Source organism: Streptomyces sp. NPDC019531 (genome assembly GCF_044903305.1).
GTDB lineage: Bacteria > Actinomycetota > Actinomycetes > Streptomycetales > Streptomycetaceae > Streptomyces.
In genome coordinates this window covers 1-53,121 of the sequence record NZ_JBJDQL010000015.1, presented here as the reverse complement: position 1 = coordinate 53,121, position 53,121 = coordinate 1, and the positions used below count along the sequence as shown (strand labels likewise).

The window sequence follows — 53,121 nt, the reverse complement described above, 5'->3', positions numbered from 1 at the left end:
GTTTTTGGGGGGGGTGGGGGTTTTTTTTTTCCGCCCCCCCCCAAACCGGGGGGGGGGGGGGGTGTTGTTCCTCTGGTCTGCGGGAACTCCACCCCGACGCCTGTTCGTTGACTGCGGCACGGGGCCGCCCTAGCTAGGGCCTGTCCGGCGGATCATGCCGACGTCGCGGGGTCTGGCACGCCCGGCTGCGGCGTTGTCGTCACTCGCCGACGCTCCGCGTCGCCCGCCGCGGTAGCGGCTGATGTCCACGCCTCCTCCGCCTTGCAGGGGCACGCTCCCCCACTCTCGGCTTCGCACGAGCGGGGGACCCCCATGACCCCGCTCGACTCGGCCCACCAGCACCGCTTCTTGCAGCCGGCCTGATCCGCCGGACAGGCCCTAGCGGCCGGAGCCTCCGTCGGCGTTGGGGCCGGTGTAGTCCTCGCCGTAGGCGCCCTTGGCGGGGCGGCGGCGGCGCATGGGGGGCTCGACGCCGTCGGCGAGGCGGCGGGCGGTGAGGAGGAAGCCGGTGTGGCCGATCATCCGGTGGTCGGGGCGGACGGCCAGGCCCTCGACGTGCCAGTTGCGGATCATCGTCTCCCAGGACGTCGGCTCGTTGAAGGAGCCGATCTCGCGGATGGACTCGACGGTCCGGGCGAGCTGGGTGGTGGTGGCGACGTAGCAGCAGAGGATGCCGCCGGGCACGAGCGCCTTGGAGACGGCCTCCAGGCACTCCCAGGGGGCGAGCATGTCGAGGATGACGCGGTCGACGTCGATGTCGGACAGGTTGTCCTGGAGGTCGCCGACGGTGAGCTGCCAGGCGGGGTGCGGGCCGCCGAAGTAACGCTCCACGTTCTGCTGGGCGATTTCGGCGAAGTCCTCGCGGCGCTCGTAGCTGTGCAGCATGCCCTGGTCGCCGATGGCGCGCAGCAGGAAGCTGCTGAGCGAGCCGGAGCCGACGCCTGCCTCCACGACGCGGGCGCCGGGGAAGATGTCGGCGAAGGCGAGGATCTGTCCGGCGTCCTTGGGGTAGACGACGGCAGCCCCGCGGGGCATGGACAGGACGTAGTCGGGGAGCAGGGGGCGCAGCGCGAGGTAGGCGACGTTACCGGTGGTGCGGACAACGCTGCCCTCGGGTGCGCCGATCAGCTCGTCGTGGGGGAAGGAACCCTTGTGGGTGTGGAAGTTCTTTCCCTCTTCGAGCGTGAACGTGTAGTGGCGGCCCTTGGGGTCGGTCAGCTGAACCTGGTCCCCGACCTTGAAGGGCCCGCGCCTGCGGGCGGCACCGGTCGGTTCGGACATGTGAACAGCCTACCGGTCCGCAGAGGGGCCGCCGACCACTAGGACGGTCTGGCCATGGCCTTCACGAAGGCGCGCTCGACGTCCGCCGCGGACAGGACGCCGTAGATCTCGCCGGTCTCCTCCACCACCAGGTATTCGGTCGCCGGGGTGGCGCGCAGGGTGTCGAGGAGGTCCTCGCCCGCGAGTTCCGCCGAGACGCGCATGCCGTCGGTGAGGTCCTGGGCGAGGCCGCTGACGGCGACCCAGGGGCGGCGGTGTTCCGGTACGCCGACGATGGCGGCCTCGCGGACGAGGGAGAGCGGGGTTCCCTCGGCGTCGACGACGACCAGGGCGCGGGCGCCGGCGTCGTTGGCGCGGCGCAGGGCCTCGGAGAGGGGGGTGTCGGTCTCGACCGGGACCGCGCGGCGGGTGAGGGTGCGGGCGCGTAGTTCGGGGAGGTGTTCGCGCAGCCGGGCCATGCGGAGGCTGTTGCCGGCGCCGGTCCAGATGATCGCGGCGAGGATGGCGGCGAGCAGGGCGTCCATCACGGTGTCCATGCCGACGTTGTCCTCGGCGGAGGAGCCGAGCGCTCCGGACTGGGTGAGCAGTGGGAGGCCGATGAGGACGCAGACGGCGAGGGCGCGGCCGACCCAGGCGGCGGCGATGGTGCCGCTCATGGGTTTGCCGGTGATCTTCCAGACGACGGCGCGGAGCATGCGGCCGCCGTCTAGGGGGAGGCCGGGGAGGAGGTTGAAGACGGCCACGATGAGGTTGGAGATCATCAGGCCGGCGAGCAGGACGCCGGGGACCGTGCCGGGTTCGACGGGCTGCATGGCGAGGTAGAAGAGGCCGGCGAGGGCCAGGGAGAGCAGTGGGCCGACGAAGGCCAGCACGAACTCCCGGCCGGGGGTCTCGGCTTCTTTCTCGATCTCGGAGACGCCGCCGAAGAACTGGAGCTGGATGCGGCGGACGGGGAGCTTGAAGCGGAGGGCCGCGACCGTGTGTGCCAGTTCGTGGACGAGTACGGAGGCGTAGAAGGCGATCGCGAAGAAGAGGGACACGAGGTAGCGGGCGGCGCCGAGCTCCGGCAGTACGCGGTCGAGCTGGCCGCCGAAGACCCAGGTGATGAGCGCGGCGACGAGGAACCAGCTGGGGGCGACGTAGACGGGCACACCGAAGGGGCGGCCCATCAGCAGTCCCCCGCGGGGCTGTGGGGACTGGGGCGGGGGGTTCTTGGGAGCTCCGGAGTGGGCGAGGGTGCGGTGGTCGTCGTGGGGGTCCCGCGTGACGCCCGTGCGCCCGCCGGTGGGGCCGTGGGTCTCGGAGGCGGAGTGATCGGCGGGGTTCGCGCCGCTGTCGCTCCCGGGGGCCTGGGTGTCGGCGGCTTCGGCGCCAGTGGTGGTGGTCTCCGCGGGTGCGGAGGGGGTGGCCGTACGACCGTTGTCGGCGTCGTCGGGTGCCGCCTCCTCGGTACGGCGCCGGGTCGCCTCGGGGGTTTCGCCGGTCTCGGAGTCAACGGTTACGGCGGCGTCGTTGTCGGTCTCCCCCGGTGAGGTGCCGGCCGCCGTCGGTGCTTGCTGGGCAGCGTTGTCATCCGCGGTGGGCGCCGGTGGGGCTGCCCGGTGGTTCTTGGTTTCCTGGGCGGGTGGGTCGGCCGGAGTCTCGGTGGCGGCGTCGGAGTTCCCGTCGGCTTCGCCGGCGGCGGCGCTTCGGGGCGTGCGGTCCGGGTCCGTGGCGCGGGGGGGCGGGCCGGTGGGCGCGGCGGCCCGGGTCCCGTTGTCGTGGGGATCGGGTGGCGTGGGGTCGGTGGTCCGGGCCGGGGGCCCCGCGTGGGGCCGCGCCGGCCTGTCCGTGCCGGACCGCGGCTGCCCGCTCCCGCCGCTCTCGTCCACGATGTCCCCTCGTTCGCAGCGTCTTCCGCGCCTGCCGTGCGGAAGGGTCTCGGGTCGATGGTATGCGGCGGTCGCGACGGGTTCCGCCCCGGCACCCCCCGTGTTTCCTCAGGGGTCACGGCGGTCACGGCCGTGGCGGGGTCACTGTCAGTGGCGGGCCGTATGGTCTGTGGTCATGGAGACGAGCACCGAGGGCAGGGCGGGAGCCGCGAGTGGCGACCCGGGGGCGGCGGCGGAGCCGGTTGCTGGCGGGCCGACGGCGGCGGAGGCGACGGCTGTTGTGGAGAGCACCGGCGAGGTGTCCCGGTCGGGCCCGACGGCGCCCGCCTCCCTCTCTCCCTCGCGGGCCAGTGACTTCATGCAGTGTCCGCTGCTGTACCGGTTCCGGGTGATCGACCGGTTGCCGGAGAAGCCGAGCGAGGCGGCGACCCGGGGGACGCTCGTGCACTCGGTGCTGGAGCGGCTCTTCGACGCGCCGGCGACCGAGCGGACCGTGCCCCGGGCCAAGTCGCTCGTGCCCGGCCAGTGGGACCGGCTGAGGGAGAGCCGTCCGGAGGTGGTGGAGCTGTTCGCAGATGATCCGGGCGGCGAGCGGCTGGCGCGCTGGCTCGGTGAGGCGGAGCAGCTGGTCGAGCGGTGGTTCACGCTGGAGGACCCGGCGCGTCTGGAGCCGGCCGAGCGGGAGCTGTTCGTGGAGACGGAGCTGGACTCGGGGCTGAGGCTGCGCGGGATCATCGACCGGGTCGACGTGGCGCCGACCGGCGAGGTGCGGATCGTCGACTACAAGACGGGCAAGGCGCCCCGGCCCGAGTACGCCGAGGGCGCGCTGTTCCAGATGAAGTTCTACGCCCTGGTGGTGTGGCGGCTGAAGAACGTGATCCCGCGCCGGTTGCAACTGGTCTACCTCGGCAGCGGTGACGTCCTGACGTACGACCCGGTCCTGGCCGATCTGGAGCGGGTCGAGCGCAAGCTGCTGGCGCTGTGGGAGGCGATCCGGCAGGCCACGGAGACGGGTGACTGGCGGCCGCGTCCCACCAAGCTGTGCGGCTGGTGCGATCACCAGGAGCACTGCCCGGAGTTCGGTGGCACTCCCCCGCCGTATCCGCTGGCGGTGAGGGCGACGGAGTCCGAGGACGTGCGGCAGGGCAGAATGGGGCCGGACTAGCGAAGGAGACTTACGTGGCCATCCGCGTCCTACTGGTCGACGACCAGCCGCTGCTGCGTACCGGCTTCCGGATGATTCTGGAGGCCGAGCAGGACCTCGCGGTCGTGGGCGAGGCCGGAGACGGCCTGCAGGCTCTCGACCAGGTGCGTGCGCTCCAGCCCGATGTGGTGCTGATGGACATCCGCATGCCGCGGATGGACGGTGTGGAGGCGACTCGGCAGATCACCGGGCCCGGGCGGGACGGCCCGGCCAAGGTGCTGGTGCTGACCACCTTCGACCTCGACGAGTACGTGGTGGAGGCGTTGCGGGCGGGGGCCAGCGGGTTCCTGCTGAAGGACGCCCCGGCCAACGAACTGGTGCAGGCGATCCGGGTGGTGGCCGCGGGTGAGGCGATGCTCGCGCCGAGCATCACGCGCCGGCTGCTCGACAAGTACGCCACGCATCTGCCGTCCGGCGACGAGCCGGTGCCGGACACGCTGCACACCCTCACCGACCGCGAGGTCGAGGTGCTGAAGCTGGTGGCGCGCGGGCTGTCGAACGCGGAGATCGCCGCGGATCTGTTCGTGAGCGAGACCACCGTGAAGACGCATGTCGGTCACGTCCTCACGAAGCTGGGGCTGCGGGACCGGGTGCAGGCCGCGGTGTACGCGTACGAGAGTGGTCTGGTGCGTCCCGGCGCGCAGTAGCCGAGGCGACGACGAGCGAAGAGGGCGTCCCCTTCCTGACAGGGGGCGCCCTCCTCATGTGTGCGGCGGCCGCGTCAGCCCTTGCTGAGTTCCCAGAAGCGGAAGACGGTCGAGGCGTCGAGGCAGTACTCCAGGCCGTAGACGTCGTCGCGGACGACGGCGTACTGCTTGGCCTGCCAGATGGGCAGGACGGGGACGTCCTCGGCGACGAGGTCCTGGAGTGTGGCGTAGTGATCGCCCGTCGCGGAGCGGTCGGGCTGAGCGGCGGTCTCCGGGATGAGCGTGCCGGTGATCTTGCTGTTGCTGTAGTTGTTGCTGAGCACGTTGCCCTTGCCGAAGAAGGGGGCCGTGAAGTTGTCGGCGTCTGGGTAGTCGGGCACCCAGCCCTTCACGTAGACGCCGTACTTGCCGGCGGCGATGTCCTTCTCGTACTGGCCGAAGGCCACGGACTTCACGTCGGCGTCGAAGAGGCCGCTGGCGTTGAGCTGCCGGGCGATCGTCTTGAGTTCCTGGTCGGTGGCCGGGCCGTAGCGGGACGGCGTGGACCACAGGGTCAGCTTCACCTTGCCGGTGATGCCGTCGTCGGCGAGGGCTGCGGCGGCCTTGGACTTGGAGGGCTGGGCGCCGTAGGTGTCGAAGAAGGCCGTGTTGTGGCCCGCGATACCGGCCGGGATGATCGAGTAGAGCGGGGTCGCGGTGCCCTGGTAGACGTCGTGGATGAGGGCTTCACGGTCGAGCAGGTAGGCGATCGCCTTGCGGACGCCGAGCTGTCCCGTGACCGGGTCGTCCATGTTGAAGACGAGGTGCTGGACCTCGGCGCTGCTGCCCTCGACGACCTCGATGCCGGAGTCGGGCGAGCCGTTCTCGATGTCGGTGACGTCGCCCGCAGTGAGGCCGCGGTAGGCGATGTCGACCTTCTTGTCGGTGAGGGCGGTCTTCAGGGCGGCCTGGTCGCCGTGGAAGAACTTGAGCGTGACGCCGGAGTTCTCGGTCTCGGCGGTGCCCTTGTAGTTCTCGTTGACGGTGAACACGGCCTGGTCGTCGTCGAACGAGTCGAGCTGGTAGGGGCCGGAGCCGACCGCCTTGCCGTCCTCGCGGAGGCCGTTCGCGTCGTACTGAGTGTGGTCGACGATCGAGCCGGCGCCGGAGGCGATCTTGCTCGGGAAGGTGGCGTCGGGTGTGTTGAGTCTGAAGACGACGGTCTTGTCGTCCGGTGTCTCGACCTTGTCGAGCATCGGGAACATGATCGCGGGACCGGCGTCGTCGTTGATCTTCAGCATGCGGTCGAAGGTGAACTTGACGTCCTCGGAGGTGAGCGAGTCACCGTTGCTGAACTTGAGGCCGTCCTTGAGCGTGCACTCGTAGACCTGTGTCTTGGTGTCCGTGAACTCGCAGCTCTTCGCGGCGTCCGGCTCCGGTTCCGTGCCGCCCTTGGGGAAGCTGAGCAGCGACTGGAAGACGTTGTTGAACAACAGCCAGGAGCCGGGGTCGTAGCCGGAGGCCGGGTCGGTGGCGAGGACGTCGTCGGACATCCCCATGACCACGGAGGAGCCGTCGGAACCGGAGCCACCGGATTCCGTGCCGCAGCCGGTCAGCAGGCCGGAGGCCAGTCCCGCCACGAGGGGCAGGACCGGCCACTGGATGCGCTTGTTCACGTGCGAGTGCCTTGTCGTCGATTCTTTTGGAATTTCGGGCCCGTCCGCCGAGGCCCGGGGCGTTGGAGGCGTCGCGGCCGGTCAGCCGCTCACGCCCTTGCCGAGTTCCCACAGCTGCAGCGTCGACGAGGAGTTGAGCGCGTAGGCGGTGCCCGTGACGTCGTCGCGCGCGGCGACGTACTGGTTGCCCTGCCACAGCGGCAGCATGGGGACGTCGTCGGCGACGATGTCCTGGATCTCGGTCAGACTTCCGGCCGCCGCGATGCGGTCGGCCTCGCGGCGGGAGTCCGGGATCAGGGTGTTGCGGATATCGCTGTTGACGTACGGCGATCCGAGGAAGTTGTCCTTGTCGAGGAACGGGGCGAGGTAGTTGTCGGCGTCGGGGAAGTCCGGGAACCAGCCCATGCCGTAGACGTCGTACTCGCCCTTCTGCTCGGCCGGGCGGAAGGTGGCCCAGGCGGCGCCCTGGATGCTGACGTCGAAGAGCCCGCTGTCGTTGAGCTGCTTTTGCAGGTCCTCGAACTCCTCCTTGGTGGCCGAGCCGTAGTGGTCGGTCGTGTAGTGGAGGGTCAGCTTCACCGGCGTGGTGATGTCCGCCTGGGTCAGCAGGGACTTGGCCTTGGTGACGCTCGGGTCGCCGTACTTGTTGAAGAACGCGTTGGTGTGGCCGGTGATGGTGGCCGGGACCAGCGAGAAGAGAGGCTCGGCCTGGGTGCCGTAGACCTTGGAGACGAGTTCACCGCGGTTGATGAGCTGGGCCATCGCCTGGCGCACCGCACGGGATTTCACGGTCGGGGCGTTGGTGTTGAAGGCGAGGTAGCGGATCTCCAGTCCTGCCATCTCCACGACGTCGACGTCACCGCCGGACTCGTTGGAGAGCTTCTGGATCTGCGCGGGTGACATGGTGCGCGTGATGAGGTCGATGTCGCCCTTTTCGAGGGCGGTGCCCATGTCGTCGGCGTCCGCGAAGGAGCGCAGCTCGACCTTGTCGTTGTTCACGGTCAACGACCCCTTGTAGTTGGGGTTCTTGGTGAACACGGCGTCGATGAGCTCGTCGTTCTTGACGTCGGACTTCAGGGTGTAGGGGCCGGAGCCGTCGACCTCGAAGCCGTCGCGGAGCTTGTTCTTCTCGTAGTCGTCGGGGTTGACGATGCCGGCGACCGGGGTCGACAGCTTGTACGGGAAGGTGGCGTCGGCGGTCCTGAGATGGAAGATGACCTCGCGGTCGCCCTTGGTCTCCACGGTGTCGATGGTGGAGAGCAGGGCGAAGACTCCGGAGTCGGCCTTGATGGCGCGGGCGCGGTCGATGGAGTACTTCACGTCGGCCGCGGTGATGTCATCGCCGTTGGCGAACTTCAGACCGTCGCGCAGGGTGCAGACGTAGCGTTCGTTGCCGCTGTCACTGAAGCCGCAGGACTGGGCGGCCTCGGGCACGGGGTCGCCGTCGCCCTTGGGCTGGATCATCAGGGTCTGCACGGTCTGGCGCAGGATGTTCCAGGTGCCGACGTCGTAGGCGTAGGCGGGGTCGAGCGGCGCGGGAGCGTCCTTCGTGGCGGTGAACCGGTCCGTGGTGCCGACGGCGATCGCGTCGCTCGCGCCGCTGCCGCTGTCGGACCCGCCGCAGGCGGCGAGTACCGGCGCGAGCAGACCGATGACGGCCGGCAGCACCAAAGTCTTGCGGTTCATGCTCGAGTTTCTCCAGAGCTGTTCAGTCCGTGTACCCGGCATGCATGGGTGGTGCGGCGGATCACGGTGTTAGGGCGATGTTCTCACCAGGAGATTAGTCCGCACCTGCAGGAGGGTTCACGGTCACCGGAGTTGAGCTTCCATCACACAGCGGAATCGGGTGTGGACGCACCGAAAAATCGACGGGGGAAGGATTAGTGCAGGCTTCCATCAATCAGGACACATGGGCGCGTCCGGGCGCCTCACGAGGAGGCGTCCGGCACAGCCTCGGCCGCGTGTCGAGGCCCCGCCGAGTGGGGAACGTCACACCCTTAAACGGGGCGGCCGTGGGCCAGAATTCGGCCATCCGGCAGGCTTCGAATTCCCGCGACAGGTACCTGGGGAATTACCGCGTTATCCGCACCGCACGCTGGGTGAACGCCCGAGGCATTTCCGTCATCGAGCGATCATCAGGCCGCGCAGAAATGTCAGGTCGACCTCTTCGAGGGAGCTGACGACGGTGCGTCGGGGGGCCGGGGCGATGGGTGCGACGGAGGGCACGGCCACGACCTGGCAGCCGGCCGCCTCGGCCGAGGCGACTCCGGTCGCGGTGTCCTCGACGACCGCGCATCTGGCTGGATCCGCGCCCAGTCCGGCGGCGGCGAACAGATAGGGGTCCGGGTGCGGCTTGGTGCGCGGCACCTCGTCGCCGGCGACCGTGAGGGCGAAGTGCTGGGGGCCGAGGGAGGTGAGGACCCGGTCGATGATGCGCCGGTGCGAGGCGGAGACCAGGGCCGTGGGGATCCGGTATGCGGCCAGCTCGGCCAGCAGCCGGGGGGCGCCGGGCATCAGCGGCAGGGCGCGGCCGATGCGGTCCTCGAAGCCGTCGTTGAGCAGGACGGTGAGTTCGGCGAGGGTGATGTCGGCGCCGGTGGCCTCGATGAGGAAGCCCGCGCTGCGGGTCATGGGGCCGCCGACCACGACATGGCGCCAGGAGTCGTCGAGGGCGTGGCCGAGGCGGGCGAAGACCTCGACCTCGACGTCCCACCAGAAGCCCTCGGTGTCCACGAGGGTGCCGTCCATGTCGAGGAGGACGGCCTGGAGGGCCGAGCCGTCTGCCGTACGGGTTACGGGCGCGGGGACCGTGCTGGTCATCCACGTACCTCCTTGAGGGACGAGCAGGCCGGTTCCCCGCAAGGGGAACCGGCCTCCACTGGACCGACCAGTGTACGTCTTATCCGATCAGTGTGCTCGGTGAGCCGGAAGCGGCGGGCGTTTCACCCGGCGTCACCGGGCGTTGAAGTACTTCGCCTCCGGGTGGTGGATGACGATCGCGTCGGTGGACTGCTCGGGGTGGAGCTGGAACTCCTCGCTCAGCTGGACGCCGATGCGCTCCGGCTGGAGCAGGTCGGCGATCTTGGCGCGGTCCTCCAGGTTCGGGCAGGCGCCGTAGCCGAGGGAGAAGCGGGCGCCCCGGTACTTCAGGGCGAACATGTCTTCGACGTCGGCCGGGTCCTCGCCGGAGAAGCCGAGCTCGGAACGCACGCGCGCGTGCCAGTACTCGGCGAGCGCCTCGGCCAACTGGACGGACAGGCCGTGCAGTTCGAGGTAGTCGCGGTAGGCGTTCGCCTCGAAGAGCTTGGCGGTCTGCTCGCCGATCCGGGAGCCGACGGTGACGACCTGGAGGCCGACGACGTCGGTCTGACCCGACTCCTCGGGACGGAAGAAGTCCGCCAGACAGAGCCGACGGCCGCGGCGCTGGCGCGGGAAGGTGAAGCGGGTGCGCTCGTTGCCCTCCTCGTCCAGGATGATCAGGTCGTCGTCCTTGGACACGCACGGGAAGTAGCCGTAGACGACGGCGGCTTCCAGCAGGTTCTCGGTCTGGAGCTGGTCCAGCAGTCCGCGCAGCCGGGGCCGACCGTCGGTCTCGACGAGTTCCTCGTACGTCGGACCCTCGCCGGTGCGGGCCTGCTTGAGCCCCCACTGGCCCTTGAAGAGGGCGCCCTCGTCCAGCCAGGAGGCATACTCCTTGAGCTGGATTCCCTTGATGACCCGGGTGTCCCAGAACGGCGGTGTGGGGACCGGGTTGTCGGTGGCCACGTCGGAGCGGACATGCCCCTCTTCGGGCCGCTCCTCCTCGACGGTGACGGCGCTCGCGCGCACGCGGCGCTGCTTGAGCTCGGGCAGCTTGGCGCCGGGCACGCCCCGCTTCACGCCGATCAGCGCGTCCATCAGACGCAGGCCCTCGAACGCGTCGCGGGCGTAACGGACTTCGCCCTCGTAGATCTCGTGCAGGTCCTGTTCGACGTACCCCCGTGTCAGCGCGGCTCCGCCCAGGATGACCGGGAAGTCGGCGGCCAGGCCGCGCTGGTTGAGCTCCTCCAGGTTCTCCTTCATGATCACCGTGGACTTGACCAGCAGGCCCGACATGCCGATGACATCGGCGCGGTGCTCGGCGGCGGCGTCCAGGATCGCGGAGACCGGCTGCTTGATGCCGAGGTTGACCACGTTGTAGCCGTTGTTGGACAGGATGATGTCGACGAGGTTCTTGCCGATGTCGTGGACGTCGCCGCGGACGGTGGCGAGCACGATGGTGCCCTTGCCGGCCTCGTCGCCCTCGACCTTCTCCATGTGCGGTTCGAGGTAGGCGACGGCGGTCTTCATGACCTCGGCGGACTGGAGGACGAACGGCAGCTGCATCTGGCCGGAGCCGAACAGCTCGCCGACGACCTTCATGCCGTCCAGGAGGGTCTCGTTGACGATGTCGAGGGCGGGGCGGTCCTGGAGGGCCGCGTCCAGATCGGCTTCGAGGCCGTTCTTCTCGCCGTCGATGATGCGGCGCTTGAGGCGCTCGTCCAGGGGCAGGGCGGCCAGTTCCTCGGCACGGCCCGCCTTCAGGGACTTGGTGGTGGCGCCCTCGAACAGGGCCATCAGCTTCTGGAGGGGGTCATAGCCCTCGGCGCGACGGTCGTGGATCAGGTCGAGGGCCGTCTGAACCTCTTCCTCGCTGAAGCGGGCGATGGGCAGGATCTTCGACGCGTGCACGATCGCCGAGTCCAGGCCCGCCTTGACGCACTCGTCGAGGAAGACCGAGTTGAGCAGGACGCGGGCGGCCGGGTTGAGGCCGAAGGAGATGTTGGACAGGCCCAGCGTGGTCTGTACGTCCGGGTGGCGGCGCTTGAGTTCGCGGATCGCCTCGATCGTGGCGATGCCGTCCTTGCGGGACTCCTCCTGACCGGTGCAGATGGTGAAGGTCAGGGTGTCGATGAGGATGTCCGACTCGTGGATGCCCCAGTTCGTCGTCAGGTCCTCGATCAGCCGTTCGGCGATGGCGACCTTGTGCTCCGGGGTGCGGGCCTGGCCCTGCTCGTCGATGGTCAGCGCGATCAGCGCGGCGCCGTGCTCCTGGGCGAGCTTGGTGACCTTCGCGAAGCGGGACTCGGGGCCGTCGCCGTCCTCGTAGTTCACGGAGTTGATGACCGCGCGGCCGCCGAGCTTCTCCAACCCGGCCCGGATGACGGGGACTTCGGTGGAGTCGAGCACGATCGGCAGGGTGGAGGCGGTGGCGAAGCGGCCGGCCAGCTCCGCCATGTCGGCGACGCCGTCACGGCCGACGTAGTCCACGCAGAGGTCCAGCATGTGGGCGCCCTCGCGGATCTGCTCCCGGGCCATCTCCACGCAGTCGTCCCAGCGGGCCTCCAGCATGGCCTCGCGGAACTTCTTGGAACCGTTGGCGTTGGTGCGCTCACCGATGGCCAGGTAGGAGGTGTCCTGACGGAACGGGACCGTCTGGTAGAGGGAGGCGGCGCCGGGTTCGGGGCGCGGGGCGCGCTCGGTCGGGGTGACGTCCCGGACGCGCTCGACCAGCTGGCGCAGGTGTTCGGGGGTGGTGCCGCAGCAGCCGCCGACCAGGGAGAGGCCGTAGTCGCGTACGAAGTTCTCGTGGGCGTCGGCCAGCTCGGGCGGGGTGAGCGGGTAGGTGGCGCCGTTCTTGCCGAGGACCGGGAGGCCGGCGTTCGGCATGCACGACAGGGGGATGCGGGAGTGCCGGGCGAGATAGCGCAGGTGCTCGCTCATCTCGGCGGGGCCGGTGGCGCAGTTCATGCCGATCATGTCGATGCCGAGCGGCTCCAGCGCGGTGAGCGCGGCGCCGATCTCGGAGCCCAGCAGCATGGTGCCGGTGGTCTCGACGGTGACGGACACGATGATCGGGACGTCGAGGCCGGAGAGCTCGCGGGCGCGCCGGGCGCCGATCACGGCGGACTTGGTCTGGAGCAGGTCCTGGGTGGTCTCCACGATCAGCGCGTCCGCGCCGCCCGCGATCAGGCCCTCGGCGTTCTTCTGGAAGGCGTCGCGGATCGTGGTGTATCCGACGTGGCCGAGCGTGGGCAGCTTGGTGCCGGGGCCGATGGAGCCCAGTACCCAGCGCTGACGGCCGTCCCGGGCGGCGTAGGCGTCGGCGGTCTCGCGGGCGATACGGGCGCCCGCCTCGGACAGTTCGAGGACGCGGTCGGCGATGTCGTACTCCGCCAGGGCCGCGTGGTTCGCGCCGAAGGTGTTCGTCTCGACGCAGTCCACGCCCGCGTCGAAGTACTCCTCGTGGACCGAACGGACGATGTCCGGTCGGGTGAGGTTGAGGATCTCGTTGCAGCCCTCGAGATTCTCGAAGTCCTCAAGGGTGGGGTCCTGCGCCTGCAGCATGGTGCCCATCGCTCCGTCGGCGACCACCACTCTGGTGGCGAGCGCCTCGCGGAGCGCGGACACACGGGTCCGGCTGTCGGCGGAAGGGGTCGGTGGCGACGAGGCCATGAAGGGGCTCCCTCAGTTGCGACGGCTGTCGGCTTCACGGCGCCCGGGAGACGTCCCACGCTGGGCGCACCACGCCAGAGTAGCCGGGCCCGCCACCATATGGTCGGCGCGTCCACGGGACGGACGAGGATGGCGGGCAGGTCACCGGCGGGATACCAGTGACGCAACAGATGCCGACCGACCATTGGCGGGAGGTCGGCATGGACCGGTAATGTTCGGCATTGCCGAACAATGGCAGCGACGCCGTACCACTCGGCTGTCGAAGGGGACGGAGGCAGAACGCGGATGGCACGGAACATCCAGTCGCTCGAACGGGCGGCCGCGATGCTGCGGCTCCTCGCGGGCGGCGAGCGGAGACTCGGCCTGTCGGACATCGCCTCGTCCCTGGGCCTCGCCAAGGGCACCGCGCACGGCATCCTGCGCACCCTCCAGCTGGAGGGCTTCGTGGAGCAGGACGAGGCTTCGGGGCGGTATCAGCTGGGCGCCGAGCTGCTGCGCCTGGGCACCACTTACCTGGACGTCCACGAGTTGCGCGCGCGTGCGCTCGTCTGGACGGACGACCTGGCCCGCTCCAGCGGCGAGAGCGTCCATCTGGGCGTGCTGCACCAGCAGGGCGTGCTGATCGTGCACCACGTCTTCCGGCCCGACGACAGCCGGCAGGTGCTGGAGATCGGGGCCATGCAGCCCCTGCACTGCACGGCCCTGGGCAAGGTGCTCTCGGCGTACGACCCGGTCGCACACAGCGAGGCGCTGGAGAGCGACCGCAAGCCGTTCACCGACCGGACCGTGTGCGGCCTAGAGGAGTTCGAGCAGATCCTCGACGTCACGCGCGCGCGTGGGTACGCGGCGGACGTCGAGGAGACCTGGGAGGGCGTCGCGTCCGTCGCCGCGCCCATCCACGACCGGCGGCGGATGCCGGTCGGCGCGGTCGGCATCACCGGGGCGGTGGAGCGGCTGTGCCGGTCGGACGAGGAGGGTGCGCTGCGTCCCGAGCTGATCGCGGCGGTGCGGGACTGCGCCCGCGCGGTCTCGCGGGACCTGGGCGCCGGGCGGTTCTGAGGTCCGCAAGAGAGGACCGTAAGAAGGGGCCGTAAGAAGGGGCCGGTACGTCGGTGACGTACCGGCCTCAGCCGTAACCTGACACAACGGCACAAATCGTCAGAACAAGATCACTGGCGTACAGGTATCAAAAACGATCGCGTTTTCGACAGCAGAACCCTTGACGTGCATGCGACCCCGGAGCAAGACTCCCGTCCATCGGTCGGCATTGTCGAACACCTACCGGCAATACGCGCTAGAGTGTGACGACGCCAAGGGCCGGCATCGCTCTCACCCGAGGGCAGCGAACCTCCGGAGGGACCCGGGGTTCGGTCCCTGGACGAACGACAAAGGAGTCGCGAGTGTCCAGCTCCGACATCTTCATCGGCGAGACCATCGGTACCGCCATACTCATCCTCCTCGGCGGCGGGGTCTGCGCCGCCGTGACGCTGAAGGCCTCCAAAGCCCGTAACGCCGGGTGGCTCGCCATCACCTTCGGGTGGGGTTTCGCCGTTCTCACGGCCGTCTACACCTCGGCGCCGCTCTCCGGTGCCCACCTCAACCCGGCCGTGACACTCGCGCTGGCGCTCAAGAAGGACGGCATCTCCTGGAGCGACGTCCCGATCTACTGGGGCGGGCAGCTGCTCGGCGCCATGATCGGCGCGGCTCTGGTCTGGGTCGCCTACTACGGCCAGTTCCACGCGCACCTCACCGACAAGGAGATCGTCGGCGCTCCGGGCGCGCAGGCCACGACCGCCAAGGCCGTGGAGGCGCAGGAGAAGGGCGCGGGCCCGGTCCTGGGCATCTTCTCCACCGGCCCCGAGGTCCGCGTCGCCTGGCAGAACGTCGCCACCGAGGTCATCGGCACGATCGTGCTGGTGCTCGCCGTCCTCACGCAGGGCCTCAACGGCGACGGCAAGGGGCTGGGCACCCTGGGCGCGCTGATCACCGCGCTGGTCGTCGTCTCCATCGGTCTGTCACTCGGTGGCCCGACCGGTTACGCGATCAACCCGGCCCGTGACCTCGGTCCGCGTATCGTGCACGCCCTCCTGCCCCTGCCCAACAAGGGCGGCTCCGACTGGAGCTACGCCTGGGTCCCGATCGTCGGTCCACTGATCGGCGGCGCGATCGCCGCGGGCATCTACAACATCGCTTTCGCATAGAACATCCGAAGCCGCAGAGCAAAGCAGTCGTAGAGCAGTCGTAGACACTCCCTCACTCACGGAACCCCAGGAGCACACAGTGACCGACGCGCACACCGCCGGCCCCTTCATCGCCGCCATCGACCAGGGCACCACCTCCAGCCGCTGCATCGTCTTCGACAAGGACGGCCGTATCGTCTCGGTCGACCAGAAGGAGCACGAGCAGATCTTCCCGAAGCCGGGCTGGGTCGAGCACAACGCCACCGAGATCTGGACCAACGTCGAGGAGGTCGTCGCCGGGGCCATCTCGAAGGCCGGCATCACCCGTGACGACATCAAGGCCATCGGCATCACCAACCAGCGTGAGACCACACTGCTGTGGGACAAGAACACCGGTGAGCCCGTCCACAACGCCATCGTCTGGCAGGACACCCGCACCGACTCCCTCTGCAAGGAGCTCGGCCGCAACGTCGGCCAGGACCGCTTCCGCCGCGAGACGGGACTTCCCCTCGCCTCGTACTTCGCCGGCCCGAAGGCCCGCTGGCTGCTCGACAACGTCGAGGGTCTGCGTGAGCGCGCCGAGCGCGGCGACATCCTCTTCGGCACCATGGACAGCTGGGTCATCTGGAACCTGACCGGTGGTGTCAACGGCGGCAAGCACTACACCGACGTCACCAACGCCTCCCGCACCATGCTGATGAACCTGCACACCCTGGAGTGGGACGAGAAGATCGCCGAGTCCATCGGCGTGCCGCTGTCGATGCTCCCCGAGATCCGCTCCTCCGCCGAGGTCTACGGCGAGGTCACCGGCGGCAAGCTGGGCGACCTGCTCGGCGGCATCCCGGTCGCCTCGGCGCTCGGTGACCAGCAGGCGGCCCTGTTCGGCCAGACCTGTTTCGCCGAGGGCGAGGCCAAGTCGACGTACGGCACCGGCACGTTCATGCTGATGAACACCGGTGAGAAGATCATCAACTCGTACTCCGGTCTGCTCACCACCGTCGGCTACCGCATCGGCGACGACAAGCCGGTCTACGCCCTCGAAGGCTCCATCGCCGTCACCGGGTCGCTGGTCCAGTGGATGCGCGACCAGATGGGCCTGATCTCCACCGCCGCCGAGATCGAGACGCTCGCGCTCTCCGTCGAGGACAACGGCGGCGCCTACTTCGTGCCGGCCTTCTCCGGTCTGTTCGCCCCGTACTGGCGCTCCGACGCCCGCGGTGTGATCGCCGGTCTGACCCGGTACGTCACCAAGGCGCACCTCGCGCGTGCCGTCCTGGAGGCCACCGCCTGGCAGACTCGTGAGATCACGGACGCCATGACGAAGGACTCGGGCGTCGAGCTCGCGGCCCTCAAGGTCGACGGCGGCATGACCTCCAACAACCTGCTGATGCAGACCCTCTCGGACTTCCTGGACGCCCCCGTGGTGCGCCCGATGGTCGCCGAGACGACCTGCCTCGGCGCCGCCTACGCCGCCGGTCTCGCCGTCGGCTTCTGGACCAGCACCGACGACCTGCGCGCCAACTGGCGGCGGGCCGCCGAGTGGACCCCCCGCATGGAAGCGGAGACCCGCGACCGTGAGTACAAGAGCTGGCTCAAGGCCGTGGAGCGGACCATGGGCTGGCTCGAGGACGAGAGCTGAGAGAAACCCCCTCAACAGCTCTGATGAGGAGTAAGAACCCCACATGACCAGTCAGTCCACCCTGCAGTCCGTGCCTGCCCTCGGTACGCGCCCGGCCTTCGGCACAATCCCGAGCCGCGCCGAGACCCGGGAGCAGCTCTCCAAGGCGTCGTACGACCTTCTCGTGATCGGCGGCGGCATCCTGGGCATCTCCACCGCCTGGCACGCCGCGCAGTCCGGCCTCAGGGTGGCACTGGTCGACGCCGGCGACTTCGCCGGCGCCACCTCCTCCGCCTCCTCCAAGCTGCTCCACGGCGGTCTGCGCTATCTGCAGACCGGCGCGGTGAAGCTGGTGGCGGAGAACCACTTCGAGCGCCGCGCGGTGTCCCGCCAGGTGGCCCCCCACCTGGCGAACCCGCTGACGTTCTACCTCCCCGTGTACAAGGGCGGGCCGCACGGCGCCGCGAAGCTCGGGGCGGGCGTCTTCGCGTACTCCGCGCTCTCCGCGTTCGGTGACGGCGTCGGCCACCTCCTGTCCCCGGCCAAGGCGGCACGGGACGTGCCCGAGCTGCGCACCGACAACCTCAAGGCCGTGGCCGTGTACGGCGACGGCCAGATGAACGACGCGCGCATGGCGCTGATGACGGTCCGCGCGGCCGTCGAGGCGGGCGCAGTGGTCCTGAACCACGCCGAGGTGACCGGGCTGCGGTTCACCAACGGCCGGGTGACGGGCGCGGACCTGCGCGACCGGCAGTCCGGTGACGAGTTCGGCGTGAACGCCCGTCTCGTGCTCAACGCCACCGGTCCCTGGGTCGATCACCTGCGCCGGCTGGAGGACCCGAAGGCGGCCCCCTCGATCCGCCTCTCCAAGGGCGCGCACCTGGTCCTGAGGCGGACCGCGCCCTGGAGGGCCGCGCTGGCCACCCCGATCGACAAGTACCGGATCACCTTCGCCCTGCCCTGGGAGGACATGCTGCTCCTCGGCACCACGGACGAGGAGTTCGAGGGCGACCCGGCGGACGTCGCGGTGACCGAGAAGGACACGGCCCAGATACTCGACGAGGCCGCGTTCTCCATCCGCGACCAGCAGCTCTCCCGTGACCTGATCACGTACTCCTTCGCAGGTCTGCGGGTGCTGCCTGGCGGTCCCGGTGACACGGCGAAGGCCAGGCGCGAGACCGTGGTCACGGAAGGCCGTGGCGGCATGCTGTCCGTCGCGGGCGGCAAGTGGACGACCTTCCGGCACATCGGCCGTACGGTCATGCAGAAGCTGGAGGGGCTGCCGGGCGCCCCGCTGGGCGACGCCTTCGAGCCGATCTCCTCCCTTCCGAAGAAGCTCCCGCTGCCCGGTGTCGCCAACCCGCGCGCGGTCGCGCACCGCCTGCTGGTCGACAACCCGGCCCCGGGCCCCCGCATGGCCGCCGACACGGCGAAGCACCTGGCGACCCACTACGGCTCCCTGGCCTTCGACATCGCCCGACTGGCGAACGACAACCCGGAACTGGGCGAGCGCGTCCACCCGGACGCCCCGGAGATCTGGGCGCAGGTCGTCTACGCCCGGGACAACGAGTGGGCCGAGACTCAGGACGACGTACTGCGCCGCCGTACGACGCTGACGATCCGGGGCCTGGCGACGGACGAGGTCCGGGCGAAGGTGCAGGACCTGCTCGACAAGAAGTAGGTCCCCCGGCGGGACACGAAGCGAGTTCTACGATGCGAAGGGGACGGCTCCCGCCAAGGAGCCGTCCCCTTCGCATCGGCCGGTTCTCCCTGTGGGGGACAACAGTTCGAGCCATCCGAGCTCGCCTGAATAGCCTCCATAATGTGCTGAGACATCCGACGTCTCAGCACACAGTGGGGCGAGAAGGAGGCCGGACATTGGCTGTCACCGACGAGGCGATCGAGAAGATCAAGGGCATGATCGTCTCCGGCGCGCTGCGCCCCGGCGACCGGCTCCCCAAGGAGAGCGAACTCGCCTCCGAGCTGGGGCTGTCCCGCAACTCGCTGCGCGAGGCCGTGCGGGCACTGTCGCTGATCCGCATCCTGGACGTGCGGCAGGGCGACGGCACCTACGTGACCAGCCTGGACCCGCAGCTCCTGCTGGAGGCGCTGAGCTTCGTCGTGGACTTCCACCGCGACGACACCGTCCTGGAGTTCCTGGCCGTGCGCCGGATCCTGGAGCCGGCCGCCACCGCGATGGCCGCCACCCGGATCAGCGAGCAGCAACTGGACGCGCTCACCGCCCAGTTGGACAAGCTCGGCGACAGCCCTTCGGTGGAGGAGCTGGTCGCCTGTGACCTGGACTTCCACCGCGGCATCGTGCAGAGCTCCGGCAACTCCGTGCTCTGCTCCCTCCTTGACGGCCTGTCCGGGCCCACCACACGGGCCAGGATCTGGCGCGGTCTGACCCAGGAGGACGCGGTCCGCCGCACCCTGCACGAGCATCGAGCGATCCTGGCGGCCCTGCGCGACCGGGACGGCGAAGCGGCCCGCTCGTGGGCGACGGTCCACATCGCCAGCGTGGAGCAGTGGCTGCGTTCCACGCTGTGAGTCACTCGCGGCGGGCTCCGCCAGCGGGTGCTGCAACGCGACGTGCCGGAACTGGTGGACGGCACCCACCCGGCGCAGCACGCCCCCGTCATGGACATCGGCGAGGAAGCCCCTGAGGTCGTACGGGAGCCCCCTCCGCAGGGCGAGGTAGCAGCGGGCAACCGTGCAATGGCCCCGGACCGACCGCCGATACCCACGGCCGGTCCGGTCAGCAGGGCCGGGATCAGCCCCGCGGCGAACATCCACAGATGACCGCCGGTGGCCTGCGCACCCCACACCCGCGCGACCCCCACAGTTCCGCGCACCAGCCCTGGGCGCCGTGGTCCCGCACGAGCCTGCGCTCCATCCGGTCGCGCAGGTCCAGCGCGATGGGGTCCCGGGAAGCCGGCGGGAAGAGCACGGGCACCGGGTCGCCCGCCCGCCGCCGCTCGATCAGTGGGAGCAGGATCCGGACGAGGAGCAGGGGCTTGCCCGAGCCCGGGTCGCCGAGCACGAGCAGCCTCCGGGTGGGCATCCTCTCGGTGAAGACGGCGGCGAGCTCCCCTCGGCGGCCGCCGTACGAGTAGGGCCCGGGTGCCTCGGCCAGGTCGCGGTCGGCGTCCCTCCGGCCCACGGGCAGCGGATACGGCTCCGCCAGCCGCCGTACTTCCGCATCCCCGTCCCACTCGTGTCGTACGGCGACGGCGAGCCGGTCGGCGACGGCCTCGGGAGTTTGCGCCGAGGCAGCCTCGGTGCGCTCGGCCCGGTAGGCGCTCCACGCCGGACAAGCCCGGCCCAGGTCGGCAGCAGTGCGGCGAGCACCATCGCCGGGTCGTCGAGGCGCGGGGCGAGCAGCAGCGCCGACGGCCAGCAGGGGCAGATAGCTGATTCCGGCACGCCGCACACGCGACCTCGGGACAACTTCGCTGACCCGACGAAGAGTTCAGTACGGCCGGAGCGGCGGGCGCCGGTTCCGCACCGCTCCACACGAGCGGGAGAAACGGCGTGGTCAGCCGGACATCGGAGCTCTCCCGCACGAGTCCGTGAGGCAGGGCATCCGGTACGAGGGGTCCGGGGGCGGTGTCCGCGAGCTCGGACGACCGGGGTGTTCCGGGGTGGCGATCGGGGCAGTGATCGTTCACTCCCCCGTGCAAGGGGGCTGCGGGAGCCCCCGCCGGACGCCGTAAGGTTGGTGCGTTAAGCGAGGGCACGTCGGAAGGAGGCCTGGGTGATCGAGCTCGAGGGGGTTCCCGAGCTGATCGACCCGGTCATGGTGGCCGCGTTCGAGGGCTGGAACGATGCCGGCGACGCCGCCTCCACCGCGGTCGCGCATTTGGACAGGGAGTGGAAGGGCGAGGTGTTCGCGGCGCTCGACGCCGAGGACTACTACGACTTCCAGGTGAACCGCCCCACGGTGTGGCTGGACGGCGGGGTGCGCAAGATCACATGGCCGACGACAAGGTTGTCGGTGGTCCGCGTGGGCGGTGACAAGCCGCGCGATCTCGTACTCGTCCGAGGTATCGAACCGTCGATGCGATGGCGCTCGTTCTGCAACGAGCTGCTGGGGTTTGCCCACGAGCTGGGCGTGGAGCTGGTGGTGATCCTGGGCGCGCTGCTCGGCGACACCCCGCACACCCGCCCGGTCCCGATCAGCGGGACCACGTCCGACCCGGACCTGGCCCAGCGGATGGACCTGGAGGAGACCAAGTACGAGGGTCCCACGGGCATCGTCGGCATCCTCCAGGAGGCCTGCACCCACGCGGGCGTGCCCGCGGTGTCGCTGTGGGCGGCCGTACCGCACTACGTGTCGCAGCCGCCGAACCCGAAGGCGACGCTGGCCCTCCTGAACCGTCTGGAGGACCTGATCGACATCCGTATCCCGCTGGGCGAGCTGGCCGAGGACGCGCGCGCCTGGCAGGTGGGCGTGGACCAGCTGGCCGCCGAGGACACCGAGGTCGCCGAGTACGTCCAGACGCTGGAGGAGGCCCGGGACACCGCGGAACTGCCGGAGGCCTCGGGCGAGGCGATCGCCCGGGAGTTCGAGCGGTATCTGCGGCGCCGGGACGGCGGCCAGCCGGGTCAGCCGGGCGGACACGCGACGGCGGACGGCACTGACAGCACGGCCTATCTGCGGGACAGCCCCGGCGGTCGTACGAAGCCGCCCAAGCCACCGAAGCCGGACTCCGAGGAGGACGATTCCTCGGAGGAGTGAACGAGATCGAGCGGGAAGGGCGGTGCGCGTGGCGCACCGCCCTTCGTGTGTCGCGAACCTTCGGCCGGATCGTGGCGTGACATCTGTTTCCGGCCGGATTGTGCACGGTACCCAATTCAACTTGTTTCAAACCGAGTTGCTGAAGACGGTCTGGACGCCTCGCCGACTGAGTGCTTGGTTGTGCAGCGACGGCGTACCCGCACGGACCGAAGGGAGCGGTACCGATGAGCGACCAGGTACAGCCGGCACAAGGCCCGGGGGGCTCCGGCCCGGGGCCCGACGGAGCGGGATTCACCTATCGGGGAGCCGAGCAGGAGTTGATCGTCGTCGCGCGTCCCGAGGCCCAGCTGCGTGCCGAGGCCGACGGGGTCCGCTCGGCGGCGGGCGCGGACGTGTCGGCCCTCAACATGTTCCTCAGCGACGAACAGCTCGTCCTGCAACCGCTGTTCGGCAGCGAGGAACGCCTTCAGCAGTCGGCCGGCGAGGACGTGCCCGACCTCGCGCGCTTCTACCGGGTACGGGGCGGCGAGAGCCGCGCCGAGGAGCTGCGAGCCAGGATCGCCGCGCTGCCGGGCATCGACACGGCGTACGTCAAACCGCCCGCCGTGCCCGCGACGGTGGCCGACGACGAGCGCCGGCTGAAGGAGGGCGCGCCGGTCACGCCCGACTTCACCGGCAGGCAGGGCTATCTGCGCCCCGCGCCCGAGGGGATCGACGCCCACTGGGCCTGGCAGCGCCCCGGCGGAACGGGCCAGGGGGTGACCGTGATCGACGTCGAGGGCGCCTGGCAGCTGGGCCACGAGGACCTGGCCGCCAAGCTCGCCGGTGTCGTCGTCGGCACCCCGCTGACCGACCTGGCCTGGCGCAACCACGGCACCGCCGTGATCGGCGTGATCGGCGGCGACCCGGGCGAGCGCGGGGTGACCGGGATCGTGCCGGAGGCGGTGACCGCGGCCGCGTCCTTCCAGGGCATCGGCACGGCGGCCGCGATCCAGGCGGCGGCCGACCGGCTGGGCCCCGGTGACGTGGTCCTGGTCGAACTGCACCGCCCCGGACCGCGGTTCGACCACGAGATCCGCGACGACCAGCGCGGCTACATCCCCGTCGAGTGGTGGCCGGACGACTTCGCGGCGGTACGGTACGCGACCGCCAGGGGCGTGCTGGTCGTGGCGGCCGCGGGCAACGGCGGCGAGTCCCTCGACGACGCCGTCTACGAGCGCCGCCCCGACGAGTTCCCGGAGTGGTGGCGCAACCCGTTCAACCCCTCCAACCAGTCCTCCGGTGCCGTCCTGGTCGGCGCGGGCGCCCCGCCGCCCGGCACGCACGGCCGCGACCACGGCCCGGACCGCTCCAGGCTCGCGTTCTCCAACTACGGCGCACGCGTGGACGCACAGGGCTGGGGACGTGAGGTCACGACCACCGGCGGCTTCTGGGACAAACCCGGCGACCTGCAGGGCGGGCCCGAGGAGATCGCCTGGTACACGGACACGTTCTCCGGGACGTCCGCCGCCTCCCCGGTGGTGGTCGGCACGCTGGCCGCGCTGCAGGGCATGCTCAAGACGGCCGGCCAGCCGCCGATGTCCCCGGAACGCGCCCGCACGGTGCTGCGGGCCACCGGTTCCCCACAGCAGGACGCACCGGGCCGGCCGGCCTCGCAGCGGATCGGCAACCGGCCCGACATCAAGGCGGCGGTCACCCGACTGCTGCCGGAAGCGGTCGGCTCGGGCCAGGCCGAACGGTACTGGGACGAGCTCCTGCCCTATCCCCGTGAACTCCCGCCGCGCCTGAGGCTGTTCGTGGCCGGGGCCTGGCGCAACCTCAACCACCCGTCCCCCGAGATCCGGCAGGCGGTGCACTCCGCCTTCGCGGGCGGACGGCCCGACGTCCGGGTGTGGTTCTCGGACGACGAGATCGTCGGCCTGGTGGTCACCGGCTGACGGTCCGGCACGGCACGTCCCCTCACATCAAGGGAAGGTGACATTCGCATGAGCATCACCCCGCAGATGGGCCAGCAGGGACAGCAAGGTCAACAGCAGGGACAGCAGTTCCCGAGCACGTCGCCCTACCAGCAGCAGCCGTTCGGGCAGCAGGGCGGCCAGCAAGGCCTCGGACAACAGGGCTTCGGACAGCAACAGGGCTTCGGCCAGCAGGGCTTCGGCCAGCAGCAGGGTGGCAGCGGCTCGCTGGAGCAGCTCCAGCAACTCGGCCAACAGCAGCCCTTCCAGCAGTTGCTCCAGCAGCTCGGCCAACAGCTGGGCCAGCAGCAACAGCAGCAGCCGTACGGCCAGTCGCAACAGCAGGACCAGCAGGCTCAGCAGATGGAGCAGCAGAACCAGCAGCAGCTCCAGCAGCTCGCCCAGTCCGTGGTCCAGCAGGTGATCCAGCAGGTGCAGTCGCAGGCGCTCGCCGCCGGTGCGGCCAACGGCTTCATCGACATCGTGCACCCGCTCCAGGGCCAGCCCCAGCAGGTCTTCCTGCGCATCAACAACCAGTTCCGGGTGCTGAACAACCCGACCCCGCAGATCCACCAGCAGATCCAGGAGGCGTTCGCGTTCGGTCACCAGGTGATCGGCATCTGGGACACCCAGTCCCCGAACGTCCTGCGCAGCGTGCGGATCCAGCGGATCTGACCGGCGCGCTCGGCGCGTGACAGACGAGGGGGCGCTTCCCTCCGCGAGGAGGAAGCGCCCCTTCCGTACGGCCTTCTAGAGGGCCACGCCGAGCAGCGCGTCCACCGCACGTGTCACCACACCGGGCGCACCCGTGTCGGTGCCGCCCTGCTCCTCCTGTACGGCGGCCCAGCGGTCCACGGCGACCAGCGCGGCCGGGGCGTCCAGGTCGTTCGAGAGGGCCTCGCGGATCTCCTCGACGAGCGCCTCGGCGGGCGGACCGTCGGGCCGTGACACGGCGGCACGCCACCGTCCCAGCCGGTCCACGGCGTCCTGGAGAACCTGGTCGGTCCACTCCCAGTCGGCCCGGTAGTGGTGGGCGAGCAGCGCCAGCCGGATGGCGGCGGGGTCGACGCCCTCGCGCCGCAGCTGCGACACGAAGACCAGGTTGCCCTTGGACTTGGACATCTTCTCGCCGTCGAGGGCGACCATGCCGGCGTGGACGTACGCCTTGGCCATGGGGAACTCACCGGTCAGCACCTGGGCGTGGGAGGCGCCCATCTCGTGGTGCGGGAAGGCGAGGTCGGAGCCGCCGCCCTGGACGTCGAAGGTCATGCCGAGGTGGTCGAGGGCGATCGCGACGCACTCGATGTGCCAGCCGGGCCGTCCCCGGCCGAGCGAGGCCCCGTCCCAGCTGGGCTCGCCCTCACGGGCGGCCATCCACAGCATCGGGTCGAGGGGGTTCTTCTTGCCCGGGCGGTCCGGGTCGCCGCCGCGCTCGGCGGACAGCAGCCGCATGGCATCCGCGTCGAGGTTCGAGACCTTGCCGAAGTCGGGGTCGGACTCGACGGAGAAGTAGGTGTCCCCTTCGAGTTCGTACGCGGCACCGGCGTCCCGCAGCCGCTCGACGAGCGGGACGATCCCGGGTATCGCCTCGACCGCGCCGATGTAGTGCTGCGGGGGCAGCATCCGGAGGGCGGTCATGTCCTCGCGGAAGAGGGCCGTCTCCTTCTCGGCGAGGGTGGTCCAGTCGACGCTGTCCCGCTCGGCGCGCTCAAGGAGCGGGTCGTCGATGTCGGTGACGTTCTGGACGTAGTGAACCTGGCGCTTGGTGTCGAGCCACACGCGCTGAACCAGGTCGAACGCGTTGTAGGTCGCCGCGTGCCCTATGTGGGTCGCGTCGTACGGCGTGATGCCGCAGACGTAGATACGGGCGACGGGACCGGGGTCGAGGGAGACCAGACCGCCGGTCGCGGTGTCGTGGATCCTCAGGTCGCGGCCCTGACCAGGCAGGGCGGGGACCTCGGAAGCGGGCCAGGCATGCATGTCATGAGCCTAACCGGACGGATGTTCCGTATACGAACCGCACCGGGCCGGATGGCCGGTAAGGCCTTCTTGCGCGGTACGGCCCTGTGCGCAGTGTGCTGCTAAACGGGCGGCCAGGGAATGGCCGGCCACTCGCCGCTCGGTTCCGGGTGCTTGCCGGTGGCGAGCAGTTCGTCGACACGCGCGCGCGTGGCGTCGAGTTCGGCGCGCGTGATCAGGGCCGCCAGTCGGGCGGCCAGTTCTCCCGACAGGGCCTCCTTGAGGCCTTTCAGAACGTCGATGGCCTCCCCCGTCAGGGGCTCCCCCGCCCAGCCCCACAGCAGGGTCCGCAGCTTGTTCTCGGCGTTGAAGGTGACGCCGTGATCGATGCCGTAGAGACGACCGCCCTCGGCGGGCAGCAGGTGGCCGCCCTTGCGGTCCGCGTTGTTGATCACGGCGTCGAGGACGGCGAGCCTGCGCAGCCGCTCGTCGTCGGCGTGCACCAGCAGCGCGGTCCTGCCTTCCCCGACCTCGGCGAGGCCGATGGCCTTCCAGCCCGGCTCGGGTTCCTCGGCGTCGACCAGGGCGAGCAGCTCGCTGCCCGCTACGCCGTCGATCCACAGCTGGCACATGCCCTCGCCGTAGGGGCCGTCCCGGAGCACGGTGGGCGGCACGAGCCCCCAGCCGGTCGCCTCCGAGACCTCGTACGCGGCGACCTCCCGCTGGGCGAGCGTGCCGTCCGGGAAGTCCCAGAGGGGTCTCTCGCCGCGGACCGGCTTGTAGACGCAGAGGACCTCCTGGCCCTCGTACGCGACGGAGCAGTGCAGTACCGCGTTGGAGGCGTCCCGGATCTGTCCGCGTACCGTCAGTTCGCCCCGGGTGAGCAGCTCTGAGGCGGTCACGCTCCGCGGCGGTATCCGTTCTGGCGCGGACATACGTGTCCTTCCGGGTCGAGCGGGAGGCTGCACAGCGGGCACGGCGGCCGCCCGGCGTTGACGACGTCCAGGGCGCGCTTGGCGAAGGCCCGGGCCTGCGCGCCGGTGAGCCGGACCCGCAGCATCGGGGGGCCGTTCTCCTCGTCCTGAAGGAGTCTCTCCTCGGCCTCGGCGAGGTCCTCCTCGGAGTCGGCCTCCAACTCCACGAGGGCCTGCGCCTCGACGATCATGCGCTGCTCCTCGCCGTCCCAGGCGAGGGCCATGGTGCCGACGCGGAACTCCTCCTCGATGGGGGTGTCGAGGGGGCCGGTGTCGGAGACGTCGGTGGGCGGCACGGCCGGGACGGGCGCACTGCCACCACTGCGGCGCACGACCTCGTCGAGGAGTTCGTCCATCCGCTCGGCGAGGGCGGCCACCTGTGTCTTCTCCAGGGCCACGCTGGTCACTCGGGGGCCGGCCGTGGCCTGGAGGAAGAACGTACGGCGTCCGGGCAGTCCGACCGTGCCGGCCACGAAACGGTCCGGAGGGTCATAGAGGAACACCTGACGGGACACGTCCTGTCTCCATTGGATTCGTGAGTACGGGAACGACGGGAACGTCCATGCGTGAACGCGCTTGTGTGAACCGCTTCACCCTACTGCGCGCGACGATCACGGTGCGCCCGCACCACCACCGACCGGAGCGTCCCCGCCGGCGGCCTCCTCGCGCGGCACCAGGGACGCGAAGTCACCGGTGTCACCGAGGCGGACGAGAAACGGCCTCAGCCGTGTGTAACGGATGACGGTGATGGAACACGGTTCAACGGAGATCCGCTGGAAGAGGTCGAGATGAAGTCCGAGTGCGTCCGCCACGAGCGACTTGATGATGTCGCCGTGCGAGCACATCAGATAGACGGCGTCGGTGCCGTGATCGCGCTCCACGCGCGCGTTCCACTCGCGTACGGCCTCCGCCGCGCGCGTCTGCATGGCCCGCATGGACTCACCGCCGGGGAACACGGCCGCCGACGGATGTGCCTGGACGACCTCCATGAGCGGCTCGTCCTTGAGCTCGGCGAGCTTGCGGCCGGACCAGTCGCCGTAGTGGCACTCCCCGATGCGCTCCTCGCTGTGCGCCGGGAGACCCGGCCGGGCGTCCAGCAGCGGCTGAATCGTTTCCTGACAGCGCTGCAACGGGCTGGCGACGACCTCGGAGATCGGCACTCCCGCCAGCCGCCCGGGCAGCGCGGCGGCCTGTGCGGCGCCGCGCTCGTCCAGGGCGACCCCGGGCGTCCACCCGGCGAGCAGTCCCTCGGTGTTCGCGGTGGATCGTCCATGCCTGACAAGGATCAACGTGGGCATGTGGCCCAGGGTAGGCGTACGCCGGAATACAGGGTTCTTCGAGCGACGGGAGAATGCGCTCCGTGATCGTCGACTGTGCCATCTACCGGCAGGGACACCGGACCGAAGGACCCGAGGACCTGTCCGACGCGCTGGACGAGGCGCGGGCGGCGGGCGGGTTCGTCTGGATCGGGCTGCACGAGCCGTCAGAGGACGAGTTCGACCTGGTCACCCGGGAGTTCGGACTGCATCCGCTGGCGGTGGAAGACGCCCTCAAGGCCCATCAGCGGCCCAAACTGGAGGTGTACGACGACTCGCTGTTCGTCGTCCTCAAGCCGGTCGTGTACGAGCCTGAGAGCGACGCCGTCTCCACCGGCGAGGTCATGCTCTTCCTCGGCGACGCCTTCGTGGTGACGGTCCGTCATGGCGTGGGCTCACCGCTGAAGGCCGTGCGGGAACGGCTCGAACAGGAGCCGCAACTGCTCGGCAAGGGGCCCACCTCGGTGCTGTACGTGGTCGCCGACGCCGTCGTGGACCACTACCTGGAGGTGGCGACGGAGCTGGGGACCGATCTGGAGGAGCTGGAGGCGGAGGTGTTCTCGCCGGACGGCGGCGGTTCGCGGGGTACCGCGTCCCGGATCTACACCTTCAAGCGGCAGATCCTGGAGTTCCGCCGGGCCACCGTCCCGCTCGCGGTACCGCTGACCCGCCTCGCGGGTGTGGGGGCGTACGGCGGGACGGTGCCGTTCGTGAACGACCGGGCGCGGCCCTTCTTCCGTGACGTCAACGACCACCTCGCGCGCGTGAACGAGTCGGTGGAGGGCCTGGACCGGCTGGTGTCGGACGTCCTGTCGGCGCATCTCGCGCAGATGAGCGTCCGCCAGAACGACGACATGCGGAAGATCTCCGCGTGGGCGGCCATGGCCGCGGTCCCCACGATGATCGCGGGGATCTACGGCATGAACTTCGACCACATGCCCGAGCTGCACTGGGTGTGGTCGTATCCGGCGGCCATCGCGGTGATGGGCGTCCTGGAGGTACTGCTGCACCGGACGTTCAAGCGCCGGGGCTGGCTGTAGAGGCCCCTTCGCGGGCTGCTGCGGCTCCTCGGACGAACTCGGGCGAGCCTCAGGCGAACTCGGGGGCCGAGGTGGCCGGGCCGCTCAGGGCGTCGCGGCGTTCCGGCATCCTGAGGGAGACCATGCGGCGCCAGCCCGCGGCGCGTTCGTAGGCGTAGACGCCGTGGATGCCGGCTGCGAGGACCGCCGACTTCGCGCGCGACCAGCCGAGGATGCGTCCCATGTGGGCCATCACGGCGAGGCTGACGTCCCGGTAGACGCGGATCTCGGCCAGCGCGCTCTCCCGGAGCGTGTGCTGGATGGCGCGGCCGTGTCCTGCGTACGCGAAGCGCAGCAGTTCCTCGTGGCAGTAGGCGAGGTGGTTGTCCTCGTCGTTCGAGATCATCTTCACCGCACGGCCGAGGTCGGGGTGGTCGGAGAAGTGTTTGCGCAGCAACTCCATCTGCTCGGAGGCGCGCTGTTCGGTGACCCGGCTGTGGGCGAGGTAGGTGACGATGTCCTGCACGGTGAGCGGCTCGTCGCTCTTGAGCTTCTCGTGGGCGAGACCGATGCCGTGCTTCTCCAGGAGCATCGTGTAGTCCGTCTCCGGCGGGACGGGGACGGGGTCGAGACGGCGCTTCTTCAGCAGTGCGCTGAAGATCCGCCCGTGCTTGTCCTCGTCCGCGCCGTGCCGGGTGATCTTGGGGGCGAGTTCGCGCTCGCTCTGCGGCACGAGCGCGGCGATGCGCGCGTTCTCCCAGCCGCCCTGCGACTCCCCGCTGGCCGCGATGGAGCAGAACAGCCGGAAGGACTCGTCGTTGTCGAGGATCTCCTGGAACAGGCTCTTGGCCGAAAGCATCGTGAGGCACCTCTCTGCCGGACTCCGCGGCAACCCGCAAAGAACGAGTCAAATGCGGCGAGAGGGGTGCTGCAACAGCTGTGTCGGACGACTCCGCCAAAAGGAGGACCACCGCGTCACGACGGGGGCGTAACCGCGCGGGCGTGAGCGCGTTGATTCATGTGACGGCCGTGGCGGGGAAGACCCCCGAGCCCCCACCACGGCCGTAGGGAATTCCTGAGGGCTGTCAGGCCAGGCCCGCGCGCTCCAGGGCCTCCGTGCCGGCGCGGAGCGAGGCGAGGCGCTCGTCGAGGGTGAAGCCCGCGGGGGCCAGGGTCAGGGTGGTGACGCCGGCCGCCGCGTACTCCTTCATCCGGTCCGCGATGCGGTCCACCGAGCCGAGCAGGGTCGTCTTGTCGATCAGGTCGTGCGGGATGGCGGCCGCGGCGCCGTCCTTGTCGCCTGCCAGGTACTTGTCCTGGATCTCGGCGGCCGCCGACTCGAACCCCATGCGCTGGGCGAGCTGGTTGTAGAAGTTCTGCCTGCGGCTGCCCATGCCGCCCACGTACAGCGCGGTGTAGGGGCGGAAGGTGTCGGCGAGCGTGGTCAGGTCCTTGTCCTCGCCGAGAGCGAGCGGGAGGGTCGGCGCGATGTCGAAACCGTCGAGGGTCTTGCCGGCCTTCTCGCGGCCCGCCCGCAGGTATTTGATGGCGGTCTCCTCCAGGTGCTCGGCGGAGGGGAAGATCAGCAGGGCACCGTCGGCGATCTCGCCGGTCTGCTCCAGGTTCTTCGGGCCGATCGCGGCGATGTACAGCGGGATGTGCTCGCGCTCCGGGTGCACGGTCAGCTTGATCGCCTTGCCGGGACCGCCGGGGAGCGGCAGCGTCCAGTGTTCGCCGTCATGGGTGAGGCGCTCGCGCGACATGGCCTTGCGCACGATCTCGACGTACTCACGCGTGCGTGCCAGCGGCTTGTCGAACTTGACGCCGTACCAGCCCTCGGAGACCTGCGGTCCCGAGACTCCGATGCCGAGGCGAAAGCGGCCGCCGGAGAGCGAGTCGAGGGTGGCGGCGGTCATCGCGGTCATCGCGGGCTGACGGGCCGGGATCTGGAAGATGGCCGAGCCCACGTCGATGCGCTCGGTCTGGGCGGCGACCCAGGTGAGCACGGTGGCCGCGTCCGAGCCATAGGCCTCGGCGGCCCAGCAGACGGCGTATCCGAGCCGGTCGGCCTCCTGGGCGACGGCGAGATTGTCCGCGTCCATTCCGGCGCCCCAGTAGCCGAGGTTGATCCCGAGCTGCATGGCCGATTCCCCTTACCGATCAGTAACGTCCCTTTGCTGGCAGACCATAGCGTGACAGGGCGGAGCGGGGCAGGTCGCGGTCCGTGCCGGTGACCGGACGGCAATTCGCCGTGCACCTGTGGGAATCCGTTGTCCACAGGCCCCCACGCGACAGGTTCTGGCCAGTAATCTCGGCGTTCATGGAGCAGAGGCATCTCGGCCGTACCGGCCTGCGCGTGTCCCGCATCGGACTCGGCACCCTCACCTGGGGCAGGGACACCGACGAGCACGACGCGGCGGACCTCCTGAAAACGTTCTGGGAAGCGGGCGGGACACTCGTCGACACGGCGGACGTGTACGGCGACGGAGAGGCCGAGTACCTGCTCGGGCGCCTCATAGAAGGGCTGGTCCCGCGCCGGGACCTGGTCATCTCCACGAAGGCGGGCAGCGTGGCCGACCCGGACCGCCGGGTCGACGGTTCGCGCGGACATCTGCTCTCCGCACTGGACGACTCGCTGGCCCGGCTCGGCACGGACTACGTCGACGTCTGGCACATCCATGTCTACGACCCCTGCACCCCGCTGGAGGAGACGCTCCAGGCTCTGGACCTGGCGGTCAGCAGCGGCCGCGTGCGCTATGCCGGGGTCTCCAACTTCTGCGGCTGGCAGCTCGCCAAGGCGGGCACCTGGCAGCTGGCGGCGCCCGGGACGCGGACCCGGCTGGCCGCCACGCAGCTGGAGTACTCGCTGCTGCAGCGCGGGATCGAGCGCGAGGTGCTGCCGGCCGCGCTCGATCTGGGCATCGGGCTGCTGCCGTCCTCGCCGCTGGGGCGCGGGGTGCTGACGGGCAAGTACCGCGGAAACACCACGCCGGCGGACTCACGGGGTGCCTCGGAGCACATGGCGCCCTTCGTCGCGCCGTACCTCGACGACATGGCGAGCCGCATCGTGGACGCGGTCACCACGGCGGCCGACGGACTCGCCGTCACCCCGCTCCAGGTGGCCCTCGCATGGGTCCGGGACCGGCCGGGGGTGGCCGCGCCGATCGTCGGCGCGCGCAACTCGCAGCAGCTCACGGCGGCATTGTCAGTGGAGGCCCTTAGTCTTCCTGACGAGATCTGCCGGGCGCTCGACGATGTGTCGGCGCCCGTGCACCGCTATCCCGATCACGACTGGAGCACGCTGTGAGCACGGAGCCGGAGCCCACGGAGAAGACCGACCCGGGCACGCGGGACACCGCGACGGAGCCGGAGGGCGCGGGGGAAGCGCCGGGCACGGAGGCCGACGGCGTGGAGACCAGCGCGGGGGACGGCGAAACGGAGGCAGCGGGAGCCGAAGGCGGTGAGTCCGCCGCCGGTGAGGCGGGCGGTGCGGCCAAGGCGCAGTTGTCCGAGGCCGAGGCGGAGCTCGCGGCTCAGCGGGTCGAGCGGGAGCGGATCGCGCGGAGGAAGGCCGAGAAGCAGGGGCCCGTCGAGAGCGGGGCCAAGCTCAGCGGGAAGGCCGCGGATCTCCTCGCTGCGGTACGGGCCGTGGAGAGCGGGGCCAAGCCCGTGGCCGCCGTGTTCAGTGAGCCCGAGCCGCCGCGTCGGCCCGCGCAGGAGCCGGGGCGGGCTCGGCCGGCGTCGGCGGTTGCCGGAGCCGGGATGGAGCCGGCCGAGGCGGGCCGTTCTCTGGCCGCCGGGTCCCTCGCTGGGCCCGTTCCCGGGACCGTGGAGGCCGTACGGCGTGTGCTGGCCGAGGGCGGTGCGCCGGAGGCACTCGCCTCGCAGGTCGCCGCGGTCCTCGGAGAAGGCGCGGAGGACGAGCTGCGGGCGGATCCCTGGCAGCTGCTGCGGGTCACCGGTGTACGGCCCGAGCAGGCCGATGGGTTCGCGCGGGCACTGCTCGGCGCGGAGTGCGCGCCGGACGACGAGCGGCGGGGCCGGGCGGTCACCGTCTGGCTGCTGGAACAGGCGGCTGTCGCCGGGCACACCGCGCTGGAGATGCCGGCCCTGGTCACCGCGCTGGGCCGGCAGGGCGTGCCGGACGCCGACGCGGCCGTACAGAGCACGATCGCCGAGGCCGAGGCCCTGGTCTTCCAGGACGCCCTCGACCCGACCGCCCCGGCGTCCGAGGAGGACGACGAGGAAGAGGTGGAGCGGCCGGTCCGGATCCTGGTCGGTCTGGAGCGGTACGCCCTCGCGGAGGAGAGTCTCGCCGACGGACTGGCCCGGTTGATCAACTCCGTGCCGAAGGAGGACGGTTCGGCCGAGGACTGGGAGCGCGCCGCGGCGTCGGACAAGGGCTCGGCCGCCGAGCTGATCCGCGCGGTCATCGCCGACGGCCTGGTCCTGCACACCGGCGGCGAGGCGTCGTTGGCGGAACCGGCGGCGCTGCTGGCGGCCGCGCGGAGCCTGGGGCTGCGGGCGTGGGCTGCCACGCACAGCCCACTGGGCCGCGACCGCTTCGGTGCCTTGCTCGAAGCCGGACAGCAGAGCGCCCCGGGTGCCGACGAGGCCGCGGGGCACGACAGCACCGCATCCACCCACCCCGTCGCCACCGTCGCCGGTCTTCTCTCCGGTGCCGAAGGGCCCGGCAGGGACGCCGACGGAGCGTTCGATCTCGACCTGCTCGTCGTGCTCGACGCGCCGCAGCTGGACGTCGAAACGGCCGCGCTGCTCGTGGAGTCGCTGCCGGACGGGGCGCGGCTGGTGCTGGCCGGGGATCCGGCGGTGTTGTGGTCGGCCGGGCCCGGGCGGGTGTTCGCCGATCTGCTCGCCGCGCGGATCTGCCCGCAGGTCGCCTCACGCAGGCCCGATCCCGGGCCGCTGGGCGAGCTGGTCTCCGGTATCGGCATCGGTGAGCTGAACCAGGTCGAGGCCCCCGGTAAGGAGATCGTGATCGTGCCGGTGCGGGACGCGGGCGAGGCCGTGCACCGCACCGTGCAGCTGGTCGCGGACTCGGTGCCGCGGGCGATCGGCGTCCCCACCGAGGAGACCCAGGTGATCACACCGGGCCATGGCGGCGCCGCCGGCACCCGCGCGCTCAACGCGGCCCTGAAAGAGCGCCTCAACCCCGGCCCCGGCCGCTTCGGCGGATTCGACCCCGGCGACCGTGTCGCCTACTCCCCCGCACCGGGCCGTACGCTCCCGGGCCATGTGGTGAAGGCCGACGCGGAGGGCCTGCACCTGAACTGCGCCGGTGAGCCCGTCGTCGTACCGAAGGAACGGGTGGAGCAGTCCGTCCGGCACGGCTGGGCACTGACCGCACACCAGGCGGTGGGCGGCCGCTGGCCCGCGGTGGTGGCGGTGCTCCCGGGCGACGCCACCCAGGCACTGACCCGCCCCTGGGTCTACACGGCGTTCGGCAGGGCGTCCCGCCACCTCTCCGTGGTCCAGGGCGCCGAACAGGCCCTGCCCAGGGCAGTGGCCGAAATCCCGCCCAAGCCCCGCACGACCCGCTTGCCCACGCTCCTTGCAACACCCACGACGAGCTAGCCGACCCAGGGGCGCGGGGCCGTGTCGACACGCGGCTCCGCCGCGGGGCGCAACCAGCAACAACGGACCCGCAGACCGCCTCCCACGGACAGGACAACGGCGGTCCCGGAGATCAAACCTCCGGGACCGCCGTCATATGGCCTCAGCGACGATCCGCGTCCAACGGTTCCAGGTCCTCGTCCTCCAGGTCGGCCCCGTCGGCGTCGTCGTCCAGGTCGTCATCGAACACCGCGCTGACATCGAACCGGCACACCACCCGCTCCGCGTCGACCTGCTCGAAGGGCGCCTCCAGCCACTCCCCCGGCTCGGCCGGTTCGTCCGCCGCCGTCACCCACAGCGTGGAGTCGCCCTCCTCCAGACCGAACTCCTTGTGCCGGGAGGCGATCTCGTCGGGCTCGAACTCGCCGAAAAGCACCCCCAGTGCACCATGCACCGTGCGGGAGGCCTCCGCGCCGAGACTTTCGTCGTCAGCCGCCTCGACCCGCTGAGCCTGCGCCAGCAGCCGCTGGGGTTCCACCACGGCGTAGTCACGGCGGATCAGCACGCTCAGCGCGTTCGGCTCCTCCGGGCCCGTGTACGGCGGGGTCTCCTCCGCGCCGGGAATCTCGAAGGGGGTGACCTCGTCATAGCGGTCGTAGAGCAGCTCGTCGTACACCTCGGCGGCCGCGGCCAGTTCGTTGAAGGCCTCGTAGACGGCGGGGTCGTCCTCCCCAGACCTGCGTTCGACCGCGGCCAGGTGGCGGTCGAGCGCGGTCTTGACCGCCTCGGCGGCGGCACGTACCTCGGCAGCGGTGGGCTGCACAGCATCAGACATAGTGCAGACGCTATCCGTACCGGGCCCCGGCCCGCACAATAGATGCGATGCCGGAATACGAATTTGTCGACGTGTACGTACCGCGGGGCGTCTCCCGCAAGGACGCCACACGTCTGCTGACGGACCATGCCGAGTACGGACACTGGGAGTTGGACCGACTGAGCCTCATGCGCGACGGCAGCCGCAGGGTGCGGTTGCGTCGGCGGATCATCCGCCAGGTGCGTGCCACGTGGTGAGACAGGACGAACGGAGCGGGCCCCGCCACGGCGGGGCCCGCTCCGTTCCACACGCTGTCCGCTAGGCCGAGGCGCGCGCCCTGCGGTAGAGGACCGCGCCCGCCAGCAGTGCGCCCGCACCGACCGGGAGGGCCAGCCCGATCGGCAGGTCGATGCCGGTCTGGGCGAGCTGTGCGCTGCCCCGGGGCTGGGTCACGGTCTGGGTGCCGGGGTGGTTGCCGTGCGTGCCGCCGCCCGGCGTCTCGGCGCCCGGCCCGGGCGGGGTGACGGGGGAACCGGGGGAACCGGGCTCCACCGGGTTCCCGGGGTTGCCCGGGGTGCCGGGGCTGCCCGGGTGGCTCGGACTGCCGGGGGTGCCCGGGTTGCTCGGACTGCCGGGCTGCTCCGGCGATCCGGGGGGCGTCTGCTGACCTCCGCCGGGCGGGACGTGCTGCCCGCCGCCGGAACCGCTGCCGCAGTCGTTGCCCATCGCGGGGTTCCCGATGCCGATGAGGTCGACGCTGTTGCCGCAGACGTTCACGGGAGCGTCGATCGGCACCTCGACGTGATTGCCCGATCCCACGCCGGGCGAACCTCCGGTGTGTCCGCCGGCATGCGAGCCCCCGGAGCCGCCTGGGCCCCCGGAACCGCCGTGCCCGCGGCCGCTGTGACCCCCGTGTCCTGCGGAGCCGCCCGAGTCGCCGTATCCGCCGGACGACCCGCCGCCGCCCCTGTTTCCGCCCTTGCCGCCGCTCTTGTTGCCGCAGCTGTTGCCCATCGCGGGGTTGAGGACCCCGACGACGTCCACGGTGTTGCCGCAGGCGTTCACCGGCACGTGCACCGGCACCGACACCGTGTTGCCCGACAGCACGCCGGGTGAGTTGGCGCTCGATCCGCTCGCGCCCGCGTCTGCGTGGGCGGCGCCTCCTGCGGCGGCGATCACGCCGGTCGCGGCCGCCACTGTCATCAGGCCCTTGCGGGTGACTTGTCGCATGTACTGATTCCCTGCCTTCGACCCTGTCTCGAAATACCGCTGTTCGGCCGCGCCGTTCTGTTCGAAAAGGCCCGTCGGCCCCGGAGCGCGTGGCGTGCGCTCCGGGGCCGACGGGTTCATCCCTGTCAACTAAGGGCGAGGCACAACGTCACTTGTTGATGCAGGTGTTGCCGAAGGCGGGGTTCAGCAGGCCGATCACGGAGACCGTGTTGCCGCAGACGTTCACCGGGACGTGAACGGGAACCTGCACGACGTTGCCGGACAGCACACCCGGGGAGCCCACAGCGGCACCCTGCGCACCCGCATCGGCGACGGCAAGGCCCGCACCCGCGAGAACCAGGCCACCAGTGGCAGCCGCAGCGGCGACGATCTTCTTGATCATTATTCCTCCTTGTTGGAAATGCGACCCCAAGTAGCGGATCGCATCACCTGTAACGAGGACGGAGTAATGGGGATACGAGCTTATGAGCGCATTCACCCTTCCCGGCCGATCTCGCACGCGCAGCCGAATAACTGCGTCAACGCATGTCAGCTCGCGTCGATGAACCGGTCGAGCACACGGACACCGAACTTCAGGCCGTCCACCGGAACCCGCTCGTCGACACCGTGGAACATGCCGGCGAAGTCCAGCTCCGGGGGCAGCTTGAGCGGCGCGAAGCCGAAGCCGCGGATGCCGAGCTCGTCGAAGGACTTGGCGTCGGTGCCGCCGGAGAGCATGTAAGGGATCGCCTTGGCGGCCGGGTCCTCGGCGACCAGCGCGGACTGCATGGCGTCCACGAGAGCGCCGTCGAAGGTGGTCTCGACGGCCTTGTCGGAGTGCACGTCCTCGCGCCTGACCTTGGGGCCGAGGATCTTGTCGAGGTCGGTGAGGAACTCCTCCTCGAAGCCGGGCAGGAAGCGCCCGTCGACGTGGGCGGTGGCCTCGCCGGGGATGACGTTGACCTTGTAGCCGGCGCCGAGCTGGGTGGGATTGGCGGTGTTGCTCAGGGTCGCGCCGATCAGCTTGGCGATACCACCGAGCCGGACGAGCGTGCCCTCCATGTCCTCCGGGTCCAGCTCGGTGCCGAGCGCGTCGCCGAGCTCGTCGAGGAAGGCCCTGGTGGTCTTGGTGACCCGCACCGGGAACTGGTGTCGGCCGAGCCGTGCGACGGCCTCCGACAGTTCGGTGATGGCGTTGTCCCGGTGGATCATCGAGCCGTGTCCGGCGGTGCCGGCCACCGTCAGCTTCATCCAGTGCATGCCCTTCTCGGCCGTCTGGATCAGGTAGAGCCGGCGCTGCTCGTTCACCGTGAAGGAGAAGCCGCCCACCTCGCTGATCGCCTCGGTGACGCCTTCGAAGAGCTCGGGGTGGTTGTCGACGAGGTGCCGGGCGCCGAACTTGCCGCCCGCCTCCTCGTCGGCGAGGAACGCCAGGACGATGTCCCGCGGGGGCCTGCGGCCACTGCGCAGCCGGTCGCGGACGACCGCCAGGGTCATCGCGTCCATGTCCTTCATGTCGACGGCGCCCCGCCCCCACACACAGCCGTCGGCGACCTCACCGGAGAAGGGGTGGTGGGTCCAGTCCTGCGCGTTGGCCGGTACGACGTCGAGGTGGCCGTGGATCAGCAGGGCGGGCCTGGACGGGTCCTCGCCCGCGATCCGGGCCACCGTGGAGGCGCGACCCGGGTGGGACTCGAAGATCTGCGGGTCGAGGCCGACCTCGGCGAGCTTCTCCGCGACCCACTCGGCGGCCTTGCGTTCGCCCGGTCCCGAGTGGTCGCCGTAGTTGCTGGTGTCGAACTGGATCAGCTCGCGGCAGAGGTCCACGACCTCGTCCTCGCCGGTGACGGTCCCGGCCGTGTCCGTCTCGCTCACGGTGCTTCCTCCCGCTGTCACTGCTGATGGTTGGGCTCATCCTCTCTCCGTGACCGGGTCGGCCCCAAGACCGGACCCGGCCCGTCACACGCCGTTCACGCACGAGCCGGGGCAGGGACGGGGGGTGATCGGACCCCTTCGAAAGCCTGGTAATGTTTCCTTCGTCGCCGCGAGGGGCAACCCCGCACGACAGACACCTTGTCCGGGTGGCGGAATGGCAGACGCGCTAGCTTGAGGTGCTAGTGCCCTTTATCGGGCGTGGGGGTTCAAGTCCCCCCTCGGACACCAGCCAAATCCCCCTGACCGCTCGGCGGTCGGGGGGATTTGTCGTGTACGACCCCTTGCTCGCTGTATGTGGGGCATCTCTCGCTCGGTGTAAAGATCACCAGGTCAGAGACGCCCTCCAGGTCTGCGCCGCACCCCGAACGGCCTTCCCGGGTGGCTGTTTCGGTGGCTCGAACCTAGCGTCGTACTAAAATTTCCGGCTTGTTACGAGCTGGAGCCGGACAACCCCAGGCAGACCTGCGGGCCCGCCAGCGCCCCGGAGGCTTCCGGGATCGAGACGCGAGGACCGATGGCAGCCATACACGAGAGCAGCGCTCTCGGCCTGCTCAACGAAGAGCTCAGCGCAGAGATCCGCGAACAGTTCGGCGACACCGCCCGATTCTCCGGGGGCCCCGCCGCCTCCCCGCGCACGCTCGTCGACGTCTTCGACGCGTCCGTACGGTCATACCCCGACGAGCTCGCCCTGGACGACGGGACGACCCGGCTCAGCTACCGTGCGCTGGCCGTGGAGGTGGAGCGGCTACGGCGACGGCTCGGTCAGGCCGGCGTCGGTCTCGGCGACCGGGTGGGCATCCGGGTGCCGTCCGGCACCAATGATCTGTACGTCGCGATCCTCGCCGTGCTCGCCGCCGGTGCCGCCTACGTCCCCGTCGATGCCGAGGACCCCGACGAGCGGGCCGAGCTGGTGTTCGGGGAGGCGGAGGTCCGGGCCGTGGTCGGCGCCGGGCACGAGCTGACCGTCAACGGGCGCAGCGACTCTCCCGCCGCCCGGCCCGGCATCGAGCACGACGCGTGGATCATCTTCACCTCCGGCTCCACCGGCAAGCCCAAGGGTGTCGCCGTCTCGCACCGCAGCGCGGCCGCCTTCGTGGACGCCGAGGCCGCGCTGTTCCTCACCGAGGACCCCATCGGCCCCGGTGACAGGGTCATGGCGGGGCTGTCGGTCGCCTTCGACGCGTCCTGCGAGGAGATGTGGCTGGCATGGCGTTACGGGGCCTGTCTGGTGCCGGTGCCGCGGTCGCAGGTCAGAAGTGGCGCGGACCTCGGGCCCTGGCTGGTGGAGCAGGAGATCACCGTCGTCTCCACGGTGCCGACGCTCGCCGCGCTGTGGGAGCCCGAGACCCTGAACGACGTACGGCTGCTGATCTTCGGCGGTGAGGCCTGTCCGCCCGAGCTGGTGCAGCGGCTGGTCACCGAGGGGCGCGAGGTGTGGAACACCTACGGGCCCACCGAGGCGACCGTGGTGGCCTGTGCCTCGCTGATGAGCGGTGCGGAGCCGATCCGGATCGGGCTGCCGCTGGACGGCTGGGAGCTGGCCGTCGTGGACGAGACCGGGGAGCCCGTGCCGATGGGCGCGAGCGGGCAGCTGGTGATCGGTGGGGTCGGGCTCGCCCGGTACCTGGACGCCGAGAAGGACACGGAGAAGTACGCCCCGCTGAAGTCGCTGGGCTGGGAGCGGGCGTACCGCAGCGGTGACCTCGTGAAGGCCGAGCCCGAGGGCCTGATCTTCCTCGGACGGGCCGACGAGCAGATCAAGCTCGGCGGCCGGCGCATCGAGCTCGGTGAGGTCGACGCCGCGCTGCAGGCGCTGCCCGGGGTCGCGGGAGCGGCCGCCGCCGTGCGCACCGCGCGGAGCGGCAACCAGCTCCTCGTCGGTTACGTCGTCACGCAGGACGGCTGGGACCAGTCGGCCGCGGTGGAGAAGCTGCGGGCCGAACTGCCCGCCGCGCTCGTGCCGTTGCTGGCACCGGTCGAGGACCTGCCGACCCGGACCTCCGGCAAGGTGGACCGCAACGCCCTGCCATGGCCGCTGGAGGGGCTCGAAACAGGCGGTCCCAAGGAGCAGTTGTACGGCACCGAGGCCTGGCTCGCCGAGCAGTGGGCCGAGGTTCTCGGTATCCCGGTGAGCGGCGCCCGCGACGACTTCTTCGCGATCGGTGGCAGCAGCCTGGCCGCCGCCCAGTTGACCACTCGTCTGCGCACCCGCTACCCGAGTGCGGCCGTCCTCGACATCTACCAGCAGCCCACACTGCGGAAGTTGGCCCGTCACCTGGAGGAGTCCGGGCAGGACGACGGGGCGGCGCGGGTGATCGCACCGGTGCCGGTCAGGGCCCAGGTGATCCAGCTCCTGGTCCTGCTGCCCCTGTTCACACTGCTGGGACTGCGCTGGCTGGTGCCGCTGGCCGCGCTCGGCAACATCCTGCCGTACTCCTGGCTGCCGTCCGCCTCGTGGTGGCTGGTCGGGGCCGGGGCGCTGCTGCTCTTCAGCCCGCCGGGACGGCTCGCGATCGCGGCAGGCGGGGCACGGCTGCTGCTGCGCGGTCTCCAGCCGGGTCGCTACCCGCGCGGTGGCAGCGTCCACCTGCGGCTGTGGACCGCCGAGCGGCTCGCCGAGTTCAGCGGGGCGACCTCGCTGACCGGCTCCTGGCTGGAGCGGTACGCGCGGGCGCTGGGCGCCAAAATCGGTCCGGACGTGGACCTGCACTCGCTGCCGCCGGTCACCGGCATGCTCAAGCTGGGCCGGGGCGCGGCCGTGGAGTCCGAGGTGGACCTGTCCGGCTGGTGGCTGGACGGCGACCGGCTGGAGATCGGCCAGGTCAAGGTGGGCGGGCACGCCGTCGTCGGTACCCGCAGCATCCTGTTCCCGGGTGCCCGGGTCGGCAAGCGGGCAGAGGTGGCGCCGGGTTCGGCGGTCGCCGGGCAGATCCCGACCGGTCAGCGCTGGGCGGGCGCGCCCGCGGTCAAGCTCGGCAAGGCCAAGCGCAACTGGCCGAAGGAACGGCCGGTGCGGGGCACGTACTGGCGTGTGATGTACGGCGTCACCGGCCTCGCGCTGTCGATGCTCCCGGTGCTGGCGGGCGGCGCGGCCTTCCTGGTGGCCCGTCCCTTCCTCGCGGCGCACACGCCCCTGGCAGGGGCCGCCCTGGCCCTCGTCCCGGCGACCCTCGCCTTCGGGCTGGCCTACGCGCTGCTGCTCCTGGTCGCCGTAAGGCTGCTGAGTCAGGGGCTGCGCGAGGGGACGTATCCGACGCACAGCCGGGTCGGGTGGCAGGCGTGGACCGTGACGCAACTGATGGACCGGTCGCGCGAGACGCTGTTCCCGCTGTACGCCGGGCTGGTCACGCCGGTGTGGCTGCGGCTGCTCGGGATGCGGATCGGGCGCGGTGCCGAGGTGTCGACCGTGCTGGCGCTGCCGAGCCTGACGACGGTCGGTGAGGGCGCGTTCCTGGCCGACGACACGCTGACCGCGCCGTACGAGTTGGGCGGCGGCTGGGTCAGGGTCGGGCGCGCGGAGATCGGGCGGCGGGCGTTCCTCGGGAACTCGGGGATGACCGCACCGGGGCGGACCGTGCCGGACGGCGGGCTGGTGGGCGTGCTGTCGGCGACGCCGAAGAAGGCGAAGAAGGGCACGTCGTATCTGGGGCTGCCGCCGGTGAAGCTCCCGCGCAACACGGCCGACAGCGACCAGAGCCGGACGTACGAGCCCTCGGCGGGGCTGCTGTGGGCGCGCGGGCTTGTTGAGCTGTGCCGGATCGTGCCGGTGTTCTGCTCGGCCTGGCTGGCCGTGCTGACGGTGGCCGCGCTGTGTGTGCTGGGGCCGTGGGCCTGGCTGCTGGCCGGGGTGGTGCTGCTCGCGGCCGGTGCGGTGGCGGGGCTGGTGTCCGTCGTCGCGAAGTGGCTGCTCGTCGGCCGTCACCGCACGGGTGAGCACCCGCTGTGGAGCGGGTTCGTGTGGCGCAACGAGCTCGCGGACACGTTCGTCGAGGTGCTCGCGGTGCCGTGGCTCGCGGGTTCGGTGCCCGGTACGCCGGTGATGACGGCGTGGCTGCGCGGGCTCGGCGCGAAGATCGGCAAGGGCGTCTGGGTGGAGAGCTACTGGCTGCCGGAGACCGATCTGGTGCAGCTGGGGGACGCGGCGACGATCAACCGTGGCTGTGTGCTCCAGACCCACCTCTTCCACGACCGGATCTTGCGGACGGATACTGTTGTTCTCCGTGAGGGCGCCACGCTGGGCCCTGGCGGGATCGTGCTGCCCGGCAGCACGGTCGGGGCCCGCACCACGCTGGGCCCCGCGTCGCTCGTCATGGCCGCGGAGTCCGTCCCGGACGACACCCGCTGGCTCGGCAACCCGATCGAGGCATGGCGGCCCTGAACGCGGGCCACTCGGATCCGGTGAGCGAGGCATCGGCGGGTCGGAGCGGCAACGCAGCGCAGGGAGCAGAAGCGGCAGTGGCAGTTCAGCAGGCGGCGGGTTCGGACCCGTACTTCCCGGACCACGGTGACGCCCGGTACCGGGTGCACCGGTACGAGCTCGCGCTGGACTACCGCCCGGGCCCGAACCGGCTGGCCGGAAGCGCCCGGATCAACGCCATAGCGGGGCGCTCGCCGCTCGCCGAGTTCATGCTCAACCTGACCGACTTCAAGATCGGCCGGGTGCGGGTGGACGGACGGCCGGCGCACTACACGCACCGGGGCGGGAAGCTGCGGGTGAAGCCCGCGAAGGCGGTGCGGCCCGGGGCCGCGTTCACGGTCGAGGTGCACTGGTCGGGCAACCCCAAGCCGGTGCACAGCCCTTGGGGCGGGCTCGGCTGGGAGGAGCTGGAGGACGGGGCGCTGGTGGCGAGCCAGCCGATCGGGGCGCCGTCCTGGTACCCGTGCAACGACCGGCCCGCGGACAAGGCGTCGTACCAGATCTCGATCACCACGCCGTCCGCGTACGCGGTGGTGGCGGGTGGCAGGCTGCTGACGCGTACGACCCGTGCCTCGACGACGACTTGGGTGTACGAGCAGGCCGCGCCCACGTCCAGCTATCTCGTCGGGCTGTCGATCGGCAAGTACCAGACGGTGCTGCTGGGCGATCCGGGTCCCGGCGGGGTGCCTCAGCACGGGCACATTCCGGCGCATCTACTGCCGGAGTTCTCAAGGGACTTCGCGCGCCAGCCGCAGATGATGGAGCTGTTCCAGGAGCTGTTCGGGCCGTATCCGTTCGACGAGTACGCGGTCGTCGTCACGGAGGAGGAGCTCGATGTGCCCGTGGAGGCCCAGGGGTTGTCGCTGTTCGGCGCCAACCACGTGGACGGTGCCCGGGGTTGGGAGCGGCTGGTGGCGCACGAGCTGGCGCACCAGTGGTTCGGCAACAGCGTGTCCATCGCGGACTGGCGGCACATCTGGCTGAACGAGGGGTTCGCCAAGTACGCCGAGTGGCTGTGGTCGGAGCACTCGGGGGGCCGTACCGCCCAGCAACTGGCGGCCGCCGCGCACCGGTTGCTGTCCTCGCTCCCCCAGGACCTGCGGCTGGCCGACCCGGGCCGCAAGTCGATGTTCGACGACCGGCTCTATGAGCGCGGCGGGCTCGCCGTGCACGCGGTGCGGTGTGCGATGGGTGACGAGGCGTTCTTCCGGATGCTGCGCGGCTGGGCTGGGCTGCACCGGGGCGGGGCCGTGACCACGTCGACGTTCACCGCCCATGCCAACCGGTTCGCGGACGAGCCGCTGGACGGCCTGTTCGACGCCTGGGTGCGCGGGGCGGCCCTGCCGGCGCTGCCCACGCTGATCCCGGCGCGACCGGCGCATCCGCCGACCAATACCGGCCAGGTGCAGCCGTGAGCCGACGTGTCTCACGGCAACAGCCCCACTGTCCGTGCGGTCGTCAGGAGACGTACGACAACTGCTGCGGCCGCTTCCATCGGGGCGAGGCCGCGGCACCGACCGCCGAGTCGCTGATGCGTTCGCGGTACTGCGCCTTCGTGAAGCGGGACGAGGTGTACCTGCTGCGCACCTGGCATCCTCGGACCCGGCCGCCGGGCGTGGGCTTCGACGCGGGTATGCGCTGGACGGGCCTGGAGATCCTCGGCACGACCGAGGGCTCGGCGTTCCACAGCACCGGGACGGTGACGTTCAGGGCGTCGTTCAAGGGCGGTTCGCTGCATGAGCGCAGCCGTTTCGAGCGGGTCGCCGGGGCCTGGGTGTACGTCGACGGGGAGTTCCTGGACTAGGGAGCCAGGATGTCCAGCTCGTGGAGCGCGCCCACCGCGATCTCGCGGGTCAGTTCCTCCGCATGACCCGCGTCGCCCGCGCGGATCGCCTCGGCGAGGCGGACATGGAGTGTGACGGCTGCCGGGTCGGGGTCCTCGAACATGACCTCGTGATGGGTGCGGCCGGTGAGGACCTCGGCGACGAGGTCGCCCAGGTGGGCGAACATCTCGTTGCCGGAGGCGTTGAGGACCACGCGGTGGAACGCGATGTCATGGAAGAGGTAGCCCTCCAGCCGGTGGCCCTTGGAGTTGGCGACCATGCCCAGGGCGCACTCGGTGAGTTGCGCGCACTGCTCGGCGGTCGCGTTCTTCGCGGCCAGGCCCGCCGCCACCGGCTCGATAGCCGAGCGCAGCACGGTCAGGGAGCGCAGCTGCTGGGGCCGGTCCGCGCCGGCCAGGCGCCAGCGGATGACCTGGGGGTCGTAGACGTTCCACTCGGCCTTGGGGCGGACCGTCACGCCCACTCGGCGGCGGGACTCGAGCAGGTGCATGGACTCCAGGACCCGGACCGCCTCCCGCATCACCGAGCGTGAGACGTCGAAGCGCTGGGCCAGTTCGTCGGTGCGCAGAACGCTGCCCGGCGGGTACTCACCCGCAGTGATCGCGGGGCCGAGGGTTTCCAGTACCCGGCCGTGCAGCCCCCGGCCCGATGTGCTCATGCACTCAGAGTACGGGGCGCGTCACGGCGCCAAAAAGTCAGACTTATTTGTCACAGGGTCTTGAATTCGTCGTACCTAATCGGTTTCAGTTGCGTCGACATCACCTGTCGAAGACGACACCAGACAGTGAGGCAGCGATGAGTACCCCCCATGTCGTCGTGGTCATGGGCGTCGCGGGCACCGGGAAGACCACCATCGGTCCCCTGCTCGCGGCCCGGCTCGGCGTCCCGTACGCCGAGGCCGACGACTTCCACCCGCCGGCCAACATCGCCAAGATGTCGGCGGGCACCCCGCTCACCGACGAGGACCGGTGGCCGTGGCTCGACGCCATCGGCTCCTGGGCGCACGGACGGGCGGGGCTCGGCGGGGTGGTCAGCTGCTCGGCGCTGAAGCGGTCGTACCGCGACCGGCTGCGGGCCGAGGCACCCGGGATCGTCTTCGTGCACCTGGCAGGCGACCGTGCCCTCATCGAGGACCGCATCGCGCATCGGCAGGGGCACTTCATGCCCACCGCGCTGCTGGACTCGCAGTTCGCCACGCTCCAGCCCCTCCAGCAGGACGAGGCCGGGGTCGTGGTGGACGTGTCCGGCAGCCCGGAGGAGATCACCGGGCGGGCCGCGAAGGCGCTCGCCGAACTCCCGTAACACCCCTTTCCGAAGAACACCCCCGTATCTGCAAGGGAACCCCCGTGACCAGACTCAGCGTCGAGATGCTGGCAGCGGACGCACCGGAGCCGATCACCTCGGCCGGTCACGCGCAGCTGGGCATCGCCGTACTGGCGGGCATCGCCGTCATCGTCCTGCTCATCACCAAGTTCAAGCTCCACGCCTTTCTGTCCCTGACGCTGGGCACGCTCGTGCTCGGCGCGGTCGCCGGAGCGCCGCTCGACAAGGCCATCGCCAGTTTCACCACCGGCCTGGGCACCACGGTCGCCGGTGTCGGTGTGCTGATCGCCCTCGGCGCGATACTCGGCAAGATGCTCGCCGACTCGGGCGGGGCCGATCAGATCGTCGACACGATCCTGGCGAAGGCGGGCGGCCGTTCGATGCCGTGGGCGATGGTCCTGATCGCCTCCGTGATCGGGCTCCCCCTCTTCTTCGAGGTCGGCGTCGTGCTGCTGATCCCGGTCGTGCTGATGGTCGCCAAGCGCGGCAACTACTCCCTGATGCGGATCGGCATCCCGGCCCTCGCGGGCCTGTCCGTGATGCACGGTCTGGTGCCGCCGCACCCCGGTCCGCTGGTCGCGATCGACGCGGTCGGCGCCAACCTCGGTGTCACGCTCGCGCTCGGTGTGCTGGTCGCCATCCCGACGGTGATCATCGCGGGACCGCTGTTCTCGCGGTACGCGGCCCGCTGGGTGGACGTCCCGGCGCCCGACCGCATGGTTCCGCAGCGCGCCTCCGAGGAACTGGAGAAGCGCCCGGCCTTCGGGCCCACCCTCGCAACCATCCTGCTCCCGGTCGTCCTGATGCTCTCCAAGGCGCTGGTCGACATCGTGATCGACGACGCCGACAACACCGTGCAGCGGGTCTTCGACGTCATCGGCTCCCCGTTGATCGCCCTGCTGACCGCGGTTCTGGTGGGCATCTTCACGCTGCTGCGCCCGGCCGGCTTCGGCAGGGACCGCCTCTCCCCGCTCGTCGAGAAGGGCCTCGCGCCCATCGCCGGCATCCTGCTGATCGTCGGCGCGGGCGGCGGCTTCAAGCAGACCCTGATCGACTCCGGTGTGGGTCAGATGGTCCTGGACATCTCCAAGGACTGGTCGATCCCGGCACTCCTGCTGGCCTGGCTGATCGCGGTGGCGATCAGGCTCGCGACCGGTTCGGCCACAGTGGCCACGATCTCCGCAGCCGGCCTGGTCGCCCCGCTCGCCGAAGGCATGTCGACCGGGGAGACGGCCCTGCTCGTCCTCGCCATCGGCGCCGGCTCGCTCTTCTTCAGCCATGTCAACGACGCCGGGTTCTGGCTGGTCAAGGAGTACTTCGGTCTCGACGTCGGCCAGACCATCAAAACCTGGTCGATCATGGAAACGATCATCTCGGTGGTCGCCGGCGGGCTGGTGCTGCTGCTCTCGCTGGTCATATAGGGGTACGACCGCCCCGACGCGGAGGCCGAGCGGCTCGTCAGAGCTCCTGCTCGGCCTCCGTCTGCTCCTGGGCGGCCGTACGGTCTCCTCGTACGGCCGCCCAGGAACCCAGCGTGCGGTCACTGCGGTCGAGGGTGTCCCGCATCTCCTTGATCGTGGGAACAGCCGGATCACGGCCGCCACAGAGGGTGTTCGCGCTTCGCCCACTCCCTGTCCACCGACCCCGTCCGCAGCCCCCTGCGTGCCTCCGGGTCCCCCAGGGCCATGCCGATGTGGCCCGCGAGGACGATGCCGATGGTGAGGGCGAGCCAGTCGTGGACGAAGGTCGCGCTGGTACGCCACTGGATCGGGGTGAGGTGGGTGAACCACATCAGCAGGCCGGTGCCGAGCATGACGAGGGTCGCGCCGGAGATCCAGGCGGCGTAGATCTTCTGGCCCGCGTTGAACTTGCCCGCGGGGCGGGACGAGCGGCGCTTGTCGCGGTGCAGGGCGGCGCGCAGCCAGACCCGGTCGTGCGGGCCGAAGCGGTTCAGGAAGCCCAGGTCGGCGCGGAAGGCACGGGAGACGAGGCCGGCCAGGGCCGGCACCGGCAGGGCGAGGCCCGCCCATTCGTGGATGCGTACCACCAGCTCGCGGCGGCCGACGAGTTCGGCGAGCTGCGGGAGATAGAGACAGGCGGCCGTCGCCACGCAGACGCCCATCAGTGCGGCGGTGGTGCGGTGGACCCACTTCTGGGTGCGGCCGAAGCGCCGGATCCGGGTCTGCGGCGGTGCGTCAACTCGTAGGTGCATCGTCCCGCCCGTTCGAACGGCCGACCCAGGCGTCGACGTCGTAGCCCCGCTCCTCCCAGTAACCCCGCTCCACGTCCTCGGTGACGGTGATGCCGGACAACCACTTGGCGGACTTGTAGAAGTACATGGGGGCCACATAGAGGCGGACCGGGCCGCCGTGCGAGTGGCCGATGTCCTTGTCCTGCATGCGCAGGGCGACCAGGACGTCCGAACGGCGGGCCTGGTCGAGGGTGAGGCTCTCGGTGTACGCCCCGTCGAAGCAGCTGAAGCGGACGGCACCCGCCTTCGCCGTCACCCCGGCTGCGTCCAGCAGCGCGGAGAGTCGTACACCTTCGAACGGGGTGTCCGGGACCCGCCAGCCCGTCACGCACTGGACGTCCTTGACCAGCCGGGTCTGGGGCATCGCCCGCAGGTCCGCCAGGGTGTACGTCTTCGGGCGGGAGACCAGGCCGTCGATCTTGAGCCGGTAGTTCCAGGCGCTCTTGTGCGGCACGGACGAGGTCACCGAGTAGTAGCGGAAGCCGCCGCCGTTGGGGAGCAGGCCCGTCAGGCCGGTGGGGTCCTTGTCGGCGGCGCCGCCGAGGAAGGCCTCCAGACCGCGTTGCAGGGTGGGCGCGGCGACCACGCCGAGCGCGCCCAGGCCGAGGGTGCCGAGGAGGACCCGGCGGCCGATCGGCGTGCCGTGCTGCTCCTCGGGCTGTTCGGGGTTCACGTATCCATTCGAACACCCGCGACCCCGGCAGGACCAGGAATCGCGGGTGCTCGTCAGACTTCCGTAATCAGTTCTCACCCGGCTCTCAGCGAGCGTCCGGTGCCGAGGGGGCTACGACGCCTCCCCGGCCGCCCTCTCCAGCTGGAACGCCTCGTTGCCGAGCCCGATCCGCGCGTGTGCCTCGGGCTTGCGGGCCTTCAGGAGCAGCCCCTGTGCGAGGCCCGCCACCAGGGCGAGCCCGATGATGCCGGGCAGCAGCCAGCTCAGAGCGGAGCCCGGGCCCGCGCCGACCAGGACGTCGAAGTCCTTCACCGTGTAGACGGCGATCACCAGCAGCGCGATCCCCGCGACGGCGGAGGTGGCCAGCCGCCAGGCCTGGGCGCCCGCCGCACCCCGCCGGACGAAGAAGACGACGACGGAGGCGGAGGCGGCCGCCATCAGCACGATCACGCCGAGGGAGCCGATGTTGCCGAACCAGGTGAACAGGTGCAGCACCGGCACGGTCGGGTCGCCGGTGGGCTTGTCGTCGGCGACCGCGAAGACGATCACGACGATGACCGAGACGGCTGTCTGGAGCAGCGACCCGGTGCCGGGCGCGCCGCTGGCGCTGTTCGTGCGGCCGAAGGCGGCGGGCAGCAGACCCTCGCGTCCCATCGCGAAGGCGTAGCGGGCGACGACGTTGTGGAAGCTGACCATGGCCGCGAACATGCCGGTCACGAACAGCACGTGCAGGATGTCGGTGAAGGTGGTGCCGAGGCGGTCCTCGGTGAGACCGAAGAGCAGTCCCGCGCTCTGCTTCTGCGACTCGGCGACGACTGCCGAGGGTCCGGTGGCCACGGTGAGGGCCCAGCTGCTGAGCGCGAAGAAGACGGCGACGCCGCCGACGGCCAGGAACATCACGCGGGGCACCAGGATGTGCGGGCGGCTGGTCTCCTCGGCGTACACAGGCGCCTGCTCGAAGCCGAGGAACGCGGCGATGCAGAAGCACAGGGCGGTGCCGACGCCGGCCCCGCTGAGGGTGTCCGGGTTGAAGGCGTGCAGGGACAGGCCCTCGGCCGCCGGGTCGGCGACGGCGGCGAGGTCGAAGATGACGACCAGGGCGACCTCGACGATCAGCAGGACGCCGAGCACGCGCGCGTTGACGTCGATCTTCAGCCAGCCCAGCGCGCCTACGACGAGGGCGGCCACCAGCGCCGGTATCCACCAGGCCACCGAAAGGTTGGTGTAGGTGGCGAACAGTCCGGAGACCTCGAAGCCGAAGATGCCGTAGATGCCGACCTGGAGGGCGTTGTAGGCGACCAGGGCGACGAGGGCCGCGCTCGCTCCGGCCGTGGCGCCGAGGCCGCGGGAGATGTAGGCATAGAAGGCGCCAGCGTTGTGGACGTGCCGGCTCATCTCGGCGTAGCCGACGCCGAACAGGACGAGGACCAGGCCGAGGACGACGTAGAGGAGCGGCTGGCCGACGATCCCCATCACCGCGAATGTGGTGGGCATGACACCCGCGACGACCATGAGGGGCGCGGTCGCCGCGAGGACCGAGAGCAGCAGCCCTCCGGTGCCGAGCCGGTCGGCGCGCAGCGCGCGGTCCTGCCCCTTGAACGTACTGATGCCTTCGGCGGCCGGTCTGCTCGTACTGGAACTGTCGGTGGCCATGGGGACCGTCCTTCTGGGGTTCGGGGGTGCTAGACCGTGCCGAGCGCACGGTCGCGGGCGGCGCGGAAGGCGGAGTACGGCTCACGGTCCGGATAGGACCAGGGGGCCTGGGTGGGACGTTCGCCGATGCGGTGGAAGAGGGCGGCGGCCTCGGCGCCGCGGCCCTCGCAGACCTTCGCGTGGGCGAGGAAGTTCAGGTCGACCAGCCGGCGGGGATGGCCCTCGTGCTCCCATTCCAGCCACCAGTCGAAGGCCGACTTCATCACCTGCCGGGCCCTGCGTCCGGTCCAGTGGCCGGACGCGGCGGGGTCACGCGGCTCGTGTCCCGCGGTGGCCAGGGCCCGGTAGCGCTCGGTGTGCGCGATGACCGGCAGGATCGCGAGCGGAGAGTCGGCGGGGGCCTGCTCGGCGGCCCAGTTGGCGAAGTCGTAGACCTCGTGCAGCGGGTCGGGGCCCGCCACCGCCCGGCGCTCGGCAAGCCGGGCGACCATCAGATGGTGGGCGTGGTGGTGGTCGGCGTACCGCTGCCTGATCTCGCCGAAGACGTCGGCCACCTCGTCCGCCGCGCCCAGGTCGCGCTCCAGCAGGAGCAGGCCGAGCCAGGGGGTGGGGTCCGCGGGCGCGCGTCCGGCCGCGGTCCGGCAGGCCTCGCGCGCGGGGGCGGGCTTCCCCTTGCCCCGTAGGGCGCGCTGGACCAGGGCGAGGGCGAGCAGTACGGCGGCGTCCGCGGAGTCCGGTTCGGCGACCAGCCAGTCCCGGGCCCAGGCGTGGGCGTAGGGCTCCGCCGCGAGGACCGTCACCCGGTGCCCCCGCAGGTCCCAGTCGTCACCCGTACGAGCGAGCAGCGCCCTGACCGCCTGCCATCTGCCCTGCGCCAACGCCGCTCGCGCGTCGACGAGTTCGGCGTCGTCGAGGGCCGCGTCGAAGGCCTGGGTGGCGCGTTTTCGACTGCGGCCGAAGGATGGCGGGGGTGGGGACACCGTGTGGGCTTTCCTCACGGAACAAGGCGCGGAGCGGGCGGGGGGAGGGGGTCGTCAGCCCATGCGGGCAGACCGAACGGCCGATTCGCACCGCCATCGACTGATCACACACAGCCAACCCTCCACCAATGGATCGCGTCAAGGGTCGAAGGCACGTTACACGCGTCAACTCTCCATACCTGAGGGGAAGTTGTGGCCATCCGGTGCTGGTGGGACCCGGTCAAGAGCCCGCACTTGTGGCGTACGCCATGGCGCCACCCTCCCCCACACCGCACCATGGCAGGAACCCCCGCTGCCGAGAAGGGCGCGGTGACCGGGTCAACGGCCCGGATGCGGTTACTCCCAGGGGCAAGCCGGGCACTGGGACGCTACAGTCGGCGACTACCACCCCGCCGCCCGGCCGGACGATCGAGGTACGCAGCGTGTCGGTTCTGGTTCTGATTCTCGCCGTGAGTGCTGCCTGTTGCCTGGGCTTCGGCTTCGTGCTCCAGCAGAACGTGGCCCGTCAGGCCCCGCTGAGCGACTTCCTCTCGCCCCGGCTGCTCCTCGACCTGATGAAGGTGCCGCGCTGGCTCGGCGGCATCGGCCTGATGGTGGCCGGCATGGTGCTGGGCGCGATCGCCCTCGGCCAGGGCGAGGTCTCCCTGGTCGAGCCCCTCCTCGCCACGAACCTGCTCTTCGCCCTCGCCCTCTCCCGCAAGCAGTCGAAGCAGCCGCTGGGCCGCCAGGGCTGGGCGGGCCTCGCCCTCCTCGCGGGCGGGGTGACCGCGTTCATCGTGGCGGGCGAGCCTCGCGGCGGTACGGCGGTCACCGACCCCTTCCGCCACTGGCTGATCATCGGCGCGATGATCGGCCTCGCCCTGCTGCTCACCACCTACGCCAAGCGTTCCCGCCTCAGCTCGGGCCCGGTACTGCTGGCCCTGGCGGCGGGTCTGCTGTACGGCGTCCAGGACGCCCTCACCCGGGTCAGCGGCCAGCGCTTCTCCGAGGGCGGCCTCACCGAGCTGCTGACCGGCTGGCAGCCGTACGCCGTGCTGGCCCTCGGCGTCACCGGGCTCGTCCTGGTGCAGAGCGCCTTCGAGACCGCGCCGCTGCGGATGTCGCTGCCCGCGCTCACCGCCGCCCAGCCGCTGGCCGGGATCATCTGCGGGGTGGGCTTCCTCGGCGACCGGCTGCGCACCGACACCGGCGCACTGACCTGGGAGGCGCTGGGGCTCGCGGCCGTCGTCGTGGGCATCGTGCTGCTGGGGATGCACCCGGCGATGCCCTGCGGAGCCGCCCAGCCGGAACCTGCGCGGAACCTCCAGCCGAGCTGAGGCGTGCGGGTGTGGGGGCGCGGGCCGCTGCGTGGACGCGAGCCGCTACGGTGCGCGCGCCTGCGTGGGTGCTTGCTACCGCTTGACTGCGGGGCTCCGCATGGATGCAGGCGCGTGCTTGGCTACGGGTCCCGGCACGGATAGGTACTTCTGCTTGGCTGCGGGTCCCGGCACGGATAGGCACTTCTGCTTGGCTCCGGGTCCCCGCACGGATAGGCACTTCTGCTTGGCTCCGGGT

General features: G+C 70.6%; 43 protein-coding genes and 1 tRNA gene. 22 read left to right on the top strand and 22 right to left on the bottom strand.

Features of this window, described 5'->3' with window-relative positions:
• Positions 1–378: 378 nt before the first annotated feature.
• Positions 379–1,281, bottom strand: a complete 903-nt coding sequence (locus ACI2L1_RS19490; RefSeq protein WP_404740571.1) for a tRNA (adenine-N1)-methyltransferase — start codon at positions 1,279–1,281, stop codon at positions 379–381.
• A gap of 38 nt (positions 1,282–1,319) precedes the next feature.
• Positions 1,320–3,152, bottom strand: coding sequence for a site-2 protease family protein (locus ACI2L1_RS19485; protein WP_404740570.1), 1,833 nt, complete (start codon positions 3,150–3,152; stop codon positions 1,320–1,322).
• Positions 3,153–3,327: 175 nt separating this feature from the next.
• On the opposite strand from ACI2L1_RS19485, the gene ACI2L1_RS19480 reads away from it, so the two are divergent.
• Complete coding sequence (locus tag ACI2L1_RS19480) at positions 3,328–4,317, top strand: RecB family exonuclease (RefSeq protein WP_404740569.1); 990 nt, start codon at positions 3,328–3,330, stop codon at positions 4,315–4,317.
• Positions 4,318–4,331: 14 nt separating this feature from the next.
• Positions 4,332–5,003, top strand: coding sequence for a response regulator transcription factor (locus ACI2L1_RS19475; protein WP_030606450.1), 672 nt, complete (start codon positions 4,332–4,334; stop codon positions 5,001–5,003).
• A gap of 74 nt (positions 5,004–5,077) precedes the next feature.
• On the opposite strand, the gene ACI2L1_RS19470 is transcribed toward ACI2L1_RS19475, so the two are convergent.
• From ACI2L1_RS19470 to metH, 4 genes are all read right to left on the bottom strand, one after another.
• Positions 5,078–6,658: an ABC transporter substrate-binding protein gene (locus ACI2L1_RS19470; RefSeq protein ID WP_404740568.1), complete on the bottom strand. Its 1,581-nt coding sequence runs from the start codon at positions 6,656–6,658 to the stop codon at positions 5,078–5,080.
• A gap of 81 nt (positions 6,659–6,739) precedes the next feature.
• A complete protein-coding gene (locus tag ACI2L1_RS19465; protein ID WP_404740567.1) occupies positions 6,740–8,344 on the bottom strand; it encodes an ABC transporter substrate-binding protein in 1,605 nt (534 codons plus the stop codon).
• 435 nt (positions 8,345–8,779) lie between these two features.
• The gene (locus ACI2L1_RS19460) at positions 8,780–9,478 is read right to left on the bottom strand and encodes an HAD family hydrolase (RefSeq protein ID WP_404740566.1); all 699 of its coding nucleotides are present in this window, start codon (positions 9,476–9,478) and stop codon (positions 8,780–8,782) included.
• Between the two features lie 132 nt (positions 9,479–9,610).
• Entirely contained in the window at positions 9,611–13,132 is a 3,522-nt protein-coding gene (gene metH, locus ACI2L1_RS19455) for a methionine synthase (RefSeq protein WP_404740565.1), read from the bottom strand.
• 285 nt (positions 13,133–13,417) lie between these two features.
• On the opposite strand from metH, the gene ACI2L1_RS19450 reads away from it, so the two are divergent.
• The 6 genes from ACI2L1_RS19450 (at position 13,418) to ACI2L1_RS19425 (ending at position 19,732) form a co-directional block, all read left to right on the top strand.
• Positions 13,418–14,191 (top strand): IclR family transcriptional regulator, encoded by a 774-nt coding sequence (locus tag ACI2L1_RS19450; RefSeq protein ID WP_404740564.1) that lies wholly within the window; start codon positions 13,418–13,420, stop codon positions 14,189–14,191.
• Positions 14,192–14,532: 341 nt separating this feature from the next.
• Entirely contained in the window at positions 14,533–15,333 is an 801-nt protein-coding gene (locus ACI2L1_RS19445; protein WP_404740563.1) for an MIP/aquaporin family protein, read from the top strand.
• Positions 15,334–15,412: 79 nt separating this feature from the next.
• Positions 15,413–16,951 (top strand): glycerol kinase GlpK, encoded by a 1,539-nt coding sequence (gene glpK / locus ACI2L1_RS19440; RefSeq protein WP_404740562.1) that lies wholly within the window; start codon positions 15,413–15,415, stop codon positions 16,949–16,951.
• 43 nt (positions 16,952–16,994) lie between these two features.
• A complete protein-coding gene (locus ACI2L1_RS19435; protein WP_404740561.1) occupies positions 16,995–18,611 on the top strand; it encodes an FAD-dependent oxidoreductase in 1,617 nt (538 codons plus the stop codon).
• Between the two features lie 197 nt (positions 18,612–18,808).
• Positions 18,809–19,480: a FadR/GntR family transcriptional regulator gene (locus tag ACI2L1_RS19430; RefSeq protein ID WP_404740560.1), complete on the top strand. Its 672-nt coding sequence runs from the start codon at positions 18,809–18,811 to the stop codon at positions 19,478–19,480.
• 27 nt (positions 19,481–19,507) lie between these two features.
• Positions 19,508–19,732 (top strand): hypothetical protein, encoded by a 225-nt coding sequence (locus ACI2L1_RS19425; RefSeq protein WP_404740559.1) that lies wholly within the window; start codon positions 19,508–19,510, stop codon positions 19,730–19,732.
• Here ACI2L1_RS19425 and ACI2L1_RS19420 read toward each other — a convergent pair.
• Positions 19,704–20,363, bottom strand: a complete 660-nt coding sequence (locus ACI2L1_RS19420) for a hypothetical protein (RefSeq protein WP_404740558.1) — start codon at positions 20,361–20,363, stop codon at positions 19,704–19,706. The two genes, ACI2L1_RS19425 and ACI2L1_RS19420, sit on opposite strands and share 29 nt — an antisense overlap.
• A gap of 324 nt (positions 20,364–20,687) precedes the next feature.
• Between ACI2L1_RS19420 and ACI2L1_RS19415 the strand changes: the two genes are divergently transcribed.
• From ACI2L1_RS19415 to ACI2L1_RS19405, 3 genes are all read left to right on the top strand, one after another.
• Entirely contained in the window at positions 20,688–21,671 is a 984-nt protein-coding gene (locus ACI2L1_RS19415; RefSeq protein ID WP_404740557.1) for a PAC2 family protein, read from the top strand.
• A 224-nt stretch (positions 21,672–21,895) separates the two neighbouring features.
• A complete protein-coding gene (locus ACI2L1_RS19410; protein ID WP_404740556.1) occupies positions 21,896–23,608 on the top strand; it encodes a S8 family peptidase in 1,713 nt (570 codons plus the stop codon).
• 48 nt (positions 23,609–23,656) lie between these two features.
• Positions 23,657–24,301 (top strand): hypothetical protein, encoded by a 645-nt coding sequence (locus ACI2L1_RS19405; protein WP_404740555.1) that lies wholly within the window; start codon positions 23,657–23,659, stop codon positions 24,299–24,301.
• Between the two features lie 75 nt (positions 24,302–24,376).
• Here the strand turns inward: ACI2L1_RS19405 and mshC are convergent, their stop codons facing one another.
• The 4 genes from mshC to ACI2L1_RS19385 all read right to left on the bottom strand — a co-directional run bounded on the left by mshC (position 24,377) and on the right by ACI2L1_RS19385 (position 27,857).
• Positions 24,377–25,606 carry a cysteine--1-D-myo-inosityl 2-amino-2-deoxy-alpha-D-glucopyranoside ligase gene (gene mshC, locus ACI2L1_RS19400; protein ID WP_404740554.1) on the bottom strand — a complete coding sequence of 410 codons (1,230 nt, stop codon included), beginning with the start codon at positions 25,604–25,606 and terminating at the stop codon, positions 24,377–24,379.
• 101 nt (positions 25,607–25,707) lie between these two features.
• Positions 25,708–26,520 (bottom strand): SCO1664 family protein, encoded by an 813-nt coding sequence (locus tag ACI2L1_RS19395; RefSeq protein WP_404740553.1) that lies wholly within the window; start codon positions 26,518–26,520, stop codon positions 25,708–25,710.
• Entirely contained in the window at positions 26,484–27,074 is a 591-nt protein-coding gene (locus tag ACI2L1_RS19390) for a DUF3090 domain-containing protein (protein WP_404740552.1), read from the bottom strand. The genes ACI2L1_RS19395 and ACI2L1_RS19390 overlap by 37 nt, the downstream gene beginning before the upstream one ends.
• 96 nt (positions 27,075–27,170) lie before the next feature.
• A complete protein-coding gene (locus ACI2L1_RS19385; RefSeq protein ID WP_404740551.1) occupies positions 27,171–27,857 on the bottom strand; it encodes a histidine phosphatase family protein in 687 nt (228 codons plus the stop codon).
• A 62-nt stretch (positions 27,858–27,919) separates the two neighbouring features.
• On the opposite strand from ACI2L1_RS19385, the gene corA reads away from it, so the two are divergent.
• Entirely contained in the window at positions 27,920–28,915 is a 996-nt protein-coding gene (corA, locus tag ACI2L1_RS19380; protein WP_404740550.1) for a magnesium/cobalt transporter CorA, read from the top strand.
• Between the two features lie 49 nt (positions 28,916–28,964).
• Here the strand turns inward: corA and ACI2L1_RS19375 are convergent, their stop codons facing one another.
• Together ACI2L1_RS19375 and ACI2L1_RS19370 are read right to left on the bottom strand one after the other, a co-directional pair.
• Entirely contained in the window at positions 28,965–29,753 is a 789-nt protein-coding gene (locus ACI2L1_RS19375) for a ferritin-like domain-containing protein (RefSeq protein ID WP_404740549.1), read from the bottom strand.
• 226 nt (positions 29,754–29,979) lie between these two features.
• Positions 29,980–31,035, bottom strand: a complete 1,056-nt coding sequence (locus tag ACI2L1_RS19370) for an LLM class F420-dependent oxidoreductase (protein WP_404740548.1) — start codon at positions 31,033–31,035, stop codon at positions 29,980–29,982.
• A gap of 179 nt (positions 31,036–31,214) precedes the next feature.
• On the opposite strand from ACI2L1_RS19370, the gene ACI2L1_RS19365 reads away from it, so the two are divergent.
• Together ACI2L1_RS19365 and ACI2L1_RS19360 are read left to right on the top strand one after the other, a co-directional pair.
• Positions 31,215–32,201, top strand: coding sequence for an aldo/keto reductase (locus ACI2L1_RS19365; RefSeq protein ID WP_404740547.1), 987 nt, complete (start codon positions 31,215–31,217; stop codon positions 32,199–32,201).
• Positions 32,198–34,489 (top strand): helix-hairpin-helix domain-containing protein, encoded by a 2,292-nt coding sequence (locus ACI2L1_RS19360; protein WP_404740546.1) that lies wholly within the window; start codon positions 32,198–32,200, stop codon positions 34,487–34,489. Before ACI2L1_RS19365 ends, ACI2L1_RS19360 begins: the two co-directional genes overlap by 4 nt.
• Positions 34,490–34,631: 142 nt before the next feature.
• On the opposite strand, the gene ACI2L1_RS19355 is transcribed toward ACI2L1_RS19360, so the two are convergent.
• Complete coding sequence (locus ACI2L1_RS19355) at positions 34,632–35,303, bottom strand: hypothetical protein (RefSeq protein ID WP_404740545.1); 672 nt, start codon at positions 35,301–35,303, stop codon at positions 34,632–34,634.
• A 47-nt stretch (positions 35,304–35,350) separates the two neighbouring features.
• Here ACI2L1_RS19355 and ACI2L1_RS19350 point away from each other — a divergent pair, with 47 nt between their 5' ends.
• A complete protein-coding gene (locus ACI2L1_RS19350; protein ID WP_007380901.1) occupies positions 35,351–35,539 on the top strand; it encodes a DUF5703 family protein in 189 nt (62 codons plus the stop codon).
• Positions 35,540–35,600: 61 nt separating this feature from the next.
• On the opposite strand, the gene ACI2L1_RS19345 is transcribed toward ACI2L1_RS19350, so the two are convergent.
• The 3 genes from ACI2L1_RS19345 to ACI2L1_RS19335 all read right to left on the bottom strand — a co-directional run bounded on the left by ACI2L1_RS19345 (position 35,601) and on the right by ACI2L1_RS19335 (position 38,366).
• On the bottom strand, positions 35,601–36,512 hold the full coding sequence (locus ACI2L1_RS19345; protein WP_404740544.1) for a chaplin family protein: 912 nt from the start codon (positions 36,510–36,512) through the stop codon (positions 35,601–35,603).
• 148 nt (positions 36,513–36,660) lie between these two features.
• Entirely contained in the window at positions 36,661–36,894 is a 234-nt protein-coding gene (gene chpH / locus ACI2L1_RS19340; protein ID WP_020117753.1) for a chaplin ChpH, read from the bottom strand.
• 146 nt (positions 36,895–37,040) lie between these two features.
• Positions 37,041–38,366, bottom strand: coding sequence for a M20/M25/M40 family metallo-hydrolase (locus ACI2L1_RS19335; protein ID WP_404740543.1), 1,326 nt, complete (start codon positions 38,364–38,366; stop codon positions 37,041–37,043).
• 200 nt (positions 38,367–38,566) lie between these two features.
• Between ACI2L1_RS19335 and ACI2L1_RS19330 the strand changes: the two genes are divergently transcribed.
• The 4 genes from ACI2L1_RS19330 to ACI2L1_RS19315 all read left to right on the top strand — a co-directional run bounded on the left by ACI2L1_RS19330 (position 38,567) and on the right by ACI2L1_RS19315 (position 44,647).
• Positions 38,567–38,654 (top strand) — tRNA-Leu (locus ACI2L1_RS19330).
• A gap of 286 nt (positions 38,655–38,940) precedes the next feature.
• The gene (locus tag ACI2L1_RS19325; protein ID WP_404740542.1) at positions 38,941–42,804 is read left to right on the top strand and encodes a Pls/PosA family non-ribosomal peptide synthetase; all 3,864 of its coding nucleotides are present in this window, start codon (positions 38,941–38,943) and stop codon (positions 42,802–42,804) included.
• Between the two features lie 77 nt (positions 42,805–42,881).
• Positions 42,882–44,258, top strand: a complete 1,377-nt coding sequence (locus tag ACI2L1_RS19320) for a M1 family metallopeptidase (RefSeq protein ID WP_404740541.1) — start codon at positions 42,882–42,884, stop codon at positions 44,256–44,258.
• A complete protein-coding gene (locus ACI2L1_RS19315) occupies positions 44,255–44,647 on the top strand; it encodes a YchJ family protein (RefSeq protein ID WP_404740540.1) in 393 nt (130 codons plus the stop codon). Before ACI2L1_RS19320 ends, ACI2L1_RS19315 begins: the two co-directional genes overlap by 4 nt.
• On the opposite strand, the gene ACI2L1_RS19310 is transcribed toward ACI2L1_RS19315, so the two are convergent.
• The gene (locus ACI2L1_RS19310) at positions 44,644–45,345 is read right to left on the bottom strand and encodes a FadR/GntR family transcriptional regulator (protein WP_404740539.1); all 702 of its coding nucleotides are present in this window, start codon (positions 45,343–45,345) and stop codon (positions 44,644–44,646) included. The two genes, ACI2L1_RS19315 and ACI2L1_RS19310, sit on opposite strands and share 4 nt — an antisense overlap.
• 137 nt (positions 45,346–45,482) lie before the next feature.
• On the opposite strand from ACI2L1_RS19310, the gene ACI2L1_RS19305 reads away from it, so the two are divergent.
• Both ACI2L1_RS19305 and ACI2L1_RS19300 read left to right on the top strand, forming a co-directional pair.
• A complete protein-coding gene (locus ACI2L1_RS19305) occupies positions 45,483–45,989 on the top strand; it encodes a gluconokinase (RefSeq protein WP_404740538.1) in 507 nt (168 codons plus the stop codon).
• 44 nt (positions 45,990–46,033) lie between these two features.
• Positions 46,034–47,431, top strand: a complete 1,398-nt coding sequence (locus ACI2L1_RS19300; protein WP_404740537.1) for a GntP family permease — start codon at positions 46,034–46,036, stop codon at positions 47,429–47,431.
• Between the two features lie 170 nt (positions 47,432–47,601).
• On the opposite strand, the gene ACI2L1_RS19295 is transcribed toward ACI2L1_RS19300, so the two are convergent.
• The 4 genes from ACI2L1_RS19295 to ACI2L1_RS19280 form a co-directional block, all read right to left on the bottom strand.
• Positions 47,602–48,222, bottom strand: a complete 621-nt coding sequence (locus ACI2L1_RS19295) for a cytochrome b/b6 domain-containing protein (protein ID WP_404740536.1) — start codon at positions 48,220–48,222, stop codon at positions 47,602–47,604.
• Positions 48,206–48,934 carry a molybdopterin-dependent oxidoreductase gene (locus tag ACI2L1_RS19290; RefSeq protein WP_404740535.1) on the bottom strand — a complete coding sequence of 243 codons (729 nt, stop codon included), beginning with the start codon at positions 48,932–48,934 and terminating at the stop codon, positions 48,206–48,208. The genes ACI2L1_RS19295 and ACI2L1_RS19290 overlap by 17 nt, the downstream gene beginning before the upstream one ends.
• Positions 48,935–49,045: 111 nt before the next feature.
• Complete coding sequence (locus ACI2L1_RS19285) at positions 49,046–50,587, bottom strand: APC family permease (protein ID WP_404740534.1); 1,542 nt, start codon at positions 50,585–50,587, stop codon at positions 49,046–49,048.
• 29 nt (positions 50,588–50,616) lie between these two features.
• On the bottom strand, positions 50,617–51,567 hold the full coding sequence (locus ACI2L1_RS19280; RefSeq protein WP_404740533.1) for a hypothetical protein: 951 nt from the start codon (positions 51,565–51,567) through the stop codon (positions 50,617–50,619).
• A gap of 422 nt (positions 51,568–51,989) precedes the next feature.
• On the opposite strand from ACI2L1_RS19280, the gene ACI2L1_RS19275 reads away from it, so the two are divergent.
• Entirely contained in the window at positions 51,990–52,883 is an 894-nt protein-coding gene (locus tag ACI2L1_RS19275) for a DMT family transporter (protein ID WP_404740532.1), read from the top strand.
• Positions 52,884–53,121: the final 238 nt, after the last annotated feature.

What these genes read in the sequence shown, in the direction of transcription:
- ACI2L1_RS19490 (WP_404740571.1), bottom strand. Translation starts at nt 1,281, where the DNA reads ATGTCCGAACCGACCGGTGCCGCCCGCAGGCGCGGGCCCTTCAAGGTC.
- ACI2L1_RS19480 (WP_404740569.1), top strand. Translation starts at nt 3,328, where the DNA reads ATGGAGACGAGCACCGAGGGCAGGGCGGGAGCCGCGAGTGGCGACCCG.
- ACI2L1_RS19465 (WP_404740567.1), bottom strand. Translation starts at nt 8,344, where the DNA reads ATGAACCGCAAGACTTTGGTGCTGCCGGCCGTCATCGGTCTGCTCGCG.
- ACI2L1_RS19460 (WP_404740566.1), bottom strand. Translation starts at nt 9,478, where the DNA reads ATGACCAGCACGGTCCCCGCGCCCGTAACCCGTACGGCAGACGGCTCG.
- metH (WP_404740565.1), bottom strand. Translation starts at nt 13,132, where the DNA reads ATGGCCTCGTCGCCACCGACCCCTTCCGCCGACAGCCGGACCCGTGTG.
- ACI2L1_RS19450 (WP_404740564.1), top strand. Translation starts at nt 13,418, where the DNA reads ATGGCACGGAACATCCAGTCGCTCGAACGGGCGGCCGCGATGCTGCGG.
- ACI2L1_RS19435 (WP_404740561.1), top strand. Translation starts at nt 16,995, where the DNA reads ATGACCAGTCAGTCCACCCTGCAGTCCGTGCCTGCCCTCGGTACGCGC.
- ACI2L1_RS19410 (WP_404740556.1), top strand. Translation starts at nt 21,896, where the DNA reads ATGAGCGACCAGGTACAGCCGGCACAAGGCCCGGGGGGCTCCGGCCCG.
- ACI2L1_RS19405 (WP_404740555.1), top strand. Translation starts at nt 23,657, where the DNA reads ATGAGCATCACCCCGCAGATGGGCCAGCAGGGACAGCAAGGTCAACAG.
- mshC (WP_404740554.1), bottom strand. Translation starts at nt 25,606, where the DNA reads ATGCATGCCTGGCCCGCTTCCGAGGTCCCCGCCCTGCCTGGTCAGGGC.
- ACI2L1_RS19395 (WP_404740553.1), bottom strand. Translation starts at nt 26,520, where the DNA reads ATGTCCGCGCCAGAACGGATACCGCCGCGGAGCGTGACCGCCTCAGAG.
- ACI2L1_RS19385 (WP_404740551.1), bottom strand. Translation starts at nt 27,857, where the DNA reads ATGCCCACGTTGATCCTTGTCAGGCATGGACGATCCACCGCGAACACC.
- ACI2L1_RS19375 (WP_404740549.1), bottom strand. Translation starts at nt 29,753, where the DNA reads ATGCTTTCGGCCAAGAGCCTGTTCCAGGAGATCCTCGACAACGACGAG.
- ACI2L1_RS19370 (WP_404740548.1), bottom strand. Translation starts at nt 31,035, where the DNA reads ATGCAGCTCGGGATCAACCTCGGCTACTGGGGCGCCGGAATGGACGCG.
- ACI2L1_RS19365 (WP_404740547.1), top strand. Translation starts at nt 31,215, where the DNA reads ATGGAGCAGAGGCATCTCGGCCGTACCGGCCTGCGCGTGTCCCGCATC.
- ACI2L1_RS19355 (WP_404740545.1), bottom strand. Translation starts at nt 35,303, where the DNA reads ATGTCTGATGCTGTGCAGCCCACCGCTGCCGAGGTACGTGCCGCCGCC.
- ACI2L1_RS19350 (WP_007380901.1), top strand. Translation starts at nt 35,351, where the DNA reads ATGCCGGAATACGAATTTGTCGACGTGTACGTACCGCGGGGCGTCTCC.
- ACI2L1_RS19345 (WP_404740544.1), bottom strand. Translation starts at nt 36,512, where the DNA reads ATGCGACAAGTCACCCGCAAGGGCCTGATGACAGTGGCGGCCGCGACC.
- chpH (WP_020117753.1), bottom strand. Translation starts at nt 36,894, where the DNA reads ATGATCAAGAAGATCGTCGCCGCTGCGGCTGCCACTGGTGGCCTGGTT.
- ACI2L1_RS19325 (WP_404740542.1), top strand. Translation starts at nt 38,941, where the DNA reads ATGGCAGCCATACACGAGAGCAGCGCTCTCGGCCTGCTCAACGAAGAG.
- ACI2L1_RS19310 (WP_404740539.1), bottom strand. Translation starts at nt 45,345, where the DNA reads ATGAGCACATCGGGCCGGGGGCTGCACGGCCGGGTACTGGAAACCCTC.
- ACI2L1_RS19305 (WP_404740538.1), top strand. Translation starts at nt 45,483, where the DNA reads ATGAGTACCCCCCATGTCGTCGTGGTCATGGGCGTCGCGGGCACCGGG.
- ACI2L1_RS19295 (WP_404740536.1), bottom strand. Translation starts at nt 48,222, where the DNA reads ATGCACCTACGAGTTGACGCACCGCCGCAGACCCGGATCCGGCGCTTC.
- ACI2L1_RS19285 (WP_404740534.1), bottom strand. Translation starts at nt 50,587, where the DNA reads ATGGCCACCGACAGTTCCAGTACGAGCAGACCGGCCGCCGAAGGCATC.